The organism is Propionivibrio sp. (genome assembly GCF_029255185.1).
Taxonomy (GTDB): Bacteria; Pseudomonadota; Gammaproteobacteria; order Burkholderiales; family Rhodocyclaceae; genus Propionivibrio.
Genome location: NZ_JAPUVO010000103.1, coordinates 1 through 45,917, shown reverse-complemented (window position 1 = coordinate 45,917; position 45,917 = coordinate 1). Strand labels below are relative to the sequence as shown.

Below are 45,917 nucleotides of genomic sequence, written 5' to 3'. Positions count from 1 at the left end.
TGGAGTACACACGGCCAGCGCCAGTGACATTGCCGACATCACCCGCATCAACGACAGTGCCCCGACGCTCAGCGTTTTGGCGCAGGACGTCACCGAAGGCGCAGTCAGTACCGCCACCGTAGTGGCGACCTTCAGCGGCGCTGACGCCGATGTCGGCGACACGCTCAGCTACATGCTGCTCAATGACCCCGACGGTTATTTCCAGATCGTCGGCAGCGAAGTTCGCCTGACCGCTGCGGGAGTTGCCGCCGTCGATAACGATGCACTCAACTTGACACAATTGCCGGCCATTACCGTCCAGGTCAGCGATGTCGCCGGTCACACGGCCAGCGCCAGCGACATTGCCGACATCACCCGCATCAACGACAGTGCCCCGACGCTCAGCGTTTTGGCGCAGGACGTCACCGAAGGCGCAGTCAGTACCGCCACCGTAGTGGCGATCTTCAGCGGCGCCGATGCAGATGCTGGCGACACGCTCAGCTACATGCTGCTCAATGACCCCGACGGTTATTTCCAGATCGTCGGCAGCGAAGTTCGCCTGACCGCTGCGGGAGTTGCTGCCGTCGATAACGATGCGCTCAACCTGACGCAATTGCCGGTTATCACCGTCCAGGTCAGCGATGCCGCCGGCCATACGGCCAGCGCTAGCGATACCTCGGACATCACCCGCATCAACGGCGCGCCCTCGGGCGCTGACAAAATGATCACGATTTCCGAGGACTCGTCCTTCGTGTTATCGGCCGCCGACTTCGGGTTTTCTGACACAGACACTCCGGCCAATGCATTCGCGTCGGTGTTCATCACGTCGTTGCCAGACACCGGTAGCCTGACACTGAATGGCGTGCTCCTCACTCCCGGCGCTTCAGTCAGTGCAGCCAGCATCAGCTCGGGCGATTTGGTTTTCACGCCGGTGGGTAATGCCAGTGGTCATGCTTATGCCAACTTCAGCTTCCAGGTCGTGGACGATGGCGGGACGGCCAATGGCGGGCAGAATACCGACCTAAGCGCCAATCGAATCACTTTTGACGTGACGCCGGTAGCTGATGCGCCGACCTTGACTCTCAGTGCGTCACAGACCTTTTCCAGCACCACGTTTGATGACTTTGGCCTACCCAGCGCGCAGAACTGGGGTGGTGTATCCATTCCAGCGAGCAGTGGGTGGAAGACCGACAACCCTGGTGGTCTGGTCGAGATTGGCTACGAAAATGTTTACGTCAGCGCAGGCTCGGCGACAAATCGCGTCATTGAACTGGAGGCCAACACTGGCGATGCGTCAAATCTTTACACAGATATCAACACCATGTTGGGGGCGCAGTATCACCTTGCTTTCGATTATTCGGCGCGTAGCGGCAACGAGCTTAACTCGAATATCAACATTTACTGGGCAGGCCATCTACTTGGCGTGCTCAATGCGAACACTGCCGGCTTTGCGCACTTCGACTTTGTAATTGTCGGCGATGGAAATCCTGATCGCCTTGAGTTCAGGGCTATGGATAGCAATTCCCTCGGCGGTCTGCTGGACAATATTTCGTTGCAACAGGCCGACAATATCGGTTATCAGGGCAACACCATCGCGCTCGGCGGGATTGTGGCAGACCTGGTTGACACCGACGGGTCGGAATCACTCGCTCTACACGTGGGCAACATCGTTGCCGGCTCGGTCATTGGGGATGGCGCACATACCCAGACGGTAGGGGTTGATGGAGTCGCCGACATCACCGGTTGGAATTACAACTCGCTGGCGCTCACGCCGCCAGCGAGCTACCGCGGAACGATGACGCTCGATGTCCAGGCCATTGCTACCGAGGGCGACAACCTTTCGACGGCAACGACGCACGCCTCGCTGGCGGTCGTCGTGCTCAACAATGTGCCGGTGGCTGTCGCCGATGCCTTTACCACACCCGAAGATACGGCAATCAGTCTGCTGCCCGCACAACTGCTGGCCAATGATGGCGATGTCGACGGCGATACGCTGAGCATTGCGTCGGTGCAGGGCGCAACGCATGGCAGCGTGGCGCTGGTAGGCGGCAATGTGGTGTTCACGCCCAATGCCAATTACAACGGCCCGGCGTCGTTTACTTACATCGTCAGTGATGGTCATGGTGGGTCGTCGACGGCGACCGCATCGCTCAATGTCACCCCAGTCAATGATGGCCCCGTGGCGGCAGCAGACTTTGCGGCCGTTACCGAAGCGGGGGTTACCCCTAACAACACCCCGTTTGCAGGTACGCCGAGTGCAATCGGCAACGTCCTGACAAATGACACCGACGTGGATAGCGGAGATGCCAAGATCGTAAGTGCGGTCAATGGTCTGGCCGGCAATGTGGGCAGTGTTCTTGCCGGCGTTTATGGCACGCTCACCCTGGCGGCCAACGGCGCCTACACCTACACCCTTGACAATGCGGACCCGGATACCCAGGCTCTGGCGCAAGGAGCGATACCTACTGAGACATTCACCTACACGCTGCGCGATGCCGCAGGCCTCACCAGCAGCAACACGCTGACGGTCACCATTAACGGCAGTAATGACGCACCGCTGGCGGTGGACGATATCGTGATTACGAACATTGCCGCCGGGCAAGCGATTCCCATTCCATCCAGCGCGCTGCTGGTCAACGATTCCGATCCTGACAGTGGAGCAAACCTGAGCCTGTCGAGTGTTTCCAGCGCGCAAAATGGAACCGTATTGGGGACCAACCCGGTTGTTTTTACGGATACCACTTCCTTCGGAACGAGCGCGAAGATTGTGGCCGAGGCCGCGCTGTACCCGGGGGATTCGGAAACTCAGGGGCTCAATAACACGCAAGCCCTGGCCTATGAAATTGGTAGGAGTCAATTTGGCCAGGTCAGTGCTGCGGATGCCCCTTACGTTGGTAATGCCGCCCTGCCGAGCTTTAAGTGGACCGGTCGCGTTGATGACGTATTCGGCACCCCCGCCGTTACTGACCAGGACTACCTCAAGGTCTATCTCTACGCCGGTGAGAAAATCATTCTGGATATCGACGGTGGAGACAGCGGCCTGACAACAATTGGCACTGACCCGAACGCGGTTGATATGCTGCTTAAGCTCTACAATGCCAATGGAGTTGAATTAGCCCAGAACGACGACGCAGTAAATACCCTGGGTGGTTTGGGTTCGGTCAAGAGCGGCTATCACGGCAACTCTCTGGACTCCTATCTGGAATATACAGTAGCAGCCGACGGCTACTACTACATCGACGCCACCGCCTTCAATAACAATGCAAATGGTATAAATCAGGACGACGGGAATTATCAGCTCTGGGTTTCGATTCAGCCCACTTTGGTAGCGCATCCATCGTCTTTTGATTACAAGCTGAGCGATGGTTTGGTGAATGACAGTGGTCACGTAAGCGTCACAACGGTTCAGGGTTCGCTGATCACGGGCGGAAACGCTGGCGAAATCCTCATTGGCGGCGGCGGTAATGACACGCTTAACAGTGCTGCCGGTGACGACGTTCTTATTGGTGGCGCCGGCAACGACATCATGAGCGGCGGGCTGGGCGCCGACGTTTTCCAGTGGAATTTTGCTGATCGTGGCGCGGCCGGCGTACCGGCTGTCGATACGATCACTGACTTTAGCGTCTCTAACAGCGCGGCGAGCAAAGACGTGCTTGACCTACGTGATCTGCTACAGGGTGAGCACGCCGTGTCGAGCGGCCTGAACAATTTCCTTCATTTCGAGAAGAGCGGGGCGGACACCATCGTTCACGTCAGTTCTAGTGGGGGCTTCAATGCCGACTCGCACATCGTTGGTAGCACCTTTACCAATGCTGCCGAGACCCAGCGGATTGTTTTGCAGAGCGCGGATCTCGTTGGCAGCAATACTCTGGACCAGCAGATTATTCAGGATCTTCTCAGCAAGGGCAAACTGGTTACCGACTAAACAGAGCTCTGCACTTTCCAGCTTATTCAACTGCACGGATCGCCGGCCCGGTTGCACCGTCAAAACCTACGCTGTGTAGGGCCTGCAACTCTTCAAGTGTGGCCACACCCTCGGCCAGCACCTGCAGGCCGATGCTGTGCGCAATGCCCGAAAGCCCTTTCAGGAAAGTAGCATTTCCAGGGTTGCTGTCCAGCCCGTGAATGAAGCTTGAATCAACCTTGAGATAATCGAGGCCGATTTCATGTAGCAGGCCGATCTGGCTAAATTGATGGCCGAAGTGTTCGAGGCCGACGCGACAGCCAACAGCTTTCAGTGCGTGACACAGCTCACGGAACACAGGGAGATGCTTCAAAGCGCCGTTTTCCGGCACTTCCAGCCAGAGACGCGCGGCGTGGGTACGATGGGCAGCGAGCAAAGCCAGCAGCTTTTTCCGAAATGCGCCATCGCTCACCGAACTGGCCGAGAGATTGATCGCCAGGCCGGGAAGATCGGGTTGCGACTGCAGCTCATGCAGGCCGAGGGTGACCGCGACCAGATCGAGTGCCGGCGTCAGCCGGAGCCGTTCGGCAATGGGCAGGAACTGGCCGGCCAGGAGCCACTCGCCCTGCTCGTCGAACATCAGGCGCAGCGGACACTCACGGTGCGAGAGTTTCCCGGAGAGCTCGATGACTGGAAAGGAAATTAGTCGTACCCACTGATGATCTAGCGCGCGCTGGATCATCGTTGACCACTGTTCGGCGGTTCGAGGCTGATTTTCGACGCCTGCGTCGGCTTCGTGAACGGCATTCTTGCCTTCGGCCTCAGCGCCGGCCAGGGCACTGTCGATGCGCGCCAGGACGGTGCCAATATCCATCCCATGAGCATAGGTGCCGACGCCAATCCAGGCGGCTGTTTCGCTTTCAATAAAAGGCGTTGCCGTTTCAACGAGGGCCTTAAGAAGGGCTTCTGCCGACACGCGACCATTGACCTCTCCGGACAGCATGACAGCAAAGTCGGCGCCATTGAGGCGTGCAGCCACTCCGGCACATTGAGCAATGGTTTCGCCGGTCCGCTTCAGAAAATCGTCGGTAGCCGCGCGGCCGTGGCGGCGGTTGATTCCCGCCAGATCAGCAAGGCGAATCAGCAACAGTGCGCCGCCGACACCGTCTTCCGCATCGAGTGATTGGCGTAGCCTGGCCATGAAATGACTGCGGTTGAGCAGTCCGGTCAAGGGGTCGAAATTAGCTTCCTGACGAACCGTTTCGAGGCGTGCGGCCTCTTCCTCAAACATTGATTTCAGACGCCCGACAGTGGCATTCATGGCGACCGCCAACTGCTTGAGTTCGGGGACCCGGGGTTCGTCAATCGTAACGAAACGCCGTTCGGTGATCGCGGTCGCCTGGTCGATCACGGCTCTGAGCGGGGCGGTGAGGCGGCGCAGGGTCAAGGAGCCAAGATAGCCGCCGACCAGCCCGGCCAGCGCCAGCGCTCCCATTGTTTGCAGGACACTATGCCAGAGCGCGCCATAGGCAAAGCGGCTGTGGCTGATCACGGTGACGGTGCCGAACTGCCGCCAGCCATTACTGATCTGCGCCTGACCGGGTGTTGCTTGAATCGGGAGACGACTGACAAACCAGTCCGGGGCATTAAGCCTGCCCGGCGCAGCACGTCGTTCAACGATGGTTTTTCCATTGGGATCGACGACGTGAATCAGCTCGTAGTGGCCGCCGTCAAATAGCGCGCTGACGGCCAGCTCAACGGAAACTGCGTCGGGATCACCCTGGCCAAGCGAAAGGGCCAGCAGGGAGGCGCTGTCCGTATTCTTGATCGATAACTGCGATTCAAGATAGCTGTGCGCGCTGAGTATCGAAGCGAGCAGACTGCCCCCGAGGGCAAGCAGCATGCTGATGATGATGGCAAGCCAGAGTTGGCGATACATGGACATATCAGTTTCCTAGTCAAATGGTCAAACAGTATTATTCGTAGCCTTCGGCGAGGATACGTTGCAGGACATCCTCCCAGCGCGACAGCCGGCCGAGGCCGCCGGCCGTTGCCTTGTCCTTGCCGGATACTCCGGCGAAAATTCCTTCACTATTGAAGCTAAATACCGGTTGCAGATCCGGACGCGCCGAGGCGGGACGGATAGCGGCGTCCAGATTGTCCAGCACCTGAGGCTCGGCGCTCGGCGTCGCGTAATAAGCGAGGATCATATGCGCCTGCTGTAGCGAACCGGTCGGAGTTTTGAGCCGGGCTTTGACGTAGATCAGGCGCAGCTTGCTGGCCGGAATGCCAGCCATGCGCAGCGACACGTATTTGATGATGGCAAAGTCCTCGCAGTCACCACGTCCCTGACCTATCGTCTCCAGCGGTGTCGCCCAGTAGTCGCTTTGTTGCCAGACGCTCAGATCGTCTTCAAAGGTGATGTTCCGATTGATGAAGTCGTTAACCTGCTGGAGTTTTTGCTCATCAAGGAGTGTTTTCACCGAGCTGACCATCTGCAACCAATCCTTGAGCAAGACCACGCGCGCTGGGCCAAAACGGGCGATCAGTTGCTGTTGCAGCGCTGCCGGGTCGAGTGCAGCGGCCGGATAGATGACCCCCAGCGCCAAGAGCAGCACCAATCGGCACAGGAGCAGTCGCGGCGAGGTGGGCAGATGCTTCGTCAAGGCAGATTCGGGGAACATTGGCAGGGCAGATCAGTCCTGAAAGAGTCGGCAAGTGTGAATTACTGCATAGCAATAGCATACGGGGCAGGTATAATCAAAAAGACTCAATGGCTTATCCGAGTATATTGTTCACGAGGATAGTGATGCATAATTTTCCGGCCGCTCCAAGCCTTCTGCTGTTGGCCCTGCTGTTTTCAGCAGCGGTGGGCGCACAACCACCGCCGCCCTTGGCAGTAGATGACGCATCGTCCCCTTCCTTGCTAAGCACACCGCTTGTTCAGCACTTTACACTGAAGGAGGCAGCCCAAGCCGCCTTGCTCAAGAATCCTGAAGTCCAGGCGCGCTGGCACGCTTTCCTTGAGGCGACCGAGGAGATTGGTGTTGCGCGTGGCGGGTTTTTGCCAAAAATTGATTTGTCTGCCGGCAGCGGGCGTGAAAAAATCGTGCAAAAACGTGTGGGAACGGATGTTTCCTATTACGGTAACGATACCTTGATCAACCTCAGGCAAATGCTGTTTGACGGCTTTGCCACCTCCAGCGAAGTCAAGCGCCTGGGCAAGGCCAAGCTGGTTCGCTATTTCGAGTTGCTTGATGCCTCCGAGAATGCTGCTCTGGAAGCCGGGCGTGCCTATCTTGACGTCGTTCGTTTTCGCTACCAGGTTTTTCTTGCTGAGGAAAACTACATCCAGCACCAGGCCGCTTTTGAACAACTCAAGCAGCGTGCCGATTCCGGCGTCGGCAAACGGGTCGACGTCGAGCAGGCTGCCAGCCGGCTGGCGCTGGCCGATGTCAATCTGACCACGGCCTATGCCAATTTGCACGACGTCTCGGCGCGCTACCTGCGCATCGTTGGCGAGCAGCCGGCCAAGGTGATGTTTGCTCCGGCGCAATTGGCCAAAACACTTCCCGACACTCCAGGAGCGGCGCTGGCTGTAGCTTTCAAGCACAACCCGGCCCTGCGCGCGAGCATCGAAAATATCGAGGCGACACAGTATGATCTGGAAGCTAAGCGCTCGGCCTTCATGCCCAAGCTCGACCTGGTCGCCCGCCAGGAAAACTTCAGCAATTACCAAGATGGTGGTTCGCGCGATGACAGCCGGATTGAACTACGGCTCAACTACAACCTCTTCAACGGCGGTTCCGATGTGGCGCGCAGCCGCCAATATCGCGAACGCAAGAACAGTGCTCTTGATCAGCGTGAAAAAGCCTGTCGTGACATGCGCCAAACCCTGTCGATCGCCTTCAACGATACCTTGCGCCTGAACGACCAGCTTTCCTTTATCGGCTTGCAGGTCAATCTAGTCGAAAAAACGCGCGCCGCTTATCGCGACCAATTCAATATCGGCCAGCGCACGCTGCTCGACCTACTCAATACCCAGAACGAGTACTTCGATGCGCGCCGTTCGCAAGTCAATGCCGACGTCGATTTGTCGATCGCCTATTTACGAAGCTATGCCGGCATGGGCCGTCTGCTCGAAACACTCGGGTTGAAACGGGTCGATGCCGACAACTCGCCCGATGACAATGAGTTGACGCCGGTTGATCTTGCCCAGTTGTGCCCGCCAAGCATACCGGTTGATACCACGCTCGATCGTGCAGCGCTCGGACGCAAGGCCAGAGAAATGATGGAAGGTTCGTCCAACAGCTTTATTGGCAACCGCCCAGCACCGACCGACACGCCGCTGTAAAAGGGCAGTAAAAATAATGCACATGAAAATGCTATTCAGACCTCTGCTCATCACGATTTGCCTGTTGCTTGGTGCGGGAACGCTCAATGCCCAGGAAACGAAATCCCCCACACTTGAGAAAATTCGAAGCTACGGCGCCGTTTATGTCGGGCATCGCGAAACGTCCATCCCTTTCTCCTACCTCGATGCCGACGGTAAGGTGATCGGCTATTCGATGGACTTGTGCGGACACATCATCGAGGCCATCAAGACCCGGCTTGCTTTGCCCAGACTTGAGATTGTTCCGGTGCCGACAACCCCGGATTCGCGGCAGATGATGCTTGAGGCCGGGCCCATCGACTTAAGTTGTGACTCGGCGACCAACACCATACAGCGACAACGCTACGTGGGGTTTAGCGTGACCACCTTCGCCGCCGGCATCAAGGCCCTGGTCAGGAAGGATTCCAGAATTCGCTCGTTCGGCGACCTGAAAGGCAAGGTCGTGGTCACCACCTCAGGGACCACCTCGGACAGTTATGTCAAGGCGGCTGCCGCGCGCCAGGGCCTGCTGCTCAATTATCGATTTGGCCGTGACCATGACGACTCGCTGCGCCAGTTGCTCAATGGTCAGGCTGACGTGATGGTGCTCGATGATGTCCTGCTACATGGCCTGCTGATGAGTGTGCCGCAAGCGGATGCCTTCAAGCTGCTTGTTCTGGCGGAGAACTTTGCCGTGGAACCCTACGGCATCATGTTCAGACGCAACGATCCGCAGTTCAAGAAGCTGGTCGACGATACCTTGATCGGCCTGATGAAGAGCGGCGAGTTCGCGCACGTCTATGACAAATGGTTTGTCGCGCCTATCCCGCCGACGGGCAAGAGCCTTAATCTGCCGATGAGCGATCTGCTCAGACAGTTGACGCTCACCCCCAATGATCGAGGCGTTTAGCTGCTCGCTCACCACTGCTTACCCTCCCGCTCCCATCAGGGCGAGCAGGACACCGCCCGCCACCACGCTGGCGACCTGGCCAGCGGCGTTGGCACCCATGGCGTGCATGAGCAGGAAGTTCTCAAAATCCTCGTCCTGGGCAACACGCTGAACAACGCGTGCGGCCATCGGGAAGGCACTGATGCCGGCCGCGCCAATCATCGGGTTGACCTTGCCGCCACTAAGCCAGTTGAGGATCTTGGCAAACAAGACGCCGGCCGCCGCATCGACGGCAAAAGCGATAATGCCCAACACCAGAATGGCCAGCGTACTGGGTTTCAGAAACTCGGATCCGATCATCGTCGAGCCAATCGCCAGTCCCAGAAAAAGCGTTACGGCATTGGCGATTTCACCGGCTGAAGCTTTGGTCAGGCGTTCAACTGCTCCCGACTCCTTCATCAGGTTGCCGAGCATGAGCATGCCGATTAGCGGTGTGGCAAACGGTACCAAAGTCCCGACCAGGACGGTCACCACGATCGGGAACAGGATTCGCGTGCGCCGACTGATTTTGCGCGAGCTGTACGGCATGCGAATCAGACGCTCTTTATTCGTCGTCAGCAAACGAATGATCGGCGGCAGGATGATTGGCACCAGCGACATGTAACTGTAGGCTGCGACAGTAATTGGCCCGAGCATGTGCGGCGCCAAAATGCCGCTGACGTAGATCGAGGTCGGTCCGTCAATGGCGCCGATGATGCCGATCGAGGCCGCCTCATTCGGGCTGAAGCCGAGCAGCAGCGCAAGGATCAGCGTCAGGAAGATACCAAATTGACCTGCCGCACCGAGCAGAACCAGTCGCGGGTTTTCCAGCAGTGGCCCGAAGTCGGTCAAAGCCCCAATGCCGATAAAAACCAGCAGGGGGAACAACTCGTTGGTAATGCCCATGGTGTACAGCACTTTCAACATGCCGTCATCGGCAATCAGCGGCGAGAGCGGCAGATTGGCGAGCATGCAGCCGGCCGCGATGGGCAAGAGCAGCAGCGGCTCATAGTCCTTAGCGATCGCCAGATACATCAGCACAAAGGACACCCCGAGCATGATCAGCGACTGCCAGCTGACGTTGTTGATACCCTTGAGCAGCAGGCCGATCGTTTCTTGATCGAGCATCGCTCAATCCTCCTTGAATTTTATGATCGCATCACCGTGATCAACATTCTGGCCGGCGACCACAAAAACTTCGGCAACCGTGCCGGCGCGCGGTGCACCAATGACATTGTGCATCTTCATCGCATCGAGGATGGCCACCTGCTGGCCGCGCTCGATCTGGTCGCCAGCCTTGACGCAAACTTCGAGAATGACGCCAGGCATCGGCGCCGTTAACGCACCTTTGCCGCCAGCACCACCGGCCGCCTTGCGTGGCGCGGGAGAGGCCGCCGGTGTCGACGACGGCTCCTTGCGCACCCGCGCCACGGTACTGGCCGTGCTGGCGCGCTGCCCCGCGGCGGAGCGCGGCTGCAAACCCGGCGTAATGGCTGCCTCGGCAAGATTCTCGTCACCGGAGAGAGTCACTTCGTAGGACTCGTCACCGACAAAGACTTCGAAACGGTCGGCGGCGAGTTCCTGCACGTCAATTACGAATTTCCGGTCACTAATATCCAAGGTATAGCGTCGCATTATTTTCCTCTCGGCTGCCAACTGTAATTTTGCCGCGCGCGGCCTGTTGCAACCCAATGACTGGCAAACAGTTCACTGCCTGGCCAGTAGCTACGCATGAACGGCGCCGCCTGACGCCGGAGTGTCAATTTGTGTTTCATCGTAGCGACCAGGATCGCTGCCACCAGATCTGCCGGCATACCGTTGACCGTTGCCGGCTCGGGAACCTGCGCGCCTACAGCGGCGTCGGCAAGCGCCGCGATGCGCTCCGCTTCAGCATGCGTATCCTGCGCCGAGAGCGGAATTTTGGGTTCCTTGTCGAGCACAAGAACCAGCATCAGCAAGCCCCAAAGCAGGATCAGCAGGGCGAAGACCAGCCCCATCCCGAGGACGGTCATCTTCAAACCCCATTCTAAATTTTCCACGTAAACCTCTCGTCAGATTTGCTTTGAGCGACGCTATGCAATAGCCATCAGACCGGACACAGCCCGTGTTTTTTGGGCGGATTCTGCTGGACCTTGGTGCGCAGAACCTCAAGCGCACGCGCCAGGCGAGGGCGCGTTTCACGCGGCTCAATGACTTCATCAATCTGGCCCACGTCAGCAGCACGATAGGGGTTAAAGAATTTTTCTCTGTATTCTTCAATAAGCTCTTTCTCCCGCGCAACGGGATCGGCAGCTTTTTTGATTTCTTCGCGAAAGAGTGTATTGACCGCTCCCTGCGGCCCCATGACGGCGATCTGGGCCGACGGCCAGGCGAAGGTAATGTCGTTACGCATCTGCTTGGAACCCATGGCCACATAGGCGCCACCCATTGCCTTGCGGGTAACGATCGAGATCTTCGGCACCGTCGCCTCACAGTAGGCATAAATGATCTTCGCGCCGTGCCGAATCACCCCCCCGTACTCCTGGCTGGTTCCCGGCAGGAAGCCAGGACAATCGACGAAGGTGATGATGGGCACATTGTAGGCATCGCACAGGCGGATAAAGCGGGCAATCTTGTCACTGGCATCGATGTTCAGCGCGCCAGACATGAACGCCGGCTGGTTGGCCACAACACCAATCGAATAGCCTTCGAGACGGGCAAAGCCGATCACCGCATTGGCGGCATAGTTCGGCTGAATCTCGAGGAAACTGTCCTGATCAAAAATCGACTCGATAGCGTCGCGAATGTCATAAGACTGGTTCTCGCCGTCGGGGATGAGTTCATTCAAGGACTCATCCATGCGATCCACCGGATCTTCAGGTGTGATCTGCGGTGGTTCTTCGTTGTTATTCTGCGGCAGATAGCTGAGCAGAAGCTTGGATAGAGCAATGCCTTCAGCCTCAGTTTCAGCCGCCAGATGAGCGACGCCGCTGCGACCGGTGTGGACCTCGGCACCGCCCAGATCTTCCGCCGTTACCACTTCGCCGGTCACCGACTTGATGACCTCCGGACCGGTCAGGAACATATAGCTATCGCCCGCCATGATCACGAAATCGGTCAGCGCCGGGGAATACACTGCGCCGCCGGCACAAGGCCCGAGGATGACCGAAATCTGTGGGATAACGCCGGAAGCCATCACGTTACGGACGAAGACCTCGCCGTAAGCGGCGAGACTGCGAACTCCTTCCTGAATACGCGCACCGCCCGAATCACCCAGGCCGATGACCGGAATGCCCGCCTCCAGAGCCATGTCCATGATGCGGCTGATTTTCTGCGACTGCACTTCGGAGAACGATCCGCCCAGGACGGTAAAGTCCTGAGCATAAACTGCAACGCGACGACCGCTGACTTTGCCGAAACCGGTTATGACGCCATCACCTGGAAAGCGCTGCTGATCCAGGCCAAAGGCAGTGAAGTCGTGGGTGGCCAGGGCGCCGAACTCCTGGAAGGAAGCTTCGTCAAGCAACAGCGCCAGGCGCTCACGCGCGGTCAATTTGCCCCGTGCGTGCTGCTGGTCGATACGCTTCTGACCGCCGCCAAGCACTGCACGGCTGCGCATCTCGCGCAACACCTCCAAATGTTTCTTCGTCTTGCCGCCCATCGCAACTCCTCCCGGAAACCCGGCTCGCTAAATCCACCCTCAGAAAGGTGAGTAATTGGAAACAAGGCTGGGATTGTCAGCCCGCATGCCAACAAGGTCAACGCAAAATTCCATAGCCCGAAATGGGCCTTGCAGGCGGCTTTTCTAATGCGCCACAAAGGGTAGAATGCACGAGGTTGCGGATAGCTGTTGAGTAGTTAATTACTCCAGAACAGGTTCGACAAAATTGGGAGAAAACATGGGTCAGAATAGCACTGTAAATCTTCGCACTGTCGCTCTCGTTGGTCATGGCGCTGCCGGCAAAACCACGCTCGCAGAATCAGTTCTCGCCGCAGCAGGAGCGATCAGCAGTCGGGGATTCGTTGAAAAAGGGAACACTGTTTGCGATTTTGATCCGCAGGAGAAGGAACTCGGGCACTCGCTCAACTCCGCGATGGTCAGCCTGAACTGGCTCGACACCCGGGTGCACCTGATCGATACGCCAGGCTACCCGGACTTCGCCGGACAAGCCATCGGCGCACTGGCTGCCGTTGACACGGCGCTAATTATCATCAACGCACAAACCGGTATCGAACTGTCGACCGAGCGCATGATGAAACTTGCTGCTGCCCGCGATCTATGCCGCATGATCGTCATCAACAAAATTGATGCGGACAATGTTGACCTGCCCAAACTGCTTGGTGAAATCCGCGAACGTTTTGGTCGCCAGTGCATGTTGCTTGATTTGCCCACGCATCAAGGCCAGGAAGTGGTTGAACTACTCGGTCACGACCAGGGCGAGAGTGACTTCGAGTCGATTGCCGTCGCCCACCGTGCGCTGATCGACCAGATTGTCGAGGAAGACGAAGACCTCCTGGCCCGCTACCTTGATGAAGGCGCTGACCCCAGCCTCGACGAATTGCATGCCCCTTTCATAAAGGCGCTGCGTGCCGGTCACCTGATTCCTATTCTTTTCGCTTCAGCCAAAACTGGTGCCGGCATACCCCAGTTGTTAGATGCACTGGTCAGACTGGCGCCCAACCCGACCGAGAGCAATCCGCCTCCATTCTACAAGGGAGACCCGGGCGACGAGAGCAGTGTCGCCTTTCACGCCGAGCCGGATGCCAGCAAGCACGTACTTGCTCACGTCTTCAAGGTTGTTAGCGATCCCTTCATTGGCAAACTCGGTGTTTTCCGCGTCCATCAGGGCACTATCAGAAAGGAGTCGCAACTGCTGGTCGGCGACGCCAAGCGCCCGTTTAAGGTCGGCCACCTGTACCGCCTGCAGGGCAAGGACTACCTGGAGGTCGACGCTCTGATACCGGGCGATATTGGCGCCATTGCCAAAGTTGACGAAATCGAATTTGACTGTGTGTTACATGATTCGCATGACGAAGACCATATCCATCTGAAGCCACTCGAGTTCCCACAACCGATGCAAGGCCTGGCCGTTGAAACCAAGCGCAAGGCTGATGAACAACGTCTCTTTGACATTCTGCACAAGCTTGAAATCGAAGACCCCTGCTTCAAGGTTGAGCGTCACCCGACAACCAATGAAACCGTCATCCGCGGCCTCGGTGAAATGCATCTGCGCGCCAAGCTGGCACGTATGGCGCAGCAGTACAAAATCGAACTCGACACCAAGCCGCCGCAGATTGCCTACCGTGAAACGATCACCGGCAAGGCCGAGGGACACTGCCGACATAAAAAGCAGAGCGGCGGCGCCGGCCAGTTTGGTGAAGTCATGTTGCGCATCGAGCCCATGGAACGTGGGGGCGGCTTCGAGTTTGTCGATATTGTCAAAGGCGGCGCCATTCCCGGCGTGTACATGGCCGCAGTTGAAAAAGGCGTGCGTCAAGCGCTGGAAGACGGCGTGGTTGGTGGCTTCCCGGTGCACGATCTGCGCGTCATCGTCCATGATGGCAAGTCACACGCGGTCGACAGCAAGGACATCGCCTTCTTTGCCGCCGGTCGGAAAGCAACTGTCGAAGCCATTCGCGCGGCATCACCGATCATTCTGGAACCCGTCGTCGACATTGAAATTCTGGCTCCGGATGCCGCCATCGGCGATCTTACTGGCGACCTATCGAGCAAGCGCGGGCAGGTCACCGGAACGCAGGCGCGGGGCGTCGGCAACATGTCGATCAGCGGCAAGGTTCCGCTCGCCGAACTCGATGACTATCAGGGACGACTCAAGTCCCTGACTGGTGGGCAGGGTTCCTACAACATCCGCTTTTCGCATTACGCTCCGATACCGCTGACCACCCAACAGCAACTGGCTTCACAACACAAGACAGTTGGCCTTGAGGACGACTGATCGTCATGCAGCAGCACTGCGGCGTGCAGCCTGCTCCAGACGCTCCTTCTCGGCCAGCACCTTGCTTGCATAAATGCCTTCAGGCTCTGACGAACCGGCATAGTACTGAAGGCCGGCAACCAGTCCGCCACGTCGACGAATGGCCTCTTCAAGGACATACACCCCAACCCTGATGTTGATTCGCGGATCGAGGAAAGCGCCATCGCCCGCCCCATCCGGAACCTTGTCCCGGTGAAAGCGCGGGATGACCTGCATGAGCCCTCGAGCGCCCATGGAGCTTTCGGCAAATTGATCGAATCCTGATTCGATCCCGATGATGGCGACGATGAGCAGCGGATCAATACGCCGCTCCTTACCGATCAATTGAGCTTCTTCAAAAACTGGCACCAGTGCTTCTGGGGACACCCGATAGCGACGTATCACATAATCCAGTGCACCTTGCATGCGCGGCGAAAGGATCAGCGGTTCGGGCTCATCAGCCGGTGTTGATTCATGGGATTCGACCGAAACGGATAAATCGGTCATCGTGGATTCCGGGATTTCAACTGGCTGCGTGCTACCGAAAAAAATATTGATAATGCCGAGGACGATAAAAAGTGCGGTAATCATCAGGCTGTGTTGCACAAGGCTCGGGGCGACGCTGGTAGTGCGTGCCATCGGATATTTGAGCGCAATCGTTGCAGACATGCTCACTCTCCTTTACTGTTGCCATCGCGCAGACAAACATGCTGGGCGGCAGCGGGTTTCAGTTGGGTACAAGCCCGAGGGTGCGGTGGGGTTGCCGCTGGGCGTTTACAATCACGGGATGGATGCCCTGTGTGGGAGTCACGAGGCGGGGACCATCAAACATGCTTAGTGCATAAAATGCACTGCGACTTCAGGGGGAGTCTATTGATTAAATTGATTTTCGTCAACCCTCAGCCAAAAACAGAAACTGCAAAAGCGGTTTTGTAGGGGAATACGTCAACACGGGACACGGCCATCGAGTTGAGCCTGCCGGCTCGGATACCCAGTGCCTACACATTTAACTCTCGCCCGCAATAGTTGACCGCATCCGTTTTTTCAAAGCCTGGCTGCGAACGAATCGCGCCAGCCACCCATCAGGATCAAGCGATCAGCGATGCACTGCCTGCGTCCTGGCGGTTTTACCGCCCCAGAAGAACGTTGGTGCCGCTTCGTGTCCAATGGATTTCACAGACTTGTGGGCGAGCGCCTTGATCGCCACCACGGTGTTGGCCTTGGCTTTCTTGCTCAACATGTGATAACAGGTCCGCGCCAGCTGCTGCTGGCGCAAATAGTCATTTCCGGCGGATAATCCTCCTTTGATCTTCCCGGCGGCAACTGACGTGACTCGACCCCGCAACGACAACTTCATACGCGCCCTGCACAGGGAGCCGACCGACCACACGCCGATATGGCTCATGCGGCAGGCAGGCCGTTACCTGCCGGAATACTGCGAAACGCGCAAACGCGCCGGCAGCTTCCTGCAGTTGTGCAAGAATCCCGCGATGGCCTGCGAAGTTACGCTGCAACCGCTCGCCCGCTATAACCTTGATGCGGCGATCCTCTTCTCCGACATTCTGACGGTCCCGGATGCCATGGGGCTGGGCCTGTATTTTACCGAAGGCGAGGGGCCGAAGTTTGAACGTCCGCTGCGCGAAGAATGGGCGATCCGTGACCTGACCACGCCGGACCCTTACGATCACCTGCGCTATGTGATGGATGGGGTCTGCGAAATCCGTCGTGCGTTGCATAATTCGGCGCCTCTGATCGGTTTTTCAGGCAGCCCGTATACGCTGGCCTGTTACATGGTAGAGGGGGCTTCAAGCAGTGATTATCGACGCGTCAAAACGATGATCTACGATCGGCCGGATCTGATGCATAAAATACTGTCGGTAACCGCAGACGCTGTGATTGCCTATCTGAATGCCCAAATCGAGTCTGGCGTGCAGGCCGTGATGATTTTCGACTCCTGGGGTGGTGGCCTCTCGGCAGCGGCCTACCAAGAGTTTTCGCTACAGTATATGCAACGCATCGTCGCCGGGTTGATCAAGGAAAAAGACGGCGAACGTGTCCCCTCGATTGTCTTCACCAAGGGTGGCGGGCTGTGGCTGGAGTCGATCGCCGATATCGGCTGCGACGCCGTCGGCCTGGACTGGACCATCGACCTTGGTGAAGCGCGCCGACGCGTTGGTCACAAGGTCGCCTTGCAGGGTAACCTCGATCCCAATGTGCTTTTTGCCGCGCCCGATAAAATTGCCGTCGAAGCGAAAAAAGTCCTCGACAGCTATGGGCCAGGCAATACGGGTCACGTCTTTAATCTCGGGCACGGAATCTCACAATTTACACCGCCAGAGCATGTCGCCGTGCTGGTTGAAACTGTCCATGACTACAGCAAGGGTTTACGCAAAATATAAAAACTGTTTCCTAAATTCGTATTGACTTATGCACAGAATTGGGATTTGCGTAACGCAATCGTCACAAGTTCTTTCAAAATCATAGGCTTACTCATAAGTATATGATTTTAATGATCAAAATTTGTGCCCTTTTTTGCGGCAAAGTGACAAAACGCCTTACTGGGCGGGTGATTGAGTTGTTTGCGGATGATTAACCCACAGACTTATCCACAGAAATTGTGAACAACTGTGAATACGTCGATGAGTTAATGAGTTACGTGATTTTTACAGAACCGGCGCGAACTTTGACGGCTAAGTGAGTTCAGTTTAACACCCTCACCCCTCCCCTCCAGACACCCTTGTTTTTCCAGTTTCATAGACAGGCCAGTATGCAGATTGCTCGCGTCGCGCTCGATGTTCCGCTGCATCGGTTTTTTGACTACCTCGTCTCCGAGAGGGAGACGCTCTGCGCGACCGATGTCGGACTCCGGGTTCTCGTTCCCTTTGGACGGAAAGCGAAGATCGGCATCATTGTTGACCTTCCTGCGAGCAGCGACTTTCCCATCGCCCAGCTCAAATCGATTGAAACCGTGCTGCGGGATCTGCCGGCCTTGCCGCCCGACTGGTTCCGCTTAAGCGAATTCTGCGCCGCTTACTACCAGGCGCCGCTTGGCGAAGTCATGCTGTCCACGCTACCCGCTGGCCTGCGCCGTATCGACCCGCCAACAGCACGGAAAAGCCAGAGTCTACTCAAGCTGCCGCCGCCGCAGGAAGCCCCCGAACTGACGGCGGAGCAAAAGACGGCGCTGGCGACCATGGCCGATGACGGCAAGGGCTTCAAAGCCTATCTGCTGCATGGGGTTACCGGTAGCGGTAAGACCGAGGTTTATCTACGCCTGGTCGAAACAGCGCTGCTCGCTGGCCAGCAGGTGCTTCTGTTGGTACCCGAAATCAACCTGACGCCACAGCTTGAGGCCCGGGTCGCCGCGCGATTTCCAAGCGCCGGGCTGGTCAGCCTGCACAGCGAACTCTCCGAGGCGGCGCGTACGCGCAACTGGCGCGCGGCATTCGAAGGACGGGCGCGCATCGTGCTTGGTACACGCCTGTCGATTTTCACGCCGATGCCGGATCTTGGCTTGATCGTGGTCGATGAAGAACATGATTCCTCGTTCAAGCAGCAGGACGGAATGCGCTACTCGGCGCGCGATGTGGCCGTCTTTCGCGCGCGTGAACGGGGCATCCCGATTGTTCTCGGATCGGCAACCCCGTCGTTGGAAAGCTGGGCCAACGCCACCGACAGCCGGACGCCGGCCCGCTACACCCTGCTCACACTGCACGAGCGAGCCGTCGAAAATGCCCGCCTGCCGGTGGTGCAACGAATCGATACGCGGCTTGAAAAATTGCAAAACGGTTTTTCCGGCGCACTCCTGCTGGCTATTGAAAAACGGCTGGAACGCGGCGAACAAAGCCTGGTCTTCCTTAACCGTCGCGGTTATGCCCCCGTCTTGACCTGCACCTGCTGCGGCTGGATTTCGCACTGTACGCGTTGTGCCGCCAATCTCGTTCTGCATCTGGCGGATGGCTGTCTTCGCTGCCATCACTGCGGCTTTGAAAGCCGCGTGCCGAAGGGCTGCCCGACTTGCGGCAATCAGGATATCCAAGCTTTCGGGCGCGGCACCCAGCAGTTGGAAGTGGTGCTGGCCGAACGTTTTCCACAGGCGCGTATCCTGCGTATTGACCGCGATTCGGCGAAAAGCCGCAAGCAATGGGAGGCCTTGGTCGAACAAATCTACCGCGGTGAGGCTGACATTCTGGTCGGTACCCAGATGCTGGCCAAGGGGCACGACTTCCCTAAGCTGACACTGGTCGGCGCCCTCGGCGCCGATGCGGCGCTGTTCGCTGCAGACTGGCGGGCGCCGGAACGGCTGTTCGCCCAGCTCATGCAGGTGGCCGGCCGTGCCGGGCGTGCTGCCTTGCCAGGTGAAGTGCTGATCCAGACCCAGTTTCCCGACCACCCTCTGTATGCCGCCCTGGTCCGTCACGACTACCCGGCCTTCGCTAACGAGCAACTCAAGGAGCGTGAACAGGCCGGCTTTCCGCCCTACACCTATCAGGCCATGTTGCGCGCCGAGGCGCCACTAATGGCCGACACGCTGGCTTTCCTGACCAGCGCGCGTGCCTGGCCGCAGCTTGGTATGCATGGTGACGTGATGCTCTACGATCCGGTACCGATGCGCCTCGCGCGGCGCGCCAACCTTGAGCGCGCCCAGTTGCTTATCGAGTCGCCGTCGCGGCGTGCCTTGCAGAACTTTCTTGGCGCATGGGGTGTCGCCCTCAATGCCATCAAGGCCACCTCGCGTTTGCGCTGGCATCTGGAAGTTGATCCGCTCGAGTTTTAAGCGCTGGTGCGTTGATCAACGCCGTCACGCTGCCGCCAGAGCAGAACAGCGCCCCACACTATTCCGGCAAGACTGGTCAGTGCGCCAATTCTGTGTACTGCAAAGCCCCAGGCCGGCGAGCGATGCACCTGGCCGAAGCACTCGAGAAGATAGATCCAGTCGTGCGGGCCATCCTCGCCGGTATGCCCGCCAAGCATGATCAGTTGTGGATGTAGGGCGTCATACACGTAGGGAGCAAGATCGAGAAAACTGGCGCCAAGCCACCACAGGCAGACGGCTGCGGCAAAATTGTCACGGTTCCTGAGCACAAAGGCGATGGCGATGCCAAGCGGCAAGGCCAATTGAAAGAAGCTACCGCCCAGGATTGTTAGAAACTCGCCGAAAGGCATGAAAAGTACATGCCCGGCTTCGTGGATCGGGAGCAGGATGTTATGCATGAATGAGTTCCCGAACTCGCCATTGCGATAATCCATGGCGATCAATCGCCAGCCCCAGACGGCCAAGAATAGCAATGTGGCGCAGCGGGAATAGAAAATTTCTGGCGCCATCCGTGTTTTCGGCGCGAGGAGTTGTGTCAGCAAGGCGTGCAATGATTCAGTGGAGGATTGTTTTTCGCCTATCACCTCGCCGGCATCAAGCGCCGCCTGCATGGCGTCCCACTTTTTGCAATACACGCCACAGGCCGGGCACTGCCCATCAGCAGGTATCGCCTCTGCCGGCTTGTGCCCGCATTTCGGGCAACGATAATAAGCGCGCGCCATGAAAACTAGCGGCGACGCGATGCCATTGGCATGATGAAGGCGCGTTCGAGAACATTCGGACGCCCCTTCTCGTCGAGGAAGGAAATCAGCGCCTCGCCGACACCGAGTTCGCTAATCGCCGTCGCCACATTGAAGGCCGGATTGGCGCGCAGGGTCAGGGCTGCCGTCTTCACTGCTTTCTGGTCACGTGGAGTGAACGCACTCAAGAACAGCAGCCCCAGATCGGTTTGATTGCATCGGGCAACGACGAGGGGGTCAGCCATCAGCTCACTCCGTTAAATGTGGGCAGTCGAGAAATGTTAAAATGCGTGGCTCGATTGGCGAGCAATTCTATCAACTATCTGCAGCCTTCTGTTCCGACAAGGCTGCCAAAACCGCTGGATGGTCGATTGCCTGACCGCAACCGCGCGCACCGTCGCCAAAGTTCGCCACGCCTTCAACAAATATGGCGGCAACATAGGCACCGACGAAGTGGCGTTGAGGATGTTCTGACCAACGAGGACGGCTCGATTTCGGACAGGTCACGATTCAGTCGGCCTTGCCCAGCCGTAGTGCGGCCTCGACGACCTGAGCGGAGTCGATCACAGTGACGTGATCCTGATCCGGCAGAACCAGGAGTTCATGCGCGATGCCTCGCGCTGCCAGTGCAATCGCGTAGGACTGTGCGAGGAGCGGCGGCGTTACGTCGTCCTTGGCACCGACCAGAACGGCCACCCGAGCAGACAGAGGCATGCGCTCAACGTAACGTTCGGCCGATTCGCTGTTCCAGTGGTCGCGTCGACCACGCATTGACCGCCAGGCAGGCACATTGCAGGGACAGCCGACCAGCACTGCCGCATCGGCAAGACCGGGATGCCGGCCAAGAATGACCCCGGCCATTGCCGCCCCTCCGGAATGGCCGACCAGCACCAGCCGTTGTGGCTGATGAAAAGCCTTCAAACGGTCGATGGCGGCGGCAACGATATCGATGTTCCCAGCATAAAAATTGTCGGCGCGGCCGGCCGCATTGCCGCTTGAAAAATTGCCCTCGGCATCGTTGTACCCTGGCCTGATGACAGCCACCGCGACCGTATCCTCCGGTCCCGAGCGGGCCAGGGTGGCGGCCACCGGAAACTGCGAGACGGCCGGGCTGCCGCTCGAATGATTGCCGTGAAGTAGAACAAACAGGGTGCTCATGGCCAGGCCCTGATCATGGCGAAAGGTCTTGATCAGCAGGCACTCAGTGTCGCCACTGACCCGCTTGATGTTGTCCGGTTGCATGCATGGTGCGCCGTAAGTAGATGCGGCCGGCAGCCACATCATCACGACCAGCCAGAGCAAAACTTCCATTGGCAAAGCGCACATAGGCAAACTCTTCGTGAGGAGAAGCCACCTTAGCCCTTGCTTGATCAACGAACAATATTGGCTCATAAAATGACTTTGGCAGTATGGTGAAAGGATTAGTTTTTTTGTTGGAATGCGATGAATATTTTTACGGCCTCTCAGCCTCTCACTCCGTTAAATGTGGGCGGTCGAGAAATGTTAAAATGCGCGGCTTGATTATCGAGCAGTTTTATCAACTATCTGCGGCGGTCGATCCCGACAAGACTGCCAAAAACGCTGCACAGAGAAGAGGTTAGCATGGCCGGTCACTCAAAATGGGCGAACATCCAACACCGAAAAGGTCGCCAGGACGAGAAGCGCGGCGCGACGTTCTCCAAGATCGCCAAGGAAATCACGGTCGCCGCCAAAATGGGCGGTGGCGATGCAGGCTTTAATCCCCGGTTACGCCTGGCGATCGACAAGGGCAAGGGCGTCAATATGCCCAAGGACAAGATCGATAATGCGATCAAAAAAGGCACTGGCGAACTCGAAGGCGTCGATTACATCGAAATTCGCTACGAAGGTTATGGTATCGGTGGCGCCGCCGTGATGGTCGACTGCCTGACCGACAACCGCACGCGTACCGTTGCCGAAGTTCGCCATGCCTTCAACAAATATGGCGGCAACATGGGCGCCGACGGTTGTGTTGCCTTCCAGTTCAAGCACTGCGGCCAACTGCTCTTTGCCCCCGGCACCGACGAAGCGGCGCTGATGGATGCCGCAATCGAAGCCGGCGCTGAGGATGTACTGACCAACGAGGATGGTTCGATCGAAGTCCTCACGCCGCCCAATGATTACATGAGCGTCAAGGAAGCCCTTGCCGCCGCAGGTTTTGGCGCCGAGTTCGGACAGATCACGATGAAAGCCGAGAATGAGACCGAGTTGGCCGGCGACGACGCCGTGCGCATGCAAAAGCTCATCGACGTGCTTGAAAGCCTTGATGACGTGCAGGAGGTTTATACCAGCGTGGTGATTGACGAGTAGGACTTCTCAACCGGAAAGGCGGTGCTTCGGCGCCGTTTTTCACCCTCAACGGCTGCGCCGGAATTCTTCACCATGCTCTTGCCAACCCAACGCTATAGTTTAGACGACGTCAATGAAAATTTTGAGGAGCACGAGTTACTTGCTGCACCGGCCTTGATCGAAAGCGTGGTCAAAGTTGATTCAAGCGGAGACTACATGTACTGCGAGCTCCTGAACAAGGGCTCAAGAAAAATCAAGGTCGATATTTTCTTTGACGAGATGCAAGTCAAAGGCAAAAGCCAGCTGGTCATCGACAGCGAGTGCAGTTGCAGAACAGGATTTTCCTGTGAACACGCTGTTGCCGCGCTTCTTTTCATGCTCCGGCGGCGCGCCCCTTCTGCAACTCAGGGCGGCTCGTTGAATACGCCATCATCATTAGCCTCTGCGGTTAACCCGGGTTTGCTGCACTGGGTCGAAACCCTGCGCCGGGCTAGTCTGGCCGCCAGCAAAAAACCTAAACCAAAAGCCAAAGTCAAGGCTGCGCAGGCAATCTACTACCTCGTCGGCTACTCTGCCCATTATGGCGATTTCATTCTCAAAACCGTCAAGGGACGCATCGACCCTGGCGCGCCGTTCAAACGCAATACGTCGGAATGGGGCAATGCCGAACGCTCCCTGCTGGCGCCGCCGCAATTCACCGACGACAGCGACCTCGATATTTTTCGCCTGATGCTGAAGATCTCCGGTAAAGGCTACTTGAACGACAGCGTGCCGCTGTCCGGCAATCTGGGGGCAACGCTGCTGGCTGCCGCCGTCGCCAGCGGGCGCGGCTATTTCTGTCTGGAGATGAGTGCGCCGCACAGCGGGACACTCAATTGGCTGCGCAGCGGCCCCGTCCGGCCTGGCGAAATTACCTGGCAGGCCAACACGCGCCAGCAGATCGTCCCGTACCTCATTACCCGACCGCCATCGAGCATCCTGCTATTTCTCGACCCCCCATGGTATATCGACCCGGACGCTGGCGAGGCCGGAACGGTCGATACAAAAACCGCTTACGTCCTGCTCAATGCCCTGTTCCGGCTGCCGCCGCTCAATCCTGCCGACTTGCCGCTGGTCACCAGTGCGCTGGCCGAAATGGCCCCCGCCATTCCGTCGCCCAATGCCGACGTGATCAGCCACTTGCGCCAGATTGACGAACCCCTGCAAGCAATCGTCACCCTGCATTCAATTCGCTGCTGGGCGGTCTACAAGCATCGCAAGTACGCTGGCACCTTCAATAATGGCTATTACGACTACGCCGAAATCGATTTTGCTTACGGTGAGGCGAAGATGTCAGCGCAGGATCCGCAAGATTACGTCACCGTCGGTGGCGGCGAAACGGTGCGCGTCCTACGCAAACCCGAGCAGGAAAAAGCGCAACTCGATTTTCTCGTCAGCCTTGGTTTTCAGCCGGTAATACCAAGTACGGTTTCTGTTTCCGGCGGCTTTGCCCCGGCCGCCTACGGGCTGGAAAGCGAAGCTGCCTGGGCTGGCTTCTCCAACGACATCGCGCCAAAATTGCGCGCGGCCGGATGGCAGGTGGTGGTTGCCAGCGCATTCCGCCATCACATCCTCACCGTCGAATCCTGGGATGCTGAACTTAGCGAAAGTGAAGCGGGCTGGTTCGGGCTGGACATGGGTATCGTTGTCGACGGCGAGCGTTTGCCGTTGGCGCCGCTACTACACAGTCTGTTTCGCAGTGACGGGCGCTGGCTGGACGGCGCGCGCATTGCCAACATTGCCGACGATGAACAGATCGAGTTGGATGGCCCGCAAGGCGGACGCATCCGCATTGCTGCCGAACGCATCAAACCACTAGCACGCACGCTGATCGACCTGTTCGATGGTCCAGCCGGAAGCGAGACCCTGCGCCTGCCGCGCGCAGATGCCGCGCGACTCGCCGCTCTGGGCGATCTCCCGGACTGGACGCTGCACGGCACCCACGCCGCCAGCGAACTGGCACGTCGCCTGCAAGGTGCCGGCAGCACGCACACGGCGAGCCCGCCGCAAGGCCTGGCGCTGACACTGCGCCCCTATCAGCTCGACGGCCTTGGCTGGTTGCAATATCTGCGCGAGAACGAGCTTGGCGGTATTCTGGCCGACGACATGGGGCTGGGGAAAACAGCACAAACGCTTGCCCACCTGCTCGTCGAGAAGGAAGCCGGCCGTCTTGACAAGCCATCGTTGATCATCATGCCAACCTCGCTCATCTTCAACTGGAAGTGTGAAGCCGAGCGCTTTGCTCCCGGGCTTACCATCCTCTCACTGCACGGCCCGAGCCGTGCCGATCGCTTTGCCGCGATCCCCGAACACGATGTCTGCCTGACGACCTACCCGCTCCTCTGGCGCGATCAGGAAGCCCTCGCTGCACACGCTTACCACCTGCTCATTCTCGACGAAGCGCAAACCATCAAAAACGCCGCCAGTCAAGCCTCTCAGGCGGTACGCCAGTTTCGCGCCGCGCATCGTCTGTGCCTGACCGGGACGCCGCTGGAAAACCATCTGGGCGAACTATGGGCGCTGTTCGATTTTCTCATGCCCGGATTTCTTGGCGATTCCAAACACTTCACCAGCACCTGGCGCACGCCGATCGAGAAACAGGGCAACACCCTGCGCCGCGCACTCTTGGCCCGCCGCATCAAACCCTTCATGCTGCGCCGCAAGAAAGACGAGGTCGCCAAGGAGCTGCCGGAAAAAACCATCATCGTGCGCACCGTCGAGCTCGAAGGCGGCCAGCGTGACCTGTACGAAACGGTGCGCAGCGCAATGGACGCCCGTGTACGCGAGGAAATCGCCGCCAAAGGTTTTGCGCGCAGCCAGATCATCATACTTGACGCCCTGCTCAAGCTCCGCCAAGTCTGCTGCGATCCGCGTCTGGTCAAAATCACCGCTGCCAAGAAGGTCAAGGAGCGCGCCAAGCTTGACCTGCTGATGAACATGTTGCCCGAGATGATAGAAGAAGGCCGCAGCGTTCTACTCTTCTCGCAATTCACCTCGATGCTCGATCTAATTGCTTCCGAGCTTACGAGCCGCAAGCTCGATTTCGTCACCCTGACCGGCAGCACCATCGACCGCGAAACGCCAATCCGCCGCTTCCAGGCAGGCGAAGTACCGGTTTTCCTGATTAGCCTGAAAGCCGGTGGCACCGGCCTTAACCTGACCACCGCCGACACCGTCATTCACTACGACCCGTGGTGGAACCCTGCAGTGGAAAACCAGGCGACCGACCGTGCCCACCGCCTGGGTCAGAGCAAAAAAGTGTTCGTCTACAAACTCGTTATCGCCGGCAGCATTGAGGAAAAAATTCTCGCCCTGCAGGAGAAAAAAGCCGAACTCGCCGCTGGAATCCTCTCGGAGGATCACGAAGGTAGTGTCAAGTTCAGCGACGCTGATCTCGCCGCACTGCTTGAGCCGATTTTGGACAAAGGCACTTGACATTTTCAGCGCCGTATCAGGGAAACGTTGTCGTGTGGATGGTGTGGATACAGCTTCCTCACAACGTTGAACATTCGAGACTATCATCCACCGTCATAGATGGTTAGAACAAATGTATCCTGCTTATCCCCGTGTCCGATTTTCTGGAACCGGCTCTCCAAGCCAATTTCGATAATCTTTCTGTGGCAATTGCATGGCAACGCCTCGGGTATTACAATTAATTTCGATGTAATACAAAAGGAGTCATGCCATGTCGACGACACTCACCAGCAAGGGTCAGGTCACCATCCCCAAGCAGATTCGCGATGTGCTGAATCTGGCGCCCGGCTGTTTGGTGGATTTTGCGGTTAATCGTGAAGGCGATGTGGTGATCCATAAGGTAGGCGCGAGGCCGAGTCGCAAGCCAGATCGTTTCGAATCTGCCCGTGGCAAGGCCGATGTCAAATGGCGGACTGACGACCTGATGGCGCTATTGCGCGGTGAGGGCTGATGTTACTGGTCGACACCAACGTGCTGGTCGACGTTCTGGAGAACGATCCGGAATGGGCGGACTGGTCGATTGGGCAATTGCGCGCCCAATCGAAAGTTCACCGGCTGGCGATCAACCCGGTCATCTACGCCGAACTATCACTGATTTTCTCCACCGTCGAGGCGCTGGATAAAACCATCGAGGATCTGGGGCTGGCAATGATCGAGTTACCGCGCCCGGCGCTGTTCTTGGCCGGGAAGGCGTTTGTTCGTTACCGCCGACAGGGTGGCGCCAAAAATAATGTGCTCGCCGACTTCTTCATTGGAGCACATGCTGCGGTGCTGCGATTCCCGCTATTGACCCGGGACACGCGACGCTACACATCCTATTTTTCCGATGTGACACTGATCGCACCGGAAGTCTCGCCATGAACGATAGGCAAACCATCACCCTCAATCAGATCGAATCCCACCCGGTGGATATGGCTGACTTCAAGACCTACATCTTTCCTCTGCTCTTTTTCAAGCTCAAGCGCATCTGCGATGTAAAGCGACAGACCGCCACAACCAGTGCCGACGGCACAGTGCCCGCTACCCTTTCAACTGCGTGGGAGCAGTGGCAAACTGATGCGCGTGCGTTCTGGCAACAAATGGACATACTCGTCGAGACGCTCGATGGTTTGACGGGGCAAGAATCCGAGAAGGAAACCGAGGCATGATGCGTTCTGCCACCGAGCTGCTGCGGGAACTGAACTCGGTCGATGAATCACCGGGTATTGAGGCCAAACGGGCGAGCGAAGCCGGCAAATCGCTACTTGAAACCCTCATCGCCTATGCCAACGAACCAGGTTTGGGCGGCGGTTATTTGTTGCTTGGTGTTGAGCGCATCGTCAGCGCAGGTGAAACCCGCTACCAGGCAGTTGGGATTCCCGATCCAGACAAGCTCCAGGCCGATCTGGCTACCCAATGCGCTGGGATGTTGAATATCTCACTAAGGCCACAGATGCGCGTCGATGCTGTCGATGGAAAAACGGTATTGGTGGTCTGCATGCCGGAAGTGGCGAGCGCCGACAAGCCGATTTACCTCAAGGCGACCGGTCTGCCACGCGGTGCGTTCCGGCGCATCGGCTCGACCGACCAGCGCTGCACCGACGATGATTTGTGGGCACTCCGCCAGATTGATGAGCCTCAGCCAGGCTTTGATGCCAAGGTGGTGGACGACTGCGACTTCAGCGAACTCGACCCTGCCGCCATTACCGAATATCGTCGCCTGCGAACTCTGGTCAATCCACAGGCAGAAGAACTTACTTACCCCGACGAGGAACTGCTCGAAGCCCTGCTCGCCGTACGGCGGGTGAAAGGCGAATTAAGGCCAACAGTGGCCGGCGTCCTGCTTTTTGGCAAACCCTTGACCCTGCGCCGACTGTTCCCAACCGCCGAAGTCTCGTATGTGCGCGTCGTTGGCACCGAATGGGTAGCCGATCCCGAGCGTCGCTTCGCCGCAACCATCGATGTACGCAAAGCCGCGTTGCTTACGTTTCGCCAAATCGCCGCCGCCATCGAGGACGATCTGCCGAAGGGCTTCTATCTGCCACCGGATTCGATGCAAAGCCTGCAAGAGCCCTTGGTACCCCGTAAGGCTTTCCGTGAGGCCCTGGCCAACGCGGTTATTCACCGTAGTTATCGGTTCAACCAGCCGACCATCGTTGTGCGCTACAGCGACCGCATTGAATTCATCAATACGGGCCACTCTCTCAAACCGGTTTCCGAGCTTGGTCGCACCGGACCGGCGCAACGTAACCCCATCCTGGCGTCGGTATTCCGCGATGTTGAGATTGCCGAAGCCAAGGGTAGCGGCATCCGCACGATACGACGCGTTTGCGAAGAGCACGGCTGTCCGGCGCCGGAATTCATTTCGAACCGGCAGGCCGGCACGTTTACCACAATTTTGCGGCTACCCGTCATTGAGGGGCATGGCGTTGAAGTTGCCAAACCGACGAAGGCTGACAGCGGTAAACAAGATCACCACTTAGCCGGCAGCAAGGTTGCAAGCTTGCCGCCCGAGCTTGCAACCTTAGTTGCAAGCTTGAAAGGTCGAGTGGCCTCACAAGCCTTGCGCAGCGGGATTCTCAAGCTTTGTGCCTGGTCCGCACTGCAAGCTGACGAACTTGCAACCTTTCTTCAGCGTGACCGGCATTACCTGCGTAACAAGCACCTGTCACCCATGGTCAAAGAGGAACAGTTAGTGCTGCGCTACCCCGACAGCCCGAACCGCCCCGATCAGGCCTACCAGGTGCCCAAAAGCAAAGAAGGCAAACGTGGCTGAGAAACGATATGAAACCCAGCTGGCAGTACACGCTAATACCCCAACAACATGAGTAACCCAAATCTTTCGCCCCCATTGCTGACACGCTACGCCTGGCTATCCATTACGGCGGCCGTTGCCACCATCCTGCTCAAGGGGGTGGCCTGGCAGGTGACCGGATCGGTCGGACTACTGTCAGATGCCATTGAATCTTTTGTTAACCTCGCCGGGGCCTTGATGGCGCTGTGGATGTTGGCCCTGGCGGCGCTTCCCGCGGACAACGATCACGCACATGGACACGGCAAGGCCGAATATTTCTCCAGCGCCTTCGAAGGGTTCCTGATCCTGTTGGCGGCGGCCAGTATTGCCTATACTGCCATCAACCGCCTGGCCAACCCGCAGCCGCTTGACGGCGTATGGATCGGGCTGGCGGTTTCCGTGGTCGCCTCGGTAATCAACTTCACCACTGCCCAAATCTTGATGAAAGCCGGCCACAGGCATAATTCGATCACTCTGGAGGCCGACGCGCATCACCTGCTCACCGATGTCTGGACCTCGGCAGGCGTCATTGCCGGTGTTGCCCTGGTCTGGCTGACTGGCTGGCTCTGGCTCGACCCGGTAGTAGCCCTGCTCGTTGCCGCAAACATTGTGTGGACCGGCTATCAACTCATGAGCCGTTCAGCCGCCGGCCTCATGGACATCTCCTTGCCTATCGACAAACTCGAAAAAATCGAGTTGCTGCTGGCCGGATACCGCGCTCAGGGGCTGGATTTCCACGCCCTGCGCACACGTCAGGCGGGTGGCCGCGCTTTCGTGACCCTGCACGTTCTGGTCCCCGGACACTGGACCGTGCAATACGCACACGACTGGGCTGAACGAATAGAAGCGGCGATCCGCCATGCCTTGCCTTTTACCCATATCACCACCCACGTGGAACCTCTGGAAGACCCCGCATCAATGTCCGATCAGGAGCTCGACCGTCCGCCGAGTTGAAAAGGCCCGCTGCGTGTCGGTTAGCGCGCGCTGACCCGGCGCGCGAAAGCGTCCACTTTTTGCCAGTCGGTGAATTCAACGACCGTCGTGGGATCGGTTGGCCCGTGGGTGATCAACATGATCAAGCGGATCATCAGGCGGTCAAAAAAACCGTATTTCGGGTAATCGAGCTTGCCGGCAAAAACCGCCAATTCATTGGGCTGCCAAGCAATTTCCTTAAAAAACTTGAGCAGGTAGGGATTGGTTTCCGGTGTGTTCTTTGCCGGTTTGCGGGCGACGATATTGACCGAGAAGAAAGCGTTTGGCTTGCTCGCCAGAAGCAGCAAATTGCTGTTGATGAAATCGTAAACTCGCTTATGGTGCTTTCCATAGCGAACGCTGGCACCGAGAATGATCTTGTCGAAAGAGGGTAAATCCTGTTGGCGAAAATCTTCGACGGGGCACACCACGACCTGATTTTCGTTCTTTTCAATGACCTGCTTCAATCGATTGCAGATCTTTATCGTGTGACCATCGGTCGATGAAAAGAGGATGAGAACACGTGCCATTTTCCCTCGCTTTCCCTAGTCTTAAGCTCCAGTCAAGCTCAGGGGCGCAAAGCCGGCTTGCCGGCGTAGCGTCCCGTTGGCACGGAAAATTAGGACTTTGCTGGCCAGGCAATCTGTACCTGCCGATGCTGCGTAACGCAGTCACGGAGGTAAAGATTGATAAGGCTCTGGTAGGGAACCCCAGCATCAGCCGCCATGTTCTTGAAATACGCAACCACGTCTTCGGAGAGACGCATCGTAATGGGCATCTTGAGCTTCGATGCATAGGGGTTTTTGCGCGATTTCATCTTCGAGAGATCGTATTCGGCTTTCATGGCATTCATGGTATTCCACTTTCGTAAAAAGTACCTTCACGTTTGGTGGCCCTTCGGGCGGAAATGGTGCGGATGACGCTTCCTGCGTCCCGCTCGCTGATTGCTTACCTGGCCGCACGTTTGCGAAAACAGACCTTGAGCAATTCCATGGCCAGCGGCGAGGCGAAGAAGAATGGCGCCATCAATAGCCAATCCCCAACCGTTAAGGGGATGGTATCGAAGAAGGGCCGCAGAAAGGGGACGTAGATCACCGTCAGGACCAGCATGAAAGAGACGCCGACCGCCCACACCAGCGCCCGATTGGAGAAAAAGCCGATGGCGAAGATGCTGTGGCGCTCGGAGCGCGCGGTAAAGGCTCGGATTAGTTCAGAACCGCACAGGGTGGCGAAGGCAATCGTCTGGGCCGCGACCAGTTGATCGGGATAGCGCTGCAGCGCCAGGTAGAAGACCGAGAGAATGGCTGCCGCATCGACCAGACCGACGACCCCAATGCCGATCGCCATCTCTCGGTTGATGACCGGCTCGCTGGGCGAACGTGGCGGATGCGTCATGATGTCGGGGTCGCCCTTCTCGAGCCCGAGAGCGAGGGCCGGAGCGCCGTCAGTGACCAGATTGAGCCACAACAACTGAACCGGCTTCAAGGGAATCGGCAGGCCAATCAGCATCGAGCCAAAAATGATCAGGATTTCCCCGATATTGCACGCAAGTAGGAAGTAGACGAACTTGCGGATATTGGAATAAATAATCCGCCCCTGCTCGATGGCGGCAACGATGCTGGCGAAGTTGTCATCGGTAAGGATCATGTCCGCCGTCTGCTTGGCTACATCCGAGCCGGTGATACCCATGGCGATTCCGATGTTCGCATGCTTGAGCGCCGGAGCATCGTTGACGCCGTCGCCGGTCATCGCCACGACGTGGCCGCGCGACTTCAGCGCGTCGACGATGCGCGTCTTGTGCCGCGGCGAGACCCGGCAGCACACGTCGAGATGATCGACTCGGTCCATCAGTTCCTGATCGCTGAGCTTTTCGATTTCTGAGCCGCTGAGCACTAGCCCACCGGGGGTCAGCAAGCCGATGTCTCGGGCAATCGCTTCGGCCGTATCCTTGTAGTCGCCGGTCACCATGATGCTCTTGAGGCCAGCGCCGCGCGCCCGCCGCAAGGCTTCGACCACCTCGGGTCGCGGCGGATCGATCATTCCCAGCAGACCGACGAAGACGAGATCCTTTTCGAGATTTTCCGGGTTGATGGTGGACGGCAGTTCCGGCAAGGGACGACAGGCCACGGCCAGTACACGCAACGCGCAGCTCGCCATATCGTGGTTCTGTTCGAGTATCACGCGGCGCTGCGCGTCGCTCAGGCCAACCGCCTTGCCGGATTCCAATTGTTGCGTGCAAAGTTCAAGAATGGCGTCGGGTGCGCCTTTGACGAAGACGATGAGCGGCAGCGCACCGACGCCGGCAAAGACGGCACGAACCTCTTCGCCGTCAATCCGGTGAATCGTGCTCATCCGCTTTCTGTCGGAATCAAAGGGTATTTCCTGAATCCGGGGCAGTGCCTGGCTCAACTCGTCGCTCCGATACCCACTCTTGGCGGCGGCGACGACCAGGGCGCCTTCGGTCGGATCGCCGATGATCCGCCACGAGCCCTTGCCAGCGTCGTCGGCCTTTTCCTCCAGTTGCGCATCGTTGCAGCACAACGCCCCGTGCAGAAGGAGCGCAGCGTCGGGATCGTTGCGCACCGCAAAGGCTTCTCCATCTTGCAGGAACTCGCCCTCCGGGCTATAGCCCTCGCCGGTGATGTGCAAGCGCTTGCCGCTGGTCCATGCCTCGACAACGGTCATCTCGTTCTGGGTCAGGGTGCCCGTCTTGTCGGAGCAGACCACCGTGGCGCAGCCGAGCGTTTCGACGGCGTGGAGCTTACGGATCAGGGCATGGTGCTTGATCATGCGCTGCATCCCAAGCGCCAGGCAGATGGTCACAATCGCTGGCAGTCCTTCGGGAACGGCGGCGATGGCCAGACTCACGGCGGTCATGAAAAGATTGATGATGTCCTTCTTTTCGCTCTTGAGGTAATCGAGGAAGCCGCCATGCAGAGCCTGTGTCAGGTGCGTGTCGCGGAACAGGCCATAAATGAACACCAGCGCGCAGATGACCAGGCATGCTGTGCCGAGAACCTTGCCCAGATGTTCGAGTTTCTTCTGCAACGGTGTGTCCTCAGTCTCGAAGGACTGGATCATCTCGGCGATCAGCCCGATCTGAGTGTTCATTCCCGTCCCGGTAACCAATCCACGGCCACGTCCGTAGGTGATTAGAGTGCCCATGAAGGCGGTGTTGCTGCGGTCGCCAAGCGGGATCTCGCGGTCCAGCACCGTTGCGGCATTTTTCTCGACCGGTACCGATTCGCCGGTCAACGAAGCTTCCTCGATCTTGAGATTGACGGCTTCGACCAGGCGCAGGTCGGCGGGAACGTAGTTTCCTGCTTCCAGCAAGACGATGTCGCCGGCGACGATCTCACGCCCTGGAATCGTCATCTGCGTACTATCGCGGATAACCTGCGCAAGCGGTGCGGCCATCTTTTGCAGGGCCGCGAGAGCCTGCTCCGCCTTCGACTCCTGGACGACCCCGACGACCGCGTTGAGCAGGACGATGACCAGAATAGCGATCGAGTCGACGTACTCTTCGAGTGACAGCGAAACCAGCGCGGCGATGATCAGAATGATCACCAGATAATTATTGAACTGATCCCAGAGCAGCGCCAAAATGCCCGGCCGTGGCTTCTCGGAGAGTTCATTGGCGCCGAACTTTTCGCTGCGTTCCCGCGCTTCGTTCTGACTCAGGCCGTGTTCGAGGTGGCTATTAAAACTGCGGACCAGATCGTCGATCGGCTTGCTATGGGCTTCGTTATCTCGCATGGTTGTTCCTTAAGAACACCTCAAGCGACGTAAATTAAGCTTGGGGGTTTTCAATTGACAGGCTCAGAACCGAACTGAGGGAATAGGTCGTGGAAGAGTTTAGCAAATACGTTGCAATGGAAGCGCATAAATGTCGGCGGGTTTTCGTCGGTTCGCTAGCGGTTTTATTGCATCCGCCGGTTAGAATACCAAGCTTCTGGAATCAAGGACTTCACCGTGAGCAACGCCCCCAAAGATGCATCCACAGTCGCCTTGGCGACCAATTTCATTCGCAACATCATTGACGCTGACCTGGCCTCCGGCAAGCATGCCCAGCGCCGCTGGTCCGGCCAGCCGGGCCTGGCGGCTCAACAACTGGCCAGCGACCTCGATCAGGCCAAAATCCGCACGCGTTTTCCGCCGGAGCCGAATGGCTACCTGCATTTTGGCCACGCCAAGTCGATCTGTCTGAACTTCGGCCTCGCTCGCGACTACGGCGGCCGTTGCCACCTACGCTTTGACGATACCAATCCAGAGAAGGAAGAAAAGGAATACGTCGATTCGATCATCGACGCCGTGCATTGGCTCGGTTTCGCCTGGCAGGACGACAAGGAAAACAACCTCTATTATGCCTCTGACTATTTCGACTGGATGATCGCCAGCGCTGAATACTTGATTGCGTCGGGCAACGCTTACGTCGACAGCCAGAGCGCCGAAGAAATGCGCGCCAATCGTGGCACGCTGACGCAAGCAGGCAAGGATTCGCCTTACCGCAAGCGCAGCGTCGAAGAGAACATGGATCTCTTCAAGCGCATGCAGGCCGGCGAGTTCGCCGATGGTACGCTGATCCTGCGTGCCAAGATCGACATGGCCTCGCCCAACATCAACCTACGCGACCCGGCGATCTACCGCATCCGTCACGCCACGCACCACAACACCGGCGACAAATGGTGCGTCTACCCGATGTACACCTTTGCGCACCCGATCGAAGACGCGCTGGAAAACATCACGCACTCAATCTGCACACTGGAATTCGAGGATCAGCGCCCGTTCTACGACTGGCTGCTCGAACACCTGGCCGACGGCGGGCTGGTGCAGCGCCCAGTGCCACAACAGATCGAATTCTCGCGTCTTAACCTGACCTACGTCATCCTCTCCAAGCGCAAGCTGATCCAACTCGTCGAAGAAAAGCACGTCAGCGGCTGGGACGACCCGCGCATGCCGACGCTGGTGGGCGCTCGTCGTCGCGGCTACTCGCCGGAAGGCTTCCACCTCTTTGCCGAACGCATAGGCGTTTCCAAAGCCGATTCGCTGATCGACTACGTGCTGTTCGAGGACTGCATGCGTGAGGTCATGAACGAATCCGCCGAACGCCGCTTTGCCGTACTCGACCCACTCAGGCTGATCATCGACAACTACCCGCAAGGTCAGAGCGAAGAATGCATCGTTCACAACCATCCGTTCAAGCCCGAATTCGGCACACGTGTCATGCCCTTCGGCCGGGAATTGTGGATCGAGCGCGAGGATTTCATGGAAGTTCCGAGCAAGGGCTACCGCCGCCTCTTTCCAGACAACATGGCTCGCCTACGCCATGGTTATGTTGTCAAATGTACCGGCTGCGACAAGGATGAAGACGGCAATGTCATCGCCGTGCATTGCAACTACCTGCCGGACACCAAGAGCGGCACACCTGGCGCAGACAGCGTCAAGGTCAAGGGCAATCTGCACTGGGTTTCGGCTGCAGAAGGCTATGCCGCCGAAGTGCGCCTCTACGACCGCCTGTTTTCCACCCCGGCCCCGGGCAGCCGACGTGAAGGTGATGCCCCCGATCTGGAACGCAACTTCCTCGACGACATCAACCCGGACAGCGTGAGAATCATCACCGCCTGGCTCGAACCGGCACTGCGCCAAGCCAAGGCGGAAGACCGCTTCCAGTTCGAACGCCACGGCTATTTCGTTGCCGACCGCATCGACTCGAAGGACGGCGCGCCGGTGTTCAATCGGACGGTGACGCTGAAGGATTCGCCGGGAAAAGCAAATGCCTGACCGCTTGCGGATTTTAGCGCACGCTGATCTCGACCCGGTCGTAACGGCCAGCGTCGTCCATTACCGTAATCTGGTAGCGCCCGGCGTCAGGAAACTTCTGCGTCAATGATCGATTCGCGGTGACACGGCCGATCTGGTGGCCATTCACCAGCCAGATCAGATCCTCCTGTCCACCACGCGCTTCGAGACGCAGTTCCGGTACTTGCCCCTGACCAGATCCGGCGCGACGAATGGTTTCGCCATCGCTGATACCGACGATCTTCAATCCCGCTTCGGGCGCCTGTGTCTTCGCGCACTCTGGCGCCAATGGCGGTGGCAGGGCGCGCTGACGAGTCGCAGCGTCGAGCCACGGCTCCAGCGCGGCCGGCCAACGCGCCATTTCCACAGCCAACATCGCACTCGGCGCGCAACTTGCCCGCACGCGCTGGCCGCTTGCCGCATCTCGGTAGTCGGTGTAACGCGGCGAACCGTCGCGCAGGCGATCCGGAAACGTCGACGGAGCCACGTCGTTGAGTATCCAGGCGGTACGCTCCTGATGACAAAGTTCAGGCGGCGTGGCCTCGGTACGCAAACCCAGCGGCCAGCAGATCTTGGCCTGCGATACCGTTGACGGCGGTTTGCGTGGCAGCGGCGGCGCGTCATCAACCGCCGAAAAAATATCGACCAGCAGTGGCGCGGCAATGTTGGCGCCGAAGAAGCCGGGATTCGGCGTGCCGTCAGGCCGGCCGACCCACACGCCGACCGTGAAGCGGTCGCTCACGCCGACCGCCCACGCATCGCGAAAGCCAAAGCTGGTGCCAGTTTTCCACGCGATGCCGCGGCGCACACCAACGCCGTTTTCAAGTTGCCGAGTTACCGGTCCGCCGGATTCGAGCACGTCGCGAATGATGAAGGCCGCGCCCTCGCTCACCATGCGCGCCTCTTCCAGTTTTGCGCCGGGCAGGTAGCGTGGCTTGCCGCTAACGCCTTTGCGCGCCAGCGCCGTGTAAGCGCCAACCATCCCTTCGAGGTTGACCGCCACGCCGCCGAGAATGACCGAGAGGTTCGGCGTCCCGCCGCGCGGCAGTTCCAGTTTCAGCCCGCCGCGCCGCAGCAGCGAAACGAAGCGCTGCGACCCGAGACGGTCAAGCACTTCAACCGCCGGCACATTCAGCGATTTCTGCAAGGCCTCGGTCATGCCGACCGGCCCGCTGAAATTTGCCTGGAAATTGCCGGGCTGGTACCCCGAAAACGATTGCGGCACGTCGGCCAGCAGCGATTCCGAATGGATCAGCCCCTCGTCCAGCGCCAGGCCGTAGAGGAAGGGTTTCATCGCTGAACCGGGCGAGCGTCCGGCCTGCACCATATCGACATGCGAGAAACGTTCGTCATCGGAAAAATCGGCCGACCCGGCGTAGGCGCGCACTTCCAGTGTGGCGTTGTCGACCACTAACGCCGCCATCGACACGCGCGGCGGAAGAATCGCCAGCCGCGAGGCCAGCAATTGCTCGACGGTAGTCTGCACATTGGCATCAAGCGTCGTGTCGATGCGCGTTACGCTGGGCTTGAGACGGCGCAGGCGTTCAGCGAAAAGCGGCGCCAGCAGCGGCTCGCGTACTGTCTGCGCGATCACTGGCTCCTGCCGCGCATCGGCCACTGCGGCCGCGCCCCAGATCGGCTTCATACGTTCTAGCACCTTTTCGCGCGCCAAACGCGCCCGTTCTGGATAGCGATCCGGCCGCAGTAACGAAGGCAATTGCGGCATCACCGCTAGCAGGGCCGCCTCCGATTCTGTCAACCGTTGCGCCGGTTTGCCGAAGTAGGCGCGACTCGCCGCCTCGACGCCTTCAAGCACGCCGCCCATCGGTGCAAAAGTGAGATACAACTCCAGAATCTCGCGCTTTGAAAAGCGTAGTTCAAGCTGTAGCGCTCGCGCAATCTGGCGCAGCTTGCCGGGCAAGGTATGTGGCGTCGGCTCGAGAATGCGCGCCACCTGCATGGTCAGTGTTGAACCGCCGGAAACGACGTGCCCATGCTGCACCCACTGCCCCGCTGCACGTATCAGCGCCAGCGGATTAACTCCGGGATGCCACCAGAAAAAGCGATCCTCGTAGCCGACCACCGCCTCAATATAGCGCGCCGAAACCTCATCCATGCGGACTGGATGGCGCCAGATGTGAGCGCGGTCGGGAAAGGCGCGCAGCGGCGTGCCGTCTCTGGCGACAACAACCTGCGCATGCGGAGCAGAGCGGCCAGGAAGCGGCGGCGAGAAAAACTGATCGGCGATGAGCAGAAGAGTCAGCAACGCGGCCAGTACCACGCGCCAAGCCTGGTATCCGGAAGCCGAACAAGGTTCAGTTTTTTTCGCCCTGAACGTTTTCAGTATCACCCTGATGATTTCATTATCGACCGCGCCGTTGTCGGCCTTGTAGAACGCCTTTACTCATTTCTTCGTTCCCTCATCCTTCACATCCCCCACCACCAGCAACTCACCGCCACCTGCCAACCCGTAAATCATCGGCTGGTACATATCGTCCGCATAGGTCGGTGGCACGATGAATTTCCCTGGCGTAACCACACGCACTCGATAGAAGAAATTCATCTCGTTTTCCAGCCTGGCCGCGACGACGAAGCGATCCTCGCGGAACTCGACGTGCTTGATGCGGATGTCCTGCATGGCCTGGCGCATATCGAGGTTGGCGATCTGCACCGACGACTGCTCGCCTTGAACGATGTTGGCGTTCTCGATTTCAACGCCGGCCGGGACGTAATCGACGACCATGGCGTTGGCATGGCGGCCTTGGGTCTTGACGTTCACGCGCACGATCAGGGTTTCGCCAACTTTCAGCGCACGGCTGCCTAATGCCTGGCCGTCGGCGGTGTACCACTCGCGCTTGAGGTCGAAGGCATCGCGCCGCGCGGCGGGCATCTTCGCTGGATTGCCAACGTAGTTAAGTTCAACGAAGAGGCGCTCCTTGTGGGTGTTGTTGATCTTCACCCCGCTAATCAGATCAGCAGCAGCGAGCGGGTGGAACTGCGTGCCCTTACCAGCGATGGGTTGCGGTTTGCCGCCGACAGTCAGTTCTGCCGCCCAGTCGCCAGTTGCCTGTGTCGCAAAGCTGCGGCCGAGCAGAAAGAGCGCGAGCTTTTCCTGCGTGCTGTAGTAGCGGCTCTTTTCCATTTCGCTAGACACCTGGCTGACCAGGTTGTCACGGCCTTCCGAATTGAGCTGGTGCTTCTCCAGCAGCACGTACATCAACGCCCAGTCGCGCAGGTTGCTGCCGTAATCACCCCACCAGTAGTTGCCGGCGCGCTGTTTCTTCATTCCCGCTTCGATGGCGCTTTTCGAGCGGCCTTCGTCGCCCATCAGTTTGAGCGCTAGGCCAAGATGGACGAGGCCCAGCCCGGAATGTGCGGCGCCTTGCGACTCGTGCAACTGGCGCAAGGTGGCCAGCGGCGCCTTGCCCTGCCGCGCCAGCACGTATGCGCCATAGGCGAGCACGCCGAAACGGCCGGAACCAGCGTAGCGGTAGTCGTTCCACACCGAATTTTCGTTGTACACCACCGGCCCGGTCGGCAGGCCGGCAACGCCTTCCTGCAAGCCCTTTAACAGGAACTCGACGGCCTTCTTTTCCATTTCCGGCGGGACGTTGAAACCTTGCTCGCGCGCATCGATCAGGAAGTTGGTGATGTAGGCCGAGAGCCAGTATTGGTACTCGGAGAGATTGCCCCACAGGCTGAAACCACCGTTCGGCGCCTGCATGCCGGCCAAGCGTGCGATGGCCTTGTCGAGCATTTCGGCACGTTGCGCCTGGGTGTAGGGCTTAAGGCCAAACTGCTTCGCCGCCGCTTCGTCGATGAAAACATGCGGATAGGCGGTGCTGGTGGTCTGCTCACCACAACCGTAGGGGTAGGTCAGCAAGCCTTGCACGGCACTTCGCACGTCGATCGGCGCCTTGTCGGACACCGAGAGCGTGGCGGTAACGGTTTTCTTGAGGAAGCCGCCGAGTTCGGCGTCTTTCACCTCCAGCGTTTCGCCCGGCCCAACGGTCAGACGTTTCATCACCGTTTGCCGTGGTGTCGGGGCCTGCACTTGCAGCGGAAAGGTGCGGTCAAGCTTGAGCAGCGTGCTTTCGATGCGCACATGAACCTCGGTGAGGCCGATGGCCGAACCGGCTTCGATCGGGATGCGCAAGATGCGTTTCTGCTGGTCCTTGAGCGTGAGTTTCTGCTCGCCGTTTTTGATCACCAACCCGTCACCATTGGCAACGGTGATCTTGATCTCCTGCGCTGCACCGGCGAGGTTCTGCACGTCCATCGCCAACACGGCGCTGTCACCCACCGAGAGGAAGCGCGGCGTGGCCAGTTCGACAACTAATGGCGCCGCGACGGTGACTTCCTGTTCCTGCATGCCGTAGCGTTCGTCACTGGCAACGACGGCCATCAGGCGCAGACTGCCGTTGAAGTCAGGCACATCGAGCGAGACGTCGGCCTCACCCTTGTCGTCCAGCAGCACCGGGCCACTGAAGAGATCAACCAGACGCACCTTCTTCGGCATGCTCTTGGTCGGTTTAGGTGCCGTGTCACCGCCGAACTTGAGCTTGCCTTTCTGCCCGTCCATCTTCTCGATCAAGCGACCGTAGACGTCGTAGGCATCGGCGCCATAGCGCAGTTTGGCAAAGAAGAAACCGTGCGGGTCGGGGCTCGGAAAGCGGGTGATGTTGAGAATGCCAACATCGACCGCTGACAACGTAACCATTGCCTTTTTGCCCTTGGCGTCGGGCACCTTGACTTTCACCTTGAGCGGCTGGTTCGGCGTTACCTTCTGCGGCGCTTCCATCGCCACGGACATCTTGCGGTTGCTGCGATCCAGAGGCAGATGCACCAGGCCCAGCGCGCGGGCCGGCGTCACTTGCTCTCCGGCATTACCGGGGCGTAGCACCATCACCGATACGTAAAGGTCATGGCGCTTCCATTCCTTGTCGACCGGAATGTCGATAGTCGCTCCCTCCGCGCCGACCGAAACGCGGCGCACCCACAGCGCCTTATCACCTTCAACCGTGACCAGTGCCTCGCCGGCATGCGGCGGGGTGATGGTGAGTTTGGCGGTATCGCCGTCGACGTAGGACGCCTTGTCGAACTTCAGTGCCACCCGATCCGGACGCACGCCTTGCGTTTCATCGTCCTTGGCCGACCAGCCGGCGTAGAAACGGTAGCGGCTGGTTAGCTTTGTTTCCGGGTCGAACACTTCGACGCGGTAGCGGCCGTACTTGACCGGTAGCCCGAGTTTGCCGCGTCCACCAGCCGGGATCGAGACCTGCGTGGTGTTGACCAGTTCGTCGGTTTCACTGAAGCCGGAGTGCCAGCCGCGCTGGTCGTCAAAGCGCCAGTAGTAGTTGCGATTCTCGCGGAAAAGGCGCACGGGCAGCGCTGTACCACCCTTGAGACTGGCCGAGGCATTGGCACGCACGACTTCAAATTCTGCCGCCGCGCCTACGCGCGCGTAGGCACCAACAAACATCGGACGCACTCCGACCAGCACCGGTGCCGGCCACACCACCCGTTCAATGCTGCGCACCACCGGACGGCCACCACTTTCGAGCAGGCTGAGCGTGGCACGCATGGTAAATGGTGAGCGGCGCTTGGCCACTGGCGAAAGATCGACCTCGATGCTGGTTTTGCCTGCATCATCAAGCGTGTTTTCGGGCAGTTCTTTACGCGACTTGACCGCGTCTTCGTCGGCGTCGCCAAACACAAAGCCCGGCAGTTTTTGCGCGAGCGGATTCTTGTTGCGCTCGCCATTTACCACGCCGACCAGGCTATTGCCAGCGGCCGGCGCGCCGTAGAGGTAGCTGCCGGTCACGTCGATGTTCCAGCCCTTTTCGACATTCAGCGGAACGTCGTCCGATTTGAGATCGAGCTTCATGCGCTCGGGCAGGAATTCCTCAACGCCAAAATGCATGACTGTTCCGGCGACCTTGGCCGCCGGATCGGAGCGCAATTCCAGCCCCCATGAGCCGGTAGTGGCATCAGCCGGAAGCTCAATGGCACGGCGGTAGTAGCCGGCGAATTTCTCGTCGGCCGGCCAGGTGGCCGTCCATTGCGCCTTGCCGTCGGGGCGGCGCAGAACAGCCTGCACCGGCTGCGGCGGAACGGCGCGTCCATCGGCATCGCGCGCCATGATGGAAACGTAGAAGCGCTCGCCCGGTCGGTAGAGGTTACGGCCACTGTAGGCAAAGAGACGCACCGGCACGTAGGGCATGCCAGAAATATCGAACTCGGCCAGATCGAGCGCCGGTTCCTTGAGGGCGATCAGCGACATCTGCTCGCCCTTTTTCGCCATCACCACTTTGGCATTTTTCGGGCGTTCGGCGAAGGTCGCTCGACCATCGCCGTCGCTTTCACCACGCGCCAATACCTTGCCCTGCGCGTCGAGCCAGGTCACTTCGGCGCCGGACACGGCCTTGCCGTCGGTCAGCGAGCTGACGTAAGCGTCGGCGCCCTTGCCGGCGTACTGCCGCAGATGCAGACCGAGGTCGCTGACGTAGAAATAGGTGGTCTGATACTCGTGACGGAAACGGTTGGGTTGCGACATCACAGCCACATAAATGCCGGGTTCGCGCAAGGCCGGGATACTCTCGACCGGAAGGAAGGTCACGCTGCGACGGTTGGCCTTCTGCTCGGTGACAAAGCGGCCAATGAAAGCGCTGCTAGTCATCTTGTTCAGTTGGTCGAGTTCCCAACCACCGACAAGACCCTTGAGGCGCGTACCCGAATCGCCGTAGTAGTCCTCGCTCTCTTCAGCGAAGGTTTGTGCCGGCTTCACCGGGCCAGCGATGACTTTTTCAAGGAAATTCGCCAGGTGCTCGGGCTTGACCTTGAGGAACTGGACGTCGACCTCCGGCACATTGACCGTGGTCACCGGCACGCCGCCGTTCTGCATCGCCGGTAGCACCATGCCGCGACTGGCAAAATAGAAGGCCGGCGAAACGGCAGCGGTCAGGATCGAGAAACGTTCTTCGGCGTTAAGCTTATTGCCGTTTTTCGCTGGCAAGCCAGCCTGCACGCGCACGACGTAACGCGTTTGCGGCTTGATGTGCGGGAAGAAGAGTAGACGCGGGTTCTCGCCAACGACCCAGGCGCCGGAAACCGGTTTGCCCCCATCGAGACTGGTATCCGCCGCGGCGCGGCTCACGCCGGTGGAAAGGCGCGAAGCAGAATTCTGGCTGGTGTCTTCGTCACCTTCTTCCGTATTTTCGTCGTCGTCGCTCTGCGCGTTTGCCGGTTTCACCCTCGGATCGGGCGGCATTTCGAGCACCTGCAAGAATTTCTCGTAATCACCCTTGGCGTCAAGTGGCAGACTGAAGGAAACGGCCAGCGCAGGCGAACCATCCAGTTCGCGGTGCGCGCCATCGACCACTTCGAAACCCACGCCTTCGGCCGATGGCTCACTTCCGCCCATACCACCCGGCAACCCGAAAAAGTACGCTGTAATAGCCAGCACTAAAACAATGGCGACCGCAACCGGCACCATGCCCAACCCCCTGATTTGTTTTCTGAATCCCATGACGCCTCCCGACATATGTTGGAGGAATTGTAATCGTGACCATCGGGAATCTCCACGAGTGAATGGCTGTTCCGGTAAAAACCGCTATGACTGAGTTCGTTTACACCCGGTCAGTGCGAAAATAGCGCCTGCAACGAACTTAACCTGGAAACCTCACCGCAAAGGCGCAAAGACGCGAAGATCGCAAAGAGAACAAGGTGTTGCATGGTTTTCCCCATTCACCATATGGGTGAGCACCATGGACAAGAACAACAATATCTAAGCTGTTGATTTCTTTGCGGCACTCTGCGTCCTTCGCGCCTTTGCGGTGAACAACTGAGTTTTTAAGGCTTAACCAATCCGCCCATTCTATGAATCATTGCCCACGGGCCCTCTCAGGAACGCTTATGACCTTCATTCAATCGCTCAACGCCGCCTGGGCCAACAACAACTCGCTGCTCTGCGTTGGCCTTGACCCCGACCCGACGAAATTCCCCACACATCTGAAGGGCCAACCAGACGCCATTTTCGAATTCTGCAAGAGCATCGCCGACGCCACCGCCGACCTGGTCTGCTGCTTCAAACCGCAAATCGCCTACTTTGCCGCTCATCGTGCCGAAGACCAGCTCGAAGCACTGATCGCGCACATCCACGAAAAGCATCCGGGAATTCCAGTCATTCTCGATGCCAAGCGCGGAGATATCGGCAGCACTGCCGAGCAATACGCCGCCGAAATCTTCGAGCGCTACCAGGCCGACGCCATCACGGTCAATCCCTACATGGGTCGCGACTCGATTGATCCCTATCTGGCCTACCCGGACAAGGGCGTCATTTTGCTCTGCCGCACCTCCAACCCCGGCGGCAGCGATTTGCAGTTTCTCGATGTCGGCACAACGGACAAGCCTGAAAAACTTTATGAGCGTGTCGCCCGTCTAGTGGCTAGCGAATGGAATAGTGCCGGCCAGTGCGCGCTCGTTGTCGGCGCCACTTTCCCCGCCGAAATCGCCCGTGTACGCGAGATCGTCGGCGACATGCCACTGCTCGTACCCGGCATCGGCGCCCAGGGCGGCGACGTGGCAGCCACTGTGCATGCCGGACGCACGGCCAATGGAAATAAACCTGGCAACGGCCTGATGATCAATTCGTCACGTGCCATCCTCTACGCCGGAGTCAAGAAAAACTCGAACGAAGACTACGCGGCAGCAGCGCGCCGCGTCGCGCAGGACACCCGGGATATGATCAACCGCTTTCGCTGAACGCCAAGCATGGAACTCGTTCTGCGTATCATCGGCATCATTACCCCGGTGCTGATCATTTCGGCCATAGGTTACGCCTATGGCCGAATTCGTCGGCCGGACATGATGTGGATCAACCGTCTGAGTACCGACCTGCTCTTTCCCATGCTTATTTTTACAGCCATGGCGTCACGCGATTTCCATATCCTGGATTACCTGCCGCTGATCGGCGGCGGCATCGTAGTGATGATCGGTTCCGGGCTGATCGCCTGGGCAGCGGCCAGAGTGCTTGGCTACAACCTGCATGCCTTTATTCCGCCGATGGTATTCACCAATGTCGCCAATATGGGTCTGCCGCTGACTTTGTTTGCCTTCGGTCCGGAAATTCTGCCAGCGGCAGTGGCCCTGTTCATGACCTTCAGCCTGGCTCACTTTACCGTCGGAATTCGTATCGCAGCCCCGCATGCCAGCCTGCGCGGAATTCTGAAAGGCCCGATGCTGTGGGCAATGCTGATCGGCGTGCTGATGAGTCTATTCAGACTTTCCTTGCCGGACTGGCTGGCAACGAGCACCAAAATGCTGGGCGATGCCGCGATTCCACTGGGCCTGTTCACGCTTGGCGTCGGCTTCGCCAGTTTCCGCGTCGAACGCTGGAGCATTGGTATCATCGGAGCCATTCTGTGCCCACTTTCCGGCCTCCTGATCGCTTGGCCGCTGGTCACGCTATTACCGCTGAACAGGCCAATGCAAGGCGTTCTCCTGCTTTATGCCGCGTTGCCGCCAGCGGTGATGAATTACATTTTTGCCGAACAGTACAAACAGGATCCGGGGCTGGTCTCGGCCATCGTCGTTGGCGGGAATATTGCCTCGCTGATTTTCGTACCTTTTGCCCTCTACCTGGCCTTGTAGGCGCCCAGACAGGAAACTGGGTAGATGACTATCCAGTTCTCCCGGCCTTTTCCCGTCACCCCCCCAGCTTCACCACCAACCCCGTCAATTCCGCCAGACTCTTGGCCGCCGGGCGCACACCAAGATAATCGACCAGCCACTCCTCATCGGCCGGCTTGCCTAGAACCGGCGCGCTGCCTTGCCAATCGACCTTGAACGTCGCCGGCGCA

Annotated in this window: 31 protein-coding genes and 2 pseudogenes; 17 read left to right on the top strand and 16 right to left on the bottom strand. The window is 58.5% G+C overall.

The genetic code is table 11. The features are described from left to right. Window positions 1–3,904, top strand: a 3,904-nt coding sequence (locus tag Q1J43_RS09085) for a tandem-95 repeat protein (protein ID WP_301102170.1), incomplete at its 5' end; no start/stop codon positions are given. A gap of 22 nt (window positions 3,905–3,926) precedes the next feature. Here Q1J43_RS09085 and Q1J43_RS09080 read toward each other — a convergent pair. Together Q1J43_RS09080 and Q1J43_RS09075 are read right to left on the bottom strand one after the other, a co-directional pair. Beyond that, the gene (locus Q1J43_RS09080; protein WP_301102169.1) at window positions 3,927–5,828 is read right to left on the bottom strand and encodes an EAL domain-containing protein; all 1,902 of its coding nucleotides are present in this window, start codon (window positions 5,826–5,828) and stop codon (window positions 3,927–3,929) included. Between the two features lie 31 nt (window positions 5,829–5,859). Continuing rightward, complete coding sequence (locus tag Q1J43_RS09075) at window positions 5,860–6,549, bottom strand: transglutaminase-like cysteine peptidase (RefSeq protein WP_301102168.1); 690 nt, start codon at window positions 6,547–6,549, stop codon at window positions 5,860–5,862. 143 nt (window positions 6,550–6,692) lie between these two features. Between Q1J43_RS09075 and Q1J43_RS09070 the strand changes: the two genes are divergently transcribed. Both Q1J43_RS09070 and Q1J43_RS09065 read left to right on the top strand, forming a co-directional pair. Next, window positions 6,693–8,237: a TolC family outer membrane protein gene (locus Q1J43_RS09070; protein WP_301102167.1), complete on the top strand. Its 1,545-nt coding sequence runs from the start codon at window positions 6,693–6,695 to the stop codon at window positions 8,235–8,237. A 28-nt stretch (window positions 8,238–8,265) separates the two neighbouring features. Further along, entirely contained in the window at window positions 8,266–9,165 is a 900-nt protein-coding gene (locus tag Q1J43_RS09065; protein ID WP_301102166.1) for an amino acid ABC transporter substrate-binding protein, read from the top strand. A gap of 18 nt (window positions 9,166–9,183) precedes the next feature. Here the strand turns inward: Q1J43_RS09065 and Q1J43_RS09060 are convergent, their stop codons facing one another. From Q1J43_RS09060 to Q1J43_RS09045, 4 genes are read right to left on the bottom strand one after another with little or no spacing between them, the layout of a single operon-like run. Then, on the bottom strand, window positions 9,184–10,311 hold the full coding sequence (locus tag Q1J43_RS09060) for a sodium ion-translocating decarboxylase subunit beta (protein WP_301102165.1): 1,128 nt from the start codon (window positions 10,309–10,311) through the stop codon (window positions 9,184–9,186). A gap of 3 nt (window positions 10,312–10,314) precedes the next feature. After that, on the bottom strand, window positions 10,315–10,818 hold the full coding sequence (locus Q1J43_RS09055; protein ID WP_301102164.1) for a biotin/lipoyl-containing protein: 504 nt from the start codon (window positions 10,816–10,818) through the stop codon (window positions 10,315–10,317). Next, on the bottom strand, window positions 10,818–11,222 hold the full coding sequence (locus Q1J43_RS09050; protein ID WP_301102163.1) for an OadG family transporter subunit: 405 nt from the start codon (window positions 11,220–11,222) through the stop codon (window positions 10,818–10,820). Before Q1J43_RS09050 ends, Q1J43_RS09055 begins: the two co-directional genes overlap by 1 nt. Before the next feature lie 47 nt (window positions 11,223–11,269). After that, window positions 11,270–12,823, bottom strand: a complete 1,554-nt coding sequence (locus tag Q1J43_RS09045; protein WP_301102162.1) for an acyl-CoA carboxylase subunit beta — start codon at window positions 12,821–12,823, stop codon at window positions 11,270–11,272. A 238-nt stretch (window positions 12,824–13,061) separates the two neighbouring features. Between Q1J43_RS09045 and fusA the strand changes: the two genes are divergently transcribed. After that, window positions 13,062–15,119, top strand: a complete 2,058-nt coding sequence (gene fusA, locus Q1J43_RS09040) for an elongation factor G (RefSeq protein WP_301102161.1) — start codon at window positions 13,062–13,064, stop codon at window positions 15,117–15,119. A gap of 3 nt (window positions 15,120–15,122) precedes the next feature. Here fusA and Q1J43_RS09035 read toward each other — a convergent pair whose 3' ends face one another. Both Q1J43_RS09035 and Q1J43_RS09030 read right to left on the bottom strand, forming a co-directional pair. Further along, a complete protein-coding gene (locus Q1J43_RS09035; RefSeq protein WP_301102160.1) occupies window positions 15,123–15,728 on the bottom strand; it encodes a transglycosylase SLT domain-containing protein in 606 nt (201 codons plus the stop codon). Between the two features lie 505 nt (window positions 15,729–16,233). Beyond that, window positions 16,234–16,494 carry a hypothetical protein gene (locus Q1J43_RS09030; protein ID WP_301102159.1) on the bottom strand — a complete coding sequence of 87 codons (261 nt, stop codon included), beginning with the start codon at window positions 16,492–16,494 and terminating at the stop codon, window positions 16,234–16,236. Between Q1J43_RS09030 and hemE the strand changes: the two genes are divergently transcribed. Both hemE and Q1J43_RS09020 read left to right on the top strand, forming a co-directional pair. Continuing rightward, entirely contained in the window at window positions 16,466–17,536 is a 1,071-nt protein-coding gene (hemE, locus tag Q1J43_RS09025) for a uroporphyrinogen decarboxylase (RefSeq protein ID WP_301102158.1), read from the top strand. The two genes, Q1J43_RS09030 and hemE, sit on opposite strands and share 29 nt — an antisense overlap. Window positions 17,537–17,904: 368 nt before the next feature. Continuing rightward, on the top strand, window positions 17,905–19,914 hold the full coding sequence (locus Q1J43_RS09020) for a primosomal protein N' (RefSeq protein ID WP_301102157.1): 2,010 nt from the start codon (window positions 17,905–17,907) through the stop codon (window positions 19,912–19,914). Here Q1J43_RS09020 and Q1J43_RS09015 read toward each other — a convergent pair. Beyond that, window positions 19,911–20,675, bottom strand: a complete 765-nt coding sequence (locus tag Q1J43_RS09015) for a hypothetical protein (RefSeq protein WP_301102156.1) — start codon at window positions 20,673–20,675, stop codon at window positions 19,911–19,913. The genes Q1J43_RS09020 and Q1J43_RS09015 overlap by 4 nt on opposite strands. 14 nt (window positions 20,676–20,689) lie before the next feature. Further along, window positions 20,690–20,875 (bottom strand): annotated as a pseudogene (locus tag Q1J43_RS09010) (helicase HerA-like domain-containing protein); the annotation flags it as partial. 181 nt (window positions 20,876–21,056) lie between these two features. Between Q1J43_RS09010 and Q1J43_RS09005 the strand changes: the two are divergent. After that, window positions 21,057–21,167: pseudogene (locus Q1J43_RS09005) on the top strand (YebC/PmpR family DNA-binding transcriptional regulator); the annotation flags it as partial. 36 nt (window positions 21,168–21,203) lie between these two features. On the opposite strand, the gene Q1J43_RS09000 reads toward Q1J43_RS09005, so the two are convergent. Further along, a complete protein-coding gene (locus Q1J43_RS09000) occupies window positions 21,204–22,019 on the bottom strand; it encodes a prolyl oligopeptidase family serine peptidase (protein ID WP_301102155.1) in 816 nt (271 codons plus the stop codon). 276 nt (window positions 22,020–22,295) lie between these two features. Here Q1J43_RS09000 and Q1J43_RS08995 point away from each other — a divergent pair, with 276 nt between their 5' ends. The 7 genes from Q1J43_RS08995 to Q1J43_RS08965 all read left to right on the top strand — a co-directional run bounded on the left by Q1J43_RS08995 (window position 22,296) and on the right by Q1J43_RS08965 (window position 30,240). After that, on the top strand, window positions 22,296–23,021 hold the full coding sequence (locus Q1J43_RS08995; protein WP_301102154.1) for a YebC/PmpR family DNA-binding transcriptional regulator: 726 nt from the start codon (window positions 22,296–22,298) through the stop codon (window positions 23,019–23,021). A gap of 72 nt (window positions 23,022–23,093) precedes the next feature. Continuing rightward, window positions 23,094–26,474 (top strand): DEAD/DEAH box helicase, encoded by a 3,381-nt coding sequence (locus Q1J43_RS08990; RefSeq protein ID WP_301102152.1) that lies wholly within the window; start codon window positions 23,094–23,096, stop codon window positions 26,472–26,474. Between the two features lie 250 nt (window positions 26,475–26,724). Further along, complete coding sequence (locus Q1J43_RS08985) at window positions 26,725–26,964, top strand: AbrB/MazE/SpoVT family DNA-binding domain-containing protein (protein ID WP_301102151.1); 240 nt, start codon at window positions 26,725–26,727, stop codon at window positions 26,962–26,964. Continuing rightward, window positions 26,964–27,374, top strand: a complete 411-nt coding sequence (locus tag Q1J43_RS08980; protein ID WP_301102149.1) for a type II toxin-antitoxin system VapC family toxin — start codon at window positions 26,964–26,966, stop codon at window positions 27,372–27,374. Before Q1J43_RS08985 ends, Q1J43_RS08980 begins: the two co-directional genes overlap by 1 nt. After that, window positions 27,371–27,661, top strand: coding sequence for a hypothetical protein (locus Q1J43_RS08975; protein WP_301102147.1), 291 nt, complete (start codon window positions 27,371–27,373; stop codon window positions 27,659–27,661). Before Q1J43_RS08980 ends, Q1J43_RS08975 begins: the two co-directional genes overlap by 4 nt. Beyond that, the gene (locus Q1J43_RS08970; RefSeq protein ID WP_301102145.1) at window positions 27,658–29,268 is read left to right on the top strand and encodes an ATP-binding protein; all 1,611 of its coding nucleotides are present in this window, start codon (window positions 27,658–27,660) and stop codon (window positions 29,266–29,268) included. Before Q1J43_RS08975 ends, Q1J43_RS08970 begins: the two co-directional genes overlap by 4 nt. A gap of 48 nt (window positions 29,269–29,316) precedes the next feature. Next, window positions 29,317–30,240, top strand: coding sequence for a cation diffusion facilitator family transporter (locus Q1J43_RS08965; RefSeq protein ID WP_301102144.1), 924 nt, complete (start codon window positions 29,317–29,319; stop codon window positions 30,238–30,240). Window positions 30,241–30,260: 20 nt separating this feature from the next. On the opposite strand, the gene hemG is transcribed toward Q1J43_RS08965, so the two are convergent. The 3 genes from hemG to Q1J43_RS08950 all read right to left on the bottom strand — a co-directional run bounded on the left by hemG (window position 30,261) and on the right by Q1J43_RS08950 (window position 34,014). Next, window positions 30,261–30,788, bottom strand: coding sequence for a menaquinone-dependent protoporphyrinogen IX dehydrogenase (gene hemG, locus Q1J43_RS08960; protein ID WP_301102142.1), 528 nt, complete (start codon window positions 30,786–30,788; stop codon window positions 30,261–30,263). An 89-nt stretch (window positions 30,789–30,877) separates the two neighbouring features. Next, on the bottom strand, window positions 30,878–31,111 hold the full coding sequence (locus Q1J43_RS08955; protein WP_301102141.1) for a BrnA antitoxin family protein: 234 nt from the start codon (window positions 31,109–31,111) through the stop codon (window positions 30,878–30,880). 95 nt (window positions 31,112–31,206) lie between these two features. Then, on the bottom strand, window positions 31,207–34,014 hold the full coding sequence (locus Q1J43_RS08950; protein WP_301102140.1) for a cation-translocating P-type ATPase: 2,808 nt from the start codon (window positions 34,012–34,014) through the stop codon (window positions 31,207–31,209). A 216-nt stretch (window positions 34,015–34,230) separates the two neighbouring features. Between Q1J43_RS08950 and Q1J43_RS08945 the strand changes: the two genes are divergently transcribed. Further along, on the top strand, window positions 34,231–36,039 hold the full coding sequence (locus Q1J43_RS08945; protein ID WP_301102139.1) for a glutamine--tRNA ligase/YqeY domain fusion protein: 1,809 nt from the start codon (window positions 34,231–34,233) through the stop codon (window positions 36,037–36,039). Window positions 36,040–36,052: 13 nt separating this feature from the next. Here the strand turns inward: Q1J43_RS08945 and pbpC are convergent, their stop codons facing one another. Both pbpC and Q1J43_RS08935 read right to left on the bottom strand, forming a co-directional pair. Next, on the bottom strand, window positions 36,053–38,338 hold the full coding sequence (pbpC, locus tag Q1J43_RS08940) for a penicillin-binding protein 1C (RefSeq protein ID WP_301102138.1): 2,286 nt from the start codon (window positions 38,336–38,338) through the stop codon (window positions 36,053–36,055). 123 nt (window positions 38,339–38,461) lie between these two features. After that, complete coding sequence (locus Q1J43_RS08935) at window positions 38,462–43,585, bottom strand: alpha-2-macroglobulin (RefSeq protein ID WP_301102136.1); 5,124 nt, start codon at window positions 43,583–43,585, stop codon at window positions 38,462–38,464. A gap of 386 nt (window positions 43,586–43,971) precedes the next feature. Between Q1J43_RS08935 and pyrF the strand changes: the two genes are divergently transcribed. Together pyrF and Q1J43_RS08925 are read left to right on the top strand one after the other, a co-directional pair. Beyond that, window positions 43,972–44,820, top strand: coding sequence for an orotidine-5'-phosphate decarboxylase (gene pyrF / locus Q1J43_RS08930; protein ID WP_301102135.1), 849 nt, complete (start codon window positions 43,972–43,974; stop codon window positions 44,818–44,820). A 9-nt stretch (window positions 44,821–44,829) separates the two neighbouring features. After that, window positions 44,830–45,708 (top strand): AEC family transporter, encoded by an 879-nt coding sequence (locus Q1J43_RS08925; protein WP_301102133.1) that lies wholly within the window; start codon window positions 44,830–44,832, stop codon window positions 45,706–45,708. Window positions 45,709–45,917 lie beyond the last annotated feature (209 nt).

Excerpts from the sequence above, each read along its gene's own strand:
- Q1J43_RS08990 (WP_301102152.1), top strand. The coding sequence starts at position 23,094 with ATGCTCTTGCCAACCCAACGCTATAGTTTAGACGACGTCAATGAAAAT.
- Q1J43_RS09065 (WP_301102166.1), top strand. The coding sequence starts at position 8,266 with ATGCTATTCAGACCTCTGCTCATCACGATTTGCCTGTTGCTTGGTGCG.
- Q1J43_RS08965 (WP_301102144.1), top strand. The coding sequence starts at position 29,317 with ATGAGTAACCCAAATCTTTCGCCCCCATTGCTGACACGCTACGCCTGG.
- Q1J43_RS09000 (WP_301102155.1), bottom strand. The coding sequence starts at position 22,019 with ATGTGCGCTTTGCCAATGGAAGTTTTGCTCTGGCTGGTCGTGATGATG.
- fusA (WP_301102161.1), top strand. The coding sequence starts at position 13,062 with ATGGGTCAGAATAGCACTGTAAATCTTCGCACTGTCGCTCTCGTTGGT.
- Q1J43_RS08950 (WP_301102140.1), bottom strand. The coding sequence starts at position 34,014 with ATGCGAGATAACGAAGCCCATAGCAAGCCGATCGACGATCTGGTCCGC.
- Q1J43_RS08935 (WP_301102136.1), bottom strand. The coding sequence starts at position 43,585 with ATGGGATTCAGAAAACAAATCAGGGGGTTGGGCATGGTGCCGGTTGCG.
- Q1J43_RS09015 (WP_301102156.1), bottom strand. The coding sequence starts at position 20,675 with ATGGCGCGCGCTTATTATCGTTGCCCGAAATGCGGGCACAAGCCGGCA.
- Q1J43_RS08995 (WP_301102154.1), top strand. The coding sequence starts at position 22,296 with ATGGCCGGTCACTCAAAATGGGCGAACATCCAACACCGAAAAGGTCGC.
- Q1J43_RS09030 (WP_301102159.1), bottom strand. The coding sequence starts at position 16,494 with ATGAAGTTGTCGTTGCGGGGTCGAGTCACGTCAGTTGCCGCCGGGAAG.
- Q1J43_RS09055 (WP_301102164.1), bottom strand. The coding sequence starts at position 10,818 with ATGCGACGCTATACCTTGGATATTAGTGACCGGAAATTCGTAATTGAC.
- Q1J43_RS08980 (WP_301102149.1), top strand. The coding sequence starts at position 26,964 with ATGTTACTGGTCGACACCAACGTGCTGGTCGACGTTCTGGAGAACGAT.
- Q1J43_RS08925 (WP_301102133.1), top strand. The coding sequence starts at position 44,830 with ATGGAACTCGTTCTGCGTATCATCGGCATCATTACCCCGGTGCTGATC.
- Q1J43_RS09070 (WP_301102167.1), top strand. The coding sequence starts at position 6,693 with ATGCATAATTTTCCGGCCGCTCCAAGCCTTCTGCTGTTGGCCCTGCTG.
- pyrF (WP_301102135.1), top strand. The coding sequence starts at position 43,972 with ATGACCTTCATTCAATCGCTCAACGCCGCCTGGGCCAACAACAACTCG.
- Q1J43_RS09060 (WP_301102165.1), bottom strand. The coding sequence starts at position 10,311 with ATGCTCGATCAAGAAACGATCGGCCTGCTGCTCAAGGGTATCAACAAC.
- hemG (WP_301102142.1), bottom strand. The coding sequence starts at position 30,788 with ATGGCACGTGTTCTCATCCTCTTTTCATCGACCGATGGTCACACGATA.
- Q1J43_RS09045 (WP_301102162.1), bottom strand. The coding sequence starts at position 12,823 with ATGGGCGGCAAGACGAAGAAACATTTGGAGGTGTTGCGCGAGATGCGC.
- Q1J43_RS08955 (WP_301102141.1), bottom strand. The coding sequence starts at position 31,111 with ATGAATGCCATGAAAGCCGAATACGATCTCTCGAAGATGAAATCGCGC.
- Q1J43_RS08985 (WP_301102151.1), top strand. The coding sequence starts at position 26,725 with ATGTCGACGACACTCACCAGCAAGGGTCAGGTCACCATCCCCAAGCAG.
- Q1J43_RS08970 (WP_301102145.1), top strand. The coding sequence starts at position 27,658 with ATGATGCGTTCTGCCACCGAGCTGCTGCGGGAACTGAACTCGGTCGAT.
- Q1J43_RS09035 (WP_301102160.1), bottom strand. The coding sequence starts at position 15,728 with ATGATTACCGCACTTTTTATCGTCCTCGGCATTATCAATATTTTTTTC.
- Q1J43_RS08975 (WP_301102147.1), top strand. The coding sequence starts at position 27,371 with ATGAACGATAGGCAAACCATCACCCTCAATCAGATCGAATCCCACCCG.
- Q1J43_RS09020 (WP_301102157.1), top strand. The coding sequence starts at position 17,905 with ATGCAGATTGCTCGCGTCGCGCTCGATGTTCCGCTGCATCGGTTTTTT.
- Q1J43_RS09080 (WP_301102169.1), bottom strand. The coding sequence starts at position 5,828 with ATGTCCATGTATCGCCAACTCTGGCTTGCCATCATCATCAGCATGCTG.